Below are 57,671 nucleotides of genomic sequence, written 5' to 3' on the forward strand. Positions count from 1 at the left end.
CGCAAGTATGTCGGGCAGGCATGCGGGCAAAGGCTACTTGTGCCTTTACAACCCTATAGCTGATTGATTAGCTTGTGTAGAGATTGCTTCGTTCCTCCCCCGCTGGCGCAAGTATGTCGGGCAGGCATGCGGGCAAAGGCTACTTGTGCCTTTACAACCCTATAGCTGATTGATTAGCTTGTGTAGAGATTGCTTCGTTCCCCGCTGTCCGAAGTTTATAACTTCGGACCATTATGCCTGTAGCCTGCGGCTACACGTGCAGGTGTTGTTTGGCTTACGATAGTCTCCTGCCCTTGTTGGTGTTATCAATAATGGCTGCGAACGGCGGGAGTAAAAACAGTAAAACACTTACTTTTTTTGATTTATACGGGTAAACCCTGGTATTATTAGGCAGAAAAGCGGGATATATTATTGCCGATTCGGCTTACATGTTTAAACATCAATTATTTTTAATAACACCTTAAATATCAATTGATTAACCTGCTAATTTTGTTTCATTTTGTTTCACTGGCTTTTTATATTCAGCTATATGTGAGACGGTTCGGCAAAAATCTTGTTTCACGTGTTTCATCTGTTTCACACGCACGTGAAACAAAACAGGGTTATTGCGCGGTAAATGGGCTGTGATTATGCAAACCTTGCGTTAGATTGAAGCGGATACTCCGAAGGAGTCCTTTGGACCGGCCCCGAGCCTAAGGCCTTGCGGCGTATGAGCGTAAAGCCCGGGCCGCAGGCAACGCCCATACTATCCTCCCACATTTCCCCCACCATCACCCCTTGTAACATTTTAACCATCAGCAATAAAGTGCTTGCATCCCAATTAAATAACCAATAGCTTTACCTAAGCAATAATTAAACGATCTTAATATGGCTACTTTTAAACTGAACGTCAACAATAAAGTACTTACTGTTGATGCCGACCCTGACACCCCGATGCTGTGGGTGCTGCGCGATCATTTAAACCTGGTGGGGACAAAGTTTGGCTGCGGCATTGCACAATGCGGCGCGTGTACTATCCATTTTAATGGATTCGCTACGCGAAGCTGCCAGTTGCCGGTGTCTGAGGTTAAAGATTCAAAGATCACCACCATAGAAGGGTTAAGTAAAGAGGGTACTCACCCGGTGCAAGTTGCCTGGAGCGAGATGGATGTACCACAATGCGGCTATTGCCAAAGCGGGCAGATAATGGCCGCCGCCGCGCTCATCAAACAAAACCCGCACCCAACAGATGATGATATTGATTTGGCCATGAATAATATTTGCCGTTGCGGTACGCATTACCGTATCCGCAAGGCCATACACTTAGCGGCTAAGAAAGGAGCGACAACCAAATGAGCGAGCAAGGATTTTCAAGGCGTAACTTTTTAAAAGTAAGCGCCATAGCCGGCGGCGGCGTAATGTTTGGATTCCATTTACTGGCAGATGCTAACCCGGCGCAGCATTTGGCCGATACCTTATTTTCGCCAAATGCCTATGTATCTATTGATGCCAATGGATTGATAACGCTGATGTCGCCAAATCCGGAGATAGGCCAGGGCGTAAAAACCGCCCTGCCGATGATATTGGCCGAGGAGCTGGATGTACAATGGGATAAGGTGCATGTTGAAATGGCACCGCTTGACCCAAGCAAATTCGGCGCGCAGGTTGCAGGCGGCAGCGGCGCGGTGCGCGGCCGATTTATGCCGATACGTACCGCAGGCGCAACAGCACGGACAATGCTGATAACCGCGGCGGCCCGGCAATGGGGCGTACCCGATAGCGAATGCACTGCCGAAAACGCCTTCGTGATCCATAAACCAACCGGAAAAAAACTCTCCTACGGCGAGCTGGCAGCCAAAGCCGCAACACTGCCTGTGCCAACCAACGTGCCGTTAAAGGACCCTAAAGACTTTAAAATAATAGGTACGCGGGTACATAATATTGATAACCATAAGATCATAACCGGTCAGCCGCTGTATGGTATCGATACCCGCCGCGAGGGTATGTTGTACGCGATAGTGGCGCGCCCGCCGGCGTTCGGCAAAACCCTAAAATCATTTGATGATACCGAAACCCGCAAGGTAAACGGCGTTAAAAATGTGGTGCAGGCGCATAATGTGGTGGCCGTACTGGCAACCAATACCTGGGCCGCCAAAAAAGGCCGCGACGTGCTGAAAGTAGAATGGCAGGACGAAAGCAAACTGGAAAGCACGGCCGACCACGATGCGTCATTTGCCGAACTGCTAAGTAACAAAAGCGACCGTCCCGGCCGTAATGACGGTGATATTGAAATCGCGTTAGCTAATGCAGCTTATAAGATAGTTGAGGCCACTTACGAAGTGCCCGCACTGTCGCATGCCAATATGGAGCCGCTTAACTTTTTTGCTGATGTTAAAGGGGATAAGGTTGAGCTTTATGGGCCAACACAGGTACCGTCAAGATTGCGCGGCGATGTAGCCAAAGCATTGAATGTGCCCGAAGCTAATATAACCTTAGGCATGCCACGGCAAGGTGGTGGTTTTGGCCGTAAACTGCAATCAGACAACGGTGTGGAAGCTGCGCTTATATCCCAAGCCGCAAAGGTGCCCGTACAAATGTTATGGATGCGCGAGGACGACATGCAGGGCGATTTTTACCGCCCGGCAAGTATGTTTAAATATCGCGCGGCAGTTAATCCAATAACTAACGAGATTGCTGCCTGGCACTTTAACGGTGCTGTATTAGCAGGTGGTTCGGCAGGTAAGCCTGATGGTTTCCCGGCGGCAAGTATTGCTAATTACAGGGCCGATAACCATAGTTTGAAAACTAATATACAGACCGGTCCGTGGCGTGCGCCTACATCCAACTCGGTAGCTTTTGCTGATGAGAGTTTCCTGGATGAGCTGGCCCACGCTATGAAAAAGGACCCGATTGCATTAAGATTAGAGCTGATTGAAAAAGGCAAGAACCAACCTGTAGGTAAAGGTCTAAGTTACGATCCGGTAAAATATAAAAGCGTGCTTGACCTGGTAGCGCAGATAAGCGGCTGGGGCAAACCCCAAAAGCCGAATACGTACTTGGGTTTCGCGGCGCATTACTCGTTCAGCACCTATGCTGCCCACGTGGCCGAGGTTACCAAAATGAAGAACGGTAAACTGCGGGTAACCAAAGTTTACAGTGCCATTAACTGCGGCCGCGTTGTTAACCAAAGCGGTGCCGAAACACAGGTGGAAGGCGCAATAATCGACGGGTTAAGCCATGCGCTGTTCAGCAAGGTTACCTTTGATAAGGGCGCGGTGGAGCAAAAAAACTTCAACACCTATAAATTCCTGCGGATGAAACATGCGCCGATAGAAGTTATCGTAAAATTTGTGCCGTCAGAAGATGCCCCAACCGGCCTGGGTGAACCAGGCTTGCCGCCAATTGCACCGGCAGTGGGTAACGCGGTTTTTGCGGCTACGGGGATAAGGTATAGGAAGCTGCCGTTTGAGTTTGAGAAGGCGTAAATAGTTTGTGGCACGGTAATAGCAATCATTAATAAACGTTGTTATACCATGAACACCATACCACTGTTACCTAATTTCAATCTTGTTAAATTTAAGGCCGATGTGAAGCAGGGTTTTAAGAACCTGGCTAAAGGCGGCTTTAAAAATATTTACAGCCATATAGATCAGCTGGGCATTAAAAAAGGTGTCGATGAGCTGGGTATTAACAAGTTTGTTAACCAATGCGCGCTATTAGCGGCCGGTAGCGGCGCAATGGCCGGTGCCGGCGGACTGGCCACCATGATAGTTGGCGTGCCGCTTGATATGATCAACCTGGTGACGCAGCAGTTTAGGGTCACACTGGCTATAAACTACCACAAAACCGGCCGCTATGAGGTAAAATTCAATGATTTCTTTAAGATCGTAGCATCCTCACTAAAAGTAGATGCCGGCGTAACGGTTACTAAAAATATTATGGAAGAAGTGGCAGAAAAACTGTTGCTCAACCTCGGCTCTAAAACCGCCGAGCGGCTGGTACCCGTAGTAGGTGCAGTGATCGGCGGTTCGGCTAATTATTTGTTTATAAAAAAGGTAGCGAGGCAGCTGAGAGAGAGTTAATCCGATAACTATTATCCACTTAAACATTTATTGGCTTTGTTGCACTAATAAAACTATTTGGCCCCTATGATTAGCCAGGTGGCTTGTACGCCCCATTAAAACATTAAGACGGTTCCGGTGCGGCTCTTTTGTAAAATCTTCTTCCGAAACGCTGGCGTGGCGTGTAAACCAATCGGCGGGTTTTAAGCTGTTAATATGTGCGGCAAGTTTGTCATTTACGATGTTCCATTGCTCCCTTAACTGGCTAACCGGCGGAAGATCAGCAATTGTTTTATCCGGCGCTTCTATAAAGGGAGGCACTAATTCCGGATATGATGCGTCCTCAAAACGCAGCAAAGGCAACATGCGGTCATGCACAGCAACCAAGTGTCCAAGTAAATAAATGCCCCTGTTTTTTCCCGGCGATATCTCGTTAAGCAATTCCTCATCGGAGATCTTATCCAATGTATCATTGGTGAATTTAACTTGCTGGTTCCAGCCGTCGACGGCCATTTTTACGAATAGTTGCTCTTGATCCATTGTTGTTGATTTGATTATTTAACTACGTCCAAATTAACTGTTTGAAGCAATAGTTTTATCGGCATAAAGTAAACAAATCAGGCCTAAATCAAGCGTTTCTTAGCAATGCCTCATAGTCACCAACGGTATCAATATCTACCCCGCCTTTTTCAAAAGGCATGGTCGAGATGTCATCAGGATGGGCGTTCAATACCTTTTTGGCGCCTTCCTGTCCCTGTAGTAAAGTCAACTCATCAAATAGCTTTCGGTTAAACAGCACCGGCACGCCAATAGTGTCATTATAGGTACAGGCAATGATCTTTTTATTGGTTTCCTGCTGTTTATAGAGCAGGCTATCAATCAACCGGCTGGTGACAAAGGGCTGGTCGCACAACATGATAACTACCTGACTTACACCCTCATTTTTCTGTATCTCTTTTATTGCTAACGCGATGGATGAACCCATGCCAGCCTGCCAATCGGGGTTGTGGATGATGTCAATATTATAGTTTTTTATCCCCGGTTCGATCTTGTCAGCACTGGAACCCAGCACCACCGTAACAGGGCGGCACTTGGATTTTAGCCCGGCCTCAATAGCTATCTCCAGTAAGGTCTTGCCCTTATACAAAAGCGTCTGCTTGGGAAACCCTAACCTGCTTGATGCGCCCGCCGCGAGTATAATTAACGCTGTCATCCTTAGTTACACCAGGTGATAAATACCCGTGCATTTCCTTTCTTCACGGTTGTAAAAGAGGCGATCTTATCCTCCTTAATTAATATCAGGAAGGCTATACCCTGCTCGCCTTTGAAGCTGAAAATACTGTCCTCATCGGCTTTGCCCGTTAATATATCACGCTCATTTTCAGGCAGTTCATTATAGGTTTTCAGGTATTCGCCGAAATGACTGGTTACCTTTTTAGATTGCCCAAGCAACTTCATCCTTAACCGGTAAAGCTCCAGGTCAAGGGCTTGTTGGGTGTCCTTATTTGCAGCGCATAGATATTTTTTCATCAGGGTTTCGGCGGGTATGTTTACGTTGATGACATCCTTTAAAAAAGCCTCGATCAGCTCCTGTTTCCCGGTCGCGGCTTTGGCAGGTTGCACAAAAAATATCGCCATAAAAAAAGGTGCAAAAAACAACCATTTATACCCATATAAGCACCTTTTGTACCCATATAAGCACCGTGTGTTGCCATTTAAGCCGTTATATTCCATGAATTGCGACTACTTTATTGCGAAGTGATAAACCGTTCCTTGCAGACAGCACCGCCTTGATTTCCGCGACTATCGCCAAGGCAATTTCTTCCGCCCCTTCCGACCCGATATCCAATCCCACCGGGCCATAAATTTTCTCCAGTTGCTCCGGGGTTATTTTTGTGCCGGTGTCCTCCAGCTCGGTTAGCATCCGCTCCAGTTTCTTTTTGGGGCCGAGGATGCCGATGTAGGATAGGGCCAAAGGCAAGAGTTCTTTTAACAGGTTTAGCTCATAGATATAATTATGGGTCATCAGCACAATGGCGGTCCACTCGGTTAATTCGATATGACCCAGCACCTGTTCGGGCCGGGCAACAATTACTTTCTTTGCCGATGGGAAACGCCCGGGCAGGGCGTAGTTGTTACGGCCATCAATAACCGTAATATCCCAGCCTAACACAGCCGCTATTTGGGTTAGGGGGATGGCATCATTACCCGCCCCGATTATTACCAGCGAGATCACAGGCTTTACGTACTCCATAAACGCGGTATAAGTCGCGCCATCAGTATAACTATTATTTGCCGACCGTTGATTCTTTAATACCTCCTGCGTGTCGCTTTGCAGGGTATCCAGGTAAGGCGCGTTAGCTATTCCGTTTACCAGGCGATCGTCTTCCGTCAGGCACAAACAGGTACCCGGTTGCGGCGCTTTGCGGTCATCAACAGAAAACAGCGTTACCAGCACCGCCGGCTTGCGGTTATTTACTATTGCCTTTAATAAGTTTATGGGGTTATTTGCCTGCTGGGTAATTGGCTCTATCAGGATATGGATGATCCCGTTGCAGCCTAAACCGACACCCAGTTTTGCATCATCATCGTCGGTAGTGTCGTAAGTTACCAGCATGGGTTGCTGCTGTAGTATCACCAGGCGGGCTTTTCTCAAAGCATCACCTTCTAAACAGCCGCCGCTTATGGCGCCGGTTAGCTGGCCATCCTCAGTAATTAACATGCGCGCGCCTGCCCGGCGGTAGGCCGACCCCTCAACCAAAACCACCGTAGCCAGTGCGGTTTTTTTGCCTTGCTTTGCGGCTTCGGTAAAAGCGGTTAGTATGTCTGTTATCTCTTTCACGGTTCTATAAAGCTATGAATAGTTTTTTATTCAAACCATTGTTTAAATACCCTCAGATTTTCATCTAAAAGCATTTGAGTAACATTCATTATTGCCGGCCTTGGTTTGCCCGTTAAATCTACAGGTCCCCCTTATCAAAAACAACCCCCTTGCCTTCTGTGGCATAAAACAACCCGTTCTCAGGCTTTATCCCGTAAGCTTCCTTCAATTTTTTCTGTAGCGCCTGCGACTGCTTTTGATTATTAACATATAATTCGGTATCACTTAAACTAAAAGAGTGGATGCCTGCCCTGTCTGCAACTATTTTAGCTTTTACAAGTTCGTCCATTACGGCATGTGCCCGGGCCACTTGTATAGGTATTTGCGGGTCGGCAGGTAATTTCTTCTTACCTGCAGGCCTGATACTTGCCATCGCGGTATCTTTAGTTAAATCGCGGCGGTCTTTTTTAAAGCCTTTGCCTGCATCTGTTTTAAAACTTTTTACAGGTGATGCCGACTGTATTGCTAATTTGCTATGCTTGTTATCCTGCACGGCATCGATACGTTTAAGTAAGCTGATATAATTATTGAATTCGGCTTCAGCAACCGTTTTATCGTTCACTTCTACAAGCGTTATTTTACCATCAGCAACAATAATATGATAACGGTTATCGCGGTTATCAACTATATTCATATCACGGTTATTCTTATCACCGTTGGTGTTTTTGTACAAGATATGTTTAAGGGTTAAAGTAGTATCTGCCAGTTCAGAAGGTTTAGCTATCGATACAGTATCGGGCGCTACTTTTTTTGCTATCGCGATTACCTGTTTTACTGCCGGGTTTTCAGTGTTTTGGTGGGGTAGTACCGGTGCAATAGTCCTGGCTATAAATGTTACACTGCTTTTTACCGCAGGTTTTACCTGCGGGATGAAAGTGAAGGCGGATAGCAACAATACCCCGGTTAACAATACTGACATTTCGACAACACTTAACCGTTTATTTTCTTTGTTCACCATACGTTTAAGCCGGTCAATCAATTGCGTGCGGCGCAGGCTTAAAGCCATTGCCAGGCCGCCTGTTGTATCCGGCTGGCCCTGAAAGGCAATCAGCGCTTCAAGATAGCTGCCTTTATGTTGTACATTTGCAAGTACCATATCATCACAGCAAGCTTCTCTTTCTTCGCGGATAAGGGCCGATAACCAAAGAATAGCAGGGTTAAAAAAGAAAACGGCTTCTACCACACTTTGCCAGATATTTACAAAATAATCACGGCGGCGAATGTGCGCCAGTTCATGCCATAAAACGGTTTCCACTTGCTCTATTGATAACTGGAATATCAACCCCACCGGCAGGATGATAACCGGTTTAAAATAACCGAGCGTAACCGGCACTTTAACCAACTCTGACTGTAGCAGGCTAACCATCTTGCGTACACCCAGGGTTTGGGCATATGCGCGTACCTTGTGTTGCCAATCCGCACTTATTTGATGTACACGGTGTTTACGGATACGGTTGATGTAGAACATACCTCCTGCCAGCTTAAGGCTTTTAAAAATAAAGCAGATAAGCCATATAGCAAATAGCCATCCGGCATTTTGGTTTAGCAAGATTGCAAAGCTGTTTAGCACATATGTACCGCTACTAATATTTTGTACAGGTACCGCGCCATTGTTGGGTATGGCCGGTATGGTGCCGGGATTATACCCGTTTTGAGCAGCAGTAAAGGAGTTATTGCTGATCTCGTATATCAGCGTATACCCCATTACACAAACAAATAACGCTAATAAACTGCATAATAATTTATACCGCATAGCCGGTGCCGCTTTGCGTGTAAAGGCAATTACCAGGCCGGCCAGGGCCGCGATGATCAGGCCTATCCAAACGGAGTGAATAAGTGTCCAGCAGATGGCTTTTACTTCGCCATCACTAAACCAGCGGTGTATAAATTGTGTGTTCATTAGCTTTTTGTTTTTATTTTTCGTCGATCTTTTTGATCAGCTCTTTGTATTGTTCCATTTCTTCGGGCGATACCTTTTTATTACCCAGCAACTGCATCATCAATCCCGCTGCCGATCCGTTAAACAGGTTGTCTACCACTTTTTCCAATAAAGCACCTTTGGTCTTCCCTTCTTCTACAGCAGCACGGTAAACATGCGTCATTTTGCTATCGTCTTTTTTCAGCAAGCCTTTTTCTACCATTATCTGCATCAGTTTAAGAGTAGACATATATATCACCTCGCGCTTTTCCTTATTCAGGTAATCATTTATAAAACGCGCGGTAGACGGACCATTTTGCCAAAGCACCTGTAGTATTTCCAGTTCAGACTTGGTAGGTTCGTTCGACGCGCTTTTTTCTTTCTTTGTTTTCATACAACAATAATAAGAAATAATTCTTACCTATAGCAAGCTGTTTTTTATCGTCAGGGCTGCCTGAGCGGGCTGCGTATTCTGTAGCGCGTCTTTTAGCACATCCATTAATTTTTTATTATCCATAGTCTTGCCACCTTTAGGCGGTTTGATATCCGCGGGCGGTATGGCCATATCCAATATCCGTGTCGCAAGCCAGGTTACATTCTCGTGCGGCAGCGCCACTTGCAGTATCATACCCGGCAAGCCGCCAAAACTTTCAGGGCCGCCTGCTATGTGTATCTTCTCGGTAAAAAAAGCTACCACGTATATCGAGTCCATCATTACACCATTGGCCCGGCGGCAGGTATATCCGGCTATCTCGCGGGTCTCATCAGTAAGGCGCCATTTTATTTTGCGGACACTATCTGTCAGCAGGAAATCATCCCCCAAAACACTTTTTTGCGCAATAGAAATACCTGTGTTATGGTCGCAGTAAATAGTGTTATTTTGGCCGGCCATAGGTATATTAAAGCCATTTCCTGTTACCGTTTGCTTGTCAACCGGGGTAAAAAGTGTGTTGTTATTACTAAATGTCAATGTGCTTCTAAATGTCCTGAATTGAGGGTTTGACACCTGATATTGCTCAAAAAGCTGCTGCTCATTACCCGTAACAAACTTGCCTTTTATCTGCCCTTTCCTGATGAGCGCGTACGTGTTCACCTTTTTTTCAAAATCAATGGTACCACTTGAGGTAAAACGTGCGGTTTGGGCCTGAGTATGGCAAACTTTTATAGCGATAAATAAGGTAATATATATAATGCGTTTCATAATGTGTTTATTGTTTTTGAGTGGTAGGGCCAAATTTGCTAAAGTCCCAGCTAAGCGACAGGAAGAAATATCTGCGGATACTGCTATAACTGCTTTGTGTAATAGATGTGGCTGTAATGTTACGGTTAAGTATAGCGTTTTGATTAAGCAGGTCATTCACTGCAAGCGATAGCTTTAATGCCTCGTTCTTTAGGAAGGTTTGTGATAGGGAGGCATTCCAGATAAAGCGCGACTGTGCCTCAAAGCTTTGAGTTGCGCCGCGGTAATTGTAGTTATATGATGTAAATATAATAAACTTACCGGGAAGATACACCTGGGCCCATGCATCAGAATACAAGCCCCCTGCATTGTTGTTTTGATTTTGCAGCGAAAAATTACTCAATGTATAGGTAGGGCCTATCACAAACGATAGGTCATAGGTTTTTACCTTGCTTTTTCGTAATTGCACATAGCCCGAATAGTTATTGCTGGTTGAAGTAACCAGCACATTATTACTGTAACTGTACCCCTTATCACCCGAAGCATCCAATTCCATTTCAACATTCATTTTTAATGGTTTTATATTGAAAGACAAGTTACCGCTGAACGAATAATTATTGGGTGTTGCGCCTTGCAGGTTAGTATACAAAACAGTAGTTTTCCCGGTGGAGGAGGTATTGACAGTATTAACAATGGCATTGGGGTTAAAGCCATACATGCCGCTTAGTGTAATAAATATACCACCCAAACCGCCCGATCCGCGATAACGCACATTCATGCGGTGCGAGAAGGAAGGCTGCAATACCGGATTGCCCAAAATCACATTCAGCGGATCGTCATTAACCCGCACGGGCTGCACCTGGTCAATAGTAGGTTGTATGGTACTCCCGTAATAGTTAACCGACACGTTTTGGGCCTGTGATATGCGTAACGAATAATTTAATTGCGGCGCCCAGTTCAGGAAATCACGGCGAAATATGCTGCCGTTGTTAAGATTATGCTGCTTAAAATCAACAACATACAACCTTGTACCTACGTTTATGACCGACTTACCTGGATGATAACTTAATACAGAACCAACCTGGTTGGTAAGCTGGTTAAACTGGTAATTGTTGCTGTAGACGCTGTCCGGCTGATCATATCTACCCGATGGTGAAAGCCTAAATGTATTACGGTTTGCATGGCTGTTATTTATACCGATACCGTAGTTAAACACCAGCGCAATTGCTTTTGATAGCGGCTGTGTGTAGGTGATGTTACTGCTTACTAAAGCAACACTAAGGTTAGTAGTTTTATACTGGTCGATATGTGTTGTGCTGTCCTTGGCCCCCGATGCGTTATAAAAATCGAGCGCCGAGTTTTGGTAGCCACTTGTTTTATTATTGTTGTACAAAGTTGATACCGCCCATGAGAAAGTGCGGCCCTCCTTAAGCTTACGCGTATAAAACGTGCTCATGTTGAATATCCTTATATCATCGTGGCTGCTTTGGCTTTGTGTGTTTTGGTTAAGCAACATACCATCGCGCGATGTTGTGGTAAAGTAGTTGCTTTTAGTATCAGCATACTTAAGTGTGCCATCTGCCGTTATCTTCAGATTTGATATAGTGTCAGGACTAAAGGTATACGATCCATCTAACTTTTGCCTGAAAGCGGAATTATCAAAGCTTTTATTGGTATTGCTGTGCAATGTTGCCGAGGGTAAAGCCCGGTCGGTTGTTACTTTATTCTGGCCATTAACATCAAGGTAACCCACTTTGTAGTTGGCATTCAATATATCTTTATTAGTATTCCACTTAGCATCGTAATGTATACCGCCCGTGCGGGCCGTTGGGAAACCACGGCCATTATATGTACCGTTAAAACCGTCCTGCTCATCTGCCACGCCTGCAGGTACTATCATCACATCGCCCACCTGTACTACATTGCTCGCAGCGCCTATGCGGTTATTATCGCCCTGGCCAATGCTTACTTTGCCGGTAGTGGCGGCTGTGGCATAAGCCGCATAACGCTCGCCGGGCTTAAAGTGGTTATAAAGCGCTTGTCCCTCGTATAAATCAGGGTTACCTGCTCCGGCTTCAAGTTTGCCAAACATGCCCTTATTTTTATCTTCCCTTAGCTTTACATTTATGGTTTTGGTTTTTACGCCATCGTCTATCCCGGTAAAAGTGGCCTGATCGCTTTTTTTATCATACAGCTGGATCTTGTCAACCATATCGGCACGGATATTACGAGTGATCAGCTTCGGGTCATCACCAAAGAACTCTTCACCATCCAGCAGCACTTTTGTTACCGTTTCGCCGTTGGCGGTTATTTTGCCATTCCTGTCTATCTGCAAACCGGGTAGTTGGCGCAACAGGTCCTCCACTTTATCATTAGGTTGTATCACATAGGCTTTCGCATTAAATTCGGTAGTGTCACCTTTTATTTTAATGGCGGTCACTTTTCCTTTTATCAGCACCTCTTGCAGCAGACGTGATCTTGGCTGCATGTTTATCTTCCCAAAATCGTGCAGCGGGTTGGCCGTATCCAGCGTAAAGGTTTCGGCATAGTCAGCATAATCCGGGTAAGTAACCAGTAAAATAAATTTACCCGAAGGCAGACTTTTAACTACAAATGTCCCCCCACCGTCTGTATAAGTATATTGCTGAATAACGGAGTCGCGGGCATTAAGCACATACACTGTGCTGTTAAACATCTTGTTGAATGAGGCTGTATCGGCTGCCGACCCTTTGATGCTGTAACCCTGTTGCGCCAGGGCAGTGGTGCTACATAAAGCGACCCACAAAGTCAAAACATGCTTGAGCCTGAATGTTTTAGATAGTTCAGATTTTCTCATGGCTCAAACATAAGAACTATTTCTTATATAAGAAATGGTTCTTATGTAAGAAATTATTAACTTACTGATTGTCAGCCAAATAAAATAAGAAATAATTCTTATGTTGTTGGCTTTATTGGGCTTTTACCGCAATTCAGCCTTATTGCGTTAAATAGCACACTGTTTTAAGTTGGTATAAAAAACCCATCCTTACCCTCTTATTTCTCCCCCTCCTTACCTGTCGGAATCCTTAAAAGCCTGGTTATAAATAACTGCCATTTGTTTAACTTTTTGTCAAATTCAACAACCTGCAGCGCACTAAGCGGTATCTTAATGTTGATATGGGCACCTTCGTTATTTTCAATCGATAGGGTGCCATCAAATTTTTCAACCCTCTGCCTGATATTCCCAAGCCCCATACCGTTTGGCCGGGCATTATCCGGGTTTATCCCTACGCCGTTATCATTAACAGCAATATAGAGCGTTTGCTCGTCGGCGAACGTTTTTACTGCTATCGTGCTTGCTTTAGAGTGCTTGATGGCGTTATGCACCAATTCTTTAACCAACAGGTAAATGTTTCTGCGGCTTAGCCCGGTTATTTTTAAATCAATAATATCTTCGGGCAGCTCATATACAAGCTTTATTTCAGAATGCTCAAATAGTTTATTGATCTGCAGATAGGTATAATAAAAAAGGTTTTCCAGGTTATCATACCCCACATTGGTGCTCCAGATAACATCGCGGATCTTTACAGAAAGATCAGTTACCATATTTTCTATCTCGCTTATCTCGGGGCCGGCATTTTCTTTTTTGCCGGCGGCATGGGCAAACGAATGGATAGCAAACACGCCCGACCCGATATCGTCATGCATTTCGGCGCTTATTCTTTGTCTTTCAGCCAGGATCAGTTGCTGTTGCGTATCAAACGCCTTTTTTAAGGCTAATCTTTTACGCAGCATTGTTACGTAACCGTATAAAATGATTGCCAGGAACACAAAAACTAAAACTATTTTAAAGCCAATCCCGCCCCACCAGGGTTCGGCTATGGTAAAATCATAGCTTATCATGGTGTCGGCCACGCCCAGCCGGGGGTCCACTGCAATGGCTTTGAAACTATAGTTCCCGGGCATTAATGACGAGAAGCGAATGGTGCGCTCGCCGGGTTCGGTAGTTAACCAGGTACTGTCGGTTTTGGTTGCCAGGCAATATTTGATATAAATGTCCTTAGCTTTTAAATAAGCGGGGACCCCGATGTTAAACAGGACATTGTTTTCGGTGTAGGCTAATTTACGGCTGCTATTTGCGGTTGCTGTTTGATTGTTGACCTTAACAGATAAGAGATAGTTTTTCAGCCGCTTATCCGCGTTTTTTACCAGCGGGAAATTATCTAGCCCTGTCGGGGTAGCTAAATAGATGCGCTGGCCGGCCAGGTCAAGATCAAAAACCTGCGACGCGCTGCGGTCGGGGAAAGTATAATTGTCAACCAGGATGCTTTTTTGGGTGTTAAATAGCTGTAATGGACCTGAGCCAAGGATCCATAAATTTTTGCCGGTTGGTTTAAGCTTAAATATCGACCTGGAAAACAGGCCGTTTTGAGCAGAAATATGTTTGACCTCGTTTTTTTCGACCACCAGCATACCGTTGCTGATGGTGCCGATATAGAGCCGGTGATCCAGGCAGGCTAATGAGGCGGCATAAACCTCGTTATTGTTAAACAAAAACGGGTTCATTCCATTTTTGTCAATTTTAAACAGCTTGTTTTTAAAAGTTACGAACAAAGCTGCCTGGTCCGGGAAATACGCGATAGCGCGGCTGCGCTGCCGCAGGTAAAAATAATTACCGGCCGGGCTGTATTTTAAAACCTGGCCAAACGCGGCGCCAAGCTGCCTGTTTAACCGATCGGATTTTTCTTTTGGCAGTATAAACACGCCGCTTGTTGCAGCGATGTAAATGGCTTTATCATCATAACTGACTTGCTTTACCGAGTTAATATCAGCCAGTTCTGTAACTGTTTGGGTAGGGATATTCACCATATAAGTAGCGATAGCGCAGCCGACAATATATTCATCCGCGCTAATAGCCGTAATATTAAAGATAGACCCGACAGTGGCGGACACCTTGAGCTTAAAGCCGATATTTTTGGAAACCGGGTCATACAGCATCAGGAAGCCCTGTTGGGTGCCCAGTAATAACTGCTCTTTATAACTTCTGATACTTACTACCAGGTCGTCATCAGCTAAAGCCGGTACAATGGTTTTATTGGCGATATCTTTTTTGGGCTGGATAAGCAACCCGTAGAACAAACTGCTTAACCATCGGTTGCCTTCCAGGTCGGTTACGATATCGGATAAATTATACCCCGTTATTTTTTCACCATTTTTAAGCGAGTAGCTGCCACCGTTAGTGTTTACCCACTGGTTGCCGGCGGTGATAGACAGCGTGTTGATAAAGCCGTTAAACTTAAGTTGCCGGTACTGCTTAACCGTATCGTTTTGCAGCAGCAGCTTTTTAACTATGCCCGAAGGGTTGGACATCATGTACACCGTATCCTTGTAAGTATTGGGGGCCACGGTGTAAACATTGCCCGGAATTTGGTCGTCGCCGCTATAAGCCAGCTTTTTTAGGCCAGCACCCCCTGTATACGAATACCATTTTTTATCGCCATGAACCAATACCTGGTCTTTTAATACCGCCAGGCTGGAAGTATAGGTGCCGGTGCTGATATACCTGCCTGTTAAGTTTCGCGTATCAAGCACAAACAAACCCTTATCCGAGGTGGCCAAAAGCTGGTCATGGAACAATACCAGGCGGGGGAAATTGCTCTCATTTTTATAATTATAGCTTTTTAACAGCGTTACCGTTTCATGATCGATATAAAAGATCTGGCCGTTGAAATTATTGAACCAGATGCGGCCGTAGTTGTCTTCCAGTAAATTGGTACATCCTAAAGAAATTTGAAGCGGGCTGCTAAAATGGACGCAATTAATCCCATCGTAGCGCGCTACACCATAATCGCTGGCTATCCATACAAAACCATGCCTGTCAACATGAAGGTCATACACCTCTTTGGTTGGGAAATCAAATGCCGGTTTTATCTGGCTGTCCTGGGCTTTTAACCCGGCACAAATAAAAAGTAAAAACGCGGCTAACTTAATATTAAACAGAAACGGCTTGTGCATGAATCAGGGACTTGCAAGTAAATGTATATATTTTCGTATAAAAAGAAAGATTATCTTTATTGTCAAGACAAATATTACCCGGTACCCGCCCAACTGGCTGTTGTAATCACCAATCCCAATAATTACATTTAGCCAACCAAATCAATAAACATGAACCTATCTTCAATTACCAAAACCCGTTATATTTTAATTTTAACCGGCTGCCTGATATTAGGCTGCAGCGGGCCTAAACAACTAAGCAGCAACAACGCCGACAAGGGCTGGAAGACACTTTTTAATGGTAAGAATATTAACGATTGGACTGTTAAGATCAATCATCACGAAACAGGCGACAACTTTGGCAATACCTTTAGGGTTGAGGATGGTATCATTAAGATCAGGTATGATCAGTACGGAAAATTTAACGACCAGTTTGGCCATTTATATTATAAAACGCCTTTTTCTTATTTCCATTTACGTTTCGAGTATCGTTTTGTTGGTAAACAGCAACAAGGCGCACCCAGTTATACCTTGTTAAACAGCGGGGTGATGTTCCACTCGCAGGACCCACGCACCATGCTTAAAAACCAGGACTGGCCAATCTCTATCGAAATGCAGCTATTGGGCGGCCTTGGCGATGGCAAATCAAGGCCGACAGGCAATATGTGTTCGCCGGGTACTGATGTTGTTTATAAAGGCCGGGTATCGCCCGATCATTGCATTAACTCTACATCAAAAACTTATGATGGCGACCAATGGGTAAAAGGCGAACTGATTGTTTTGGGTAGTAAACTGATAACCCATATTATTAACGGCGATACCGTGCTGCAATACTCAAAACCCACCATTGGCGGCGGTGTAGCAACAGGCTACGATCCTAAATATAAGGTGGATGGCAAATTGTTAACCAGCGGCTACATAGCCCTGCAAAGCGAAGGCCAGCCGGTAGATTTCAGGAACATTGAGATTAAACAGCTGCCTGTTGAAGAGCGGTAAAGTTTATAGTTCAGAAACTCCTGTTCTATCGGGGTAAATCTAATGGACAATTGATATTACGACATACGCACTTCTTGACATCCAGTTAACACTATTTTTTACTTTTGTGCTTATCTTTGTACGTTAAAGATTTTTTACAACCCTATCGTCCGCAAGCACCAGCAAGTTCGCTGCAATCTCCTGGAGAATTATTCTGCTTATCGCGCATATTGATGCACCGGATCTTTAGCATTCACTTAAAAAGATTTTATAAATGAGACAGCTTAAAATAAGTGAGTCGATCACTAATCGTGAGACGGCATCGTTAAATCAATATTTGTCAGACATAGCAAAGATCCCGATGATTACGCCGCAGGAAGAAGTGACGCTTACACAAAAGATCAGGGAGGGCGACCAGGCTGCGCTGGAAAGACTAACAACAGCAAACCTGCGGTTTGTTGTATCGGTTGCAAAACAGTACCAAAGCTCGGGCCTTACGCTCGGCGACCTGATAAATGAAGGTAACCTTGGCCTTGTTAAAGCGGCAAAGCGTTTTGATGAAACGAAGGGTTTTAAATTTATTTCGTACGCGGTATGGTGGATCCGTCAGTCTATCTTGTCGGCTATTGGTGAGCAGTCGCGCATGGTGCGGTTGCCGTTGAACCAGGTTGGCGACCTGTCGAAGATCGCTAAAGCGGCTTCCAGGCTGGAGCAAGTATATGAAAGGCAGGCAACACCCGAGGAACTGGCAGAAGAGTTAGAAACGACCGTCGCAAAAGTGACTAATTCTTTAGCTAACGCGGGCAAACACCTTTCTTACGATTCGCCGTTTTCGGCCGAGGAAGATAATACGTTGCTGGATGTGTTGAAAAGCTCTGAACCCGGAACTGATAAGGAAATGATGAAAGAATCATTGAGCATTGAAGTTTCCAACAGTATGCGCGTACTTCCTCAAAAAGAAAAAGAAGTATTATCCTTATTTTTTGGCCTGGGAAATCAACACGCCCACAGCCTCGAAGAAATTGGGGAAATGTACCAGCTCACCCGCGAACGGGTAAGGCAAATCAAAGACAAAGCATTGTCAAGACTTCGTGATAGCCGGAGCAGCCGGGTGCTGATATCGTATTTAGACTAATAAAACCGCCCCGGCAATATTAATATTATAGCGATGGGTTTGAAACCCATCGCTATATTTATGAAAAGGCTCCATTACTCATCCTTCGGTTCCCAAAGCTCAATGATGTTACCTTCGGGGTCAAGTATATGAATGAATTTGCCATAGTCATATTCTGCTATCTCATCAACAATGGTAACGTTTTCCTTTTTTAGTTCCTCAACCAGTGCAACCAGGTTGTCAACCCGGTAATTGACCATAAAAGGCTTTGCCGATGGATCAAAATATTTGGTGTTAGCGGGGAACGTACACCAGGATGTAGATCCTTTTATCGACGGATCCCCGGCATCCAGCCAGTCAAACGTCGTCCCGTATTCGCTGGTAGGCAGTCCAAGATTTTTGGCATACCATTCGTTCATTGCTTTCGGGTCATTACTTTTAAAAAATACGCCTCCCAGGCCCGTTACTTTTTTCATATAGTCTATTCTGTTTTAATTATACGTTTATTGGAGCTGGCTTTACATTGCGCTTAAGTATAGCCGCAGCTATTAATGATATCAGGATGCCAACCGGCGCAATTTCCAGGTAGGTGAACATCGCCCTAAAGGCGGCGTTTGTTTTATACTTTTGCATGGTAGCTGCCATTTCAGCCGATTGCTTTTGTATTTCGGCGGCGTTTACACCGCTTGCCTTCATTTCGGCAATAGCCTGTGCCTGGTATTTATCACCAAAATCCGGGACGAAATACTTATAGTCTATCATCCAAACCACCACATACACGGTCGACGCGATAAGTGTTATCCAAAGGCCTATACCCAGCGCTTTACCGAAAGTAATTTGCCCGTTGTTATACGTATCCCGGTAATTTTTAATGGCTACAAAAATCAGCGAAAAGCCCAGTATCATCGTTGCATACCCAAAAACCATGCGGGTATTAAGGCTCAAGCTATCGCTCAACAGTCCTTCGCAAAATACCCCCCAGGTGATACTTATAACACCGGCTATTACTCCGAAAATCCAAATTGTCTTTTTCATTTTTTTATTGCTTTAAGTTTAAATCGTCCTCAAAATTGAATTAACGGCTTGTATTTTCACTCATACTTTTGGGTGATTTTAAAAAAAAAGGCTATTATCACCCAAAAGAATGACGTGCATCAGGGTATCAGCCCTAATCGCTTCGCGGTTTCAATAGCTTGTGTACGCCGCTCTACCTCCATTTTCAAAAACAGGTTAGATGTATGTGTTTTAATGGTATTTAACGATACAAATAACCGCTCGGCAATTTGCCGGTTACTTAAGCCATCGGCTATTAATTGCAAAACTTCCAGTTCGCGGGTACTTAAACGCAGGCGGTTTACTTCGGCCTGGTTTAAAACAAAATCGGGACCGGTAAAAACCTGTTTTTCAACTATCACTGTTTTTACTTTGGGTGTTACCAGTTTTATAGCAAGCCATATACCCAGGCCGGTAAAAATAAGCGCGATGGCGCCGGCATAAATTTCGAAAGCGTGATTAATAATTATAAAATGCCACTCCAGCCATTTCAATAACAGCAGTAACAAGGCAAGGGATACCCCGTATAGTATATTCTGTTTATTTTTAATGATTGCTCCAATAATCATGGAATGAGGTTTTGCATTTTACCCAAATGCAATTTATCATAATTTTAGCTTTATAACACCAGGTAAACTATAACTTATACTGGTTGGCGTTATTCAGCCAGTCAATTATAGTTTTAACACATTCGTTGGCCGAGGTTACGTCAGTATGTAAATGGATATCGGGCGAAGCGGGGGCCTCATAGGGGCTGCCTATACCTGTAAAATCTTTAATTTTTCCGGCCAGCGCCTGTTTGTATAAGCCCTTTGGGTCGCGCATTTTACAAACCTCGAGGCTCGAATCAATAAAGACCTCTATAAAACTGTTTTCACCAATAATATTACGTGAGGCATCGCGATCGTTTTTAAATGGTGATATAAACGAAGCTATCACAATAATCCCGGCATCATTAAAAAGTTTGCTTATCTGCGCCACTCTCCGGATATTTTCAGAACGGTCCTTTACCGAGAAGGTCAAATCGCTGTTAACACCCAGGCGGGTATTATCTCCGTCTAAAATATAAGTGCGGTATCCGGCTTTAAAAAGGCGGGCTTCAAGCTCGGCCGCTATAGTTGATTTGCCTGATGACGATAAGCCTGTAAACCACAAGGTAAACGCTTTATGGTTATTAAACTTTTCCCGCTGCGCACGTGTCACTTTAGTTGTTTGTGCAAACAAGTTTTGGCTAACGTCATTTGTCGGCATAGGGTTATTGTATTAAAAACAGCGTTATAAATCACGCCTAAAGTATTAAAATAAATACTAATATTGTATTCTATTCTATTTAAATGAGCAAAACCCAGGAAATAACAGAAGCATCATTGATACAGAGAAACGAGTCTAAATTTTTGGCTAGCGCCCTGGGCGAGGAAATTGTAATGATGAACACCGATAATGGTGCTTATATTGGCGTTAACAGTGTAGGAAGCGATATATGGAACCTGCTTAGTGAACCTATACAAACTGACCGGCTGGTAGATGAAGTTGGCAAGATGTACGATATTGATACCGAAGAGTTAAAAACAGAAATAAACAACTTTTTGCAGCGTATGCTTAAGCATGATATGATAATAGTTACCGGCTAATTAAAAATGAAACTTTTGCGCAAAATAAAAACAGCCTTTAATATGCCTGGCGCAAATAGGATGCTGTTTTTTGAAGCATTGGTTACATCGGCCTGGGTGCGTTTTACGCTAAGTTTTTTGCCCTTTAAAAAAGTAATGGCTTGGTTGGGTAAAACCAATATATTGCCCGATGTTGAGCTTACGCCCGAACAATTATTACAAATAAAAAAAACGTACCATACCCTAAAGCTATGCGATAAGTACGCGATTTGGAAAACCGAATGTTATACCCTTGCGCTTACCGGCAAAATATTGTTGCGCCGCCGCAATATTCCAAGCACTTTGTACATAGGGTTTAAAAAAAATGGCGAAAAGTATGAGGGACATGCCTGGTTAAAAACGCCCGATAACAGCGTTATATCCGGCAATATGGATCTTACCCAGTTTCATGTAAACGCTTTTTTTTCTTAGTTCGCTACCTGGGCTCCACAGAATAAATACGAAAGTTGCATACTTCCTTAATTTTGGGGTTATAAATGCTTAAATCCCAATTAAATAATTAATTTATCCCCTTATGGAACAAAACATTGCTAAGTCAAAAAACGCAGCTTCAATTAAAAAACAGTGGAATAACCCTGATTTTTATCTTTTAGACAGCACAAATGTTAATAGTGGCCTTTCAGCGACATTTCACGAAGGTGTGGGGGATCCTGTAAAAGTGGCGAATGGAAGCTCGGTTGTAACTTCAGCTTTTTATCACTCTTAGGCTTGTACTCCATTTATGCTTAACAATATTTAATCAGTAATCTGGTTTATAGCTATTATCGGTGAGTAATTTAATATCGCTTTATATGTGTCAATTTTCTTGTATTATTGGATAATGATTAATATCCAGCTGATGGAAAACAATTCCTGCCTTGTTTTTAATGATTTTTTAGAACCCGGAATTAACGCCGAACTTTATACGCATGCCTTGCAGCAAAAGGAAGCGTTTGAGCATACCCAAACTGTTGGTAAAGATGGCAAGGGCGCGGTAAACGAAAAATGGAGACACTCCAACTCTTTGCTTCCCAAATATTTTATCGATTATTATAAATTGCTTGCAAAAAAAATAAAGGGGCAGGCACCTGATATAGCCCAACAATTAAATATAGAGCCTTTTGAGCTTGGCCATATTGAAATGCACCTTACCAGCCATAACCACGGCGAGTTTTATAAACCACATATTGATAATGGCACCGGCCCGTTAAAAAATCGGGTGATAACCTTTGTGTATTATTTCCACGCTATACCCCGCGAGTTTACCGGCGGGCAGCTGTTATTTTTACATAACAAACCCAAGCCGCTAATTGTTGAGCCGCATAATAATTCTATTGTTTTCTTTAATTCATCCTTAACGCATGCGGTGCACCCGGTAAATTGCCCCAGCGGGCAGTTTGAGCATGGCCGCTTTACTTTAAATGGCTGGATATGGAAAAAAGTTGCCGAAGAAGAACCGGTTAATGCCGGTCAATAATGTCCTTTGGTATTGTTCAGGTCGTCCTTTTGGTCGGCATACGGGCCATGCTGGTCTACATAATGTAGAAAAGCATTAGCGCACGGGCCAGATATATTAGGCTGGCGCCAGTGCACCAGCTCAACACCCTTAAATATTACCGCGTCGCCGGCCTGCATTTCAAAGCAATGTTTGTTTTTATCTTTATCACGTATCCATATAGGCCAGGGCTTATCATCGTTACCTAAACATAGGCTTACTGTAACCTCGCAGGCAGGGCGGTCCAGATGCCGTGTAAGCTCATCGTTTATATTATACTTACGGGCGTAGCTGTAGGTTTTATATAATGAATAACCGGTATGTTGCTCTACAGCCGGTAGCAGGTTTTCTAATAATTTCTCAAACAAGGGGTTCTTGTAAAATCCTACAGCGCCCGGTACCTGTTTGTCATTTTGCCCTTTTCCAAGATCAACCAGTTTATTAATAAACATATAAAGCGGGGTGGTATCGGCCAATCCGCTCACCATCATAAAACCTTTTTCTTTAAAATTATTGGGGGCGCTTAACATGTTGAATATAAATACCTTCTAAAATAAATCAATAATATGATAATACACCGGCTTAATAAAATAGCCGCTTCAAACTTATACTTTTTATTACTTTTACGGAAATGAGTGCTATATACGGTAAGTTAAACCTTGAGTGCGGCGTGATCTCCCCGGAAAACCTTTCATCAATACAAAATAAACTTAACCATTGGAATGCTGATGCTACAGGGACATGGACCAATAATATAGTTGGCCTTGGTCATTTAATGCTTTACAATACACCCGAATCATTAAACGAAAAACTGCCTTATTACAAAACTGAAAGCGGGTTAGCTATTACTGCTGATGCACGGATTGATAATCGTGATGAATTGTATTTGCTTTTAGGTTTAACCGGCGCCGAAAAAAATCAATTGCCTGATAGCAGCTTGATACTATTGCTGTATGAAAAATATGCTGAAGGTTGCGTAAAGCACCTTATTGGCGATTTTGCCTTTGCTATTTGGAATAACAAAACCCGGCAGCTTTTTTGCGCCCGCGACCAGATGGGTATTAAGCCGTTTTTTTATTATCTGCATGATAACTGTTTTGCTTTCGCATCAGAAATAAAGGGGTTATTGGCCATTCCGGAAGTTGACAAGACCATTAATACCCAGTTTTTATACAACCAAATGTTCCGCACGTCTGAACAAAAGGTTGATACAACGTTATATAAACACATAGGCCGGCTGGCACCGGCACATACGCTTACTTTGGATCCGGAAAATAAAACACCGGTACTACAACAGTATTGGCACCTTGACGCGGATATTGAAATTAAATTTGATACCCAGCAAGAATATTACGACGCTTTGCTACAGCACTTTGAAACTGCGGTTAAATGCCGGTTACGCACTGCTTACCCCATAGCAGCCGAACTGAGCGGGGGCATGGATTCATCAGGCATAACCGGTGTGGCATCACGCTTTTTAAAAGAGGATGGCAGAAGCCTGGTTACCATATCAAACACCATCCCCAGGCATGTTACTGACGAGGAGCAGCTGCAAAAAAGCGAACGTACCTGGATAGATGCTGTAGTTGATTTTAATCATATTGAAAAGGCTGTTTGTACTGTTTCGGTACCTGCTGAACATATTTTTTCAGACATAGATTTTATGCTGAATGTAAACTCGGGCCTTGATAGCTGGGAGCAGCACTGGCAAACACCCATCCGCGAAGCGGCAAAAAAAGAAGGTATACGTACGCTGCTTTCTGGTTTTCCGGGAGATGAAATGGTTACCTACAGGGGTAAATACTATTTTTTAGATTACCTGGACAAAAAACAATATTTAAAATATCTGTTTGCCAAACGTAAATTCCCGGGCTTTCATAAACTTGATCCGTTTATTCCACATCGCATTCGCTATCAGTTGCACTTGTTTAAAAACAGTCTTGGCTTATATAATAAACACATTAAAACAGCTTTAAAAATCTTTAACATACCCAGCCAGGCTATTAAACAAAAAGGGGATGTTAACTGGCTTGATCCGCTAGTAAAAGATCAGTTTAAAAGCTACCGCCATTACCAAAAGCAACGTTTTTTGCGTTATCATTTACCGGCCCGTATGGAAAGCGAAACCCGGAATGGCTTGTATTTTGGTTTTGAGCCGCGTTTCCCGATGGCGGATATAAGATTGGTGCAATATTACCTTTCAATGCCTAATTATATTAAATATGAGGGCCAGTTATACCGCACAGCCTACCGCAAAGCATTAAGCAAATATTTACCAAAAGAGATTTTGGAGCGCGATGACAAACGCGGCGGCATGTCGCCCTACAGGGAACCAATTACTGATGAAGCTGTAATAAAAGCGAAAGAAGAACGATCAAAGGCGTTAATTAACGAAATGTTTAAAACGCTTGAAGGTAACCCGTTTATTAAACCAAAAGCTTTAAAAGAAAAAAGAATGAATTTAACTATCTTCAGGTGGTTACAAAAACAGGCCAATGGCGAAATATAACAGTTAAAAATGGACGAGTCTTTAAAAAACGACCTGGCAAAATTATTAGAAGCGCACCCCGAGCTTAAAAACAGGCAACTGGTTTTTAGTGCCGATGATGTGGTGTTTGGCAAAGATGCGGAACAGCTTTTAAATAAAAAAGATGACGCTACGCTTTGCCGGCCACAACCCCAACTCCCGGATGTTATTAAGGGGCATTCACCTAAAATTGAGGTGCGCCGATCGCCGGTGCATGGTTATGGCGTTTTTGCTAAAGAGGTTATTGACGAAGGCGAATTTATTGAGGAATGCAAGTTATTAAAAATGGGTTGGCGGGGTTTGTACCCGTCAGATCCCACAATAAAAGATTATGCATGGGGTAACCGCGGCTGTACCTGTATAGAGTGCCGCAGGCATGGCGTATTTCAATACCTGGCGCTGGGGCTGGGCTCAATATATAATCATGCTGATGCGCCAAACACCAAGCAAAACTTAAATTTTAAAACCGAAGTCTTTACGATAAAGGCCCGCCGCAGGATAGAAAAAGACGAAGAAATATTTGTAACCTATGGCGATAAATACTTTTTAGTGCGCGATTTCTGGAAAAACATCCAAAAAACAAACGAATTGGAGAAGGTGGCCAAGGCTAAAAAAAATGCCGCGCAGACAGGTGAAATTTAAAAATCAGAGTTTATTGGATTTCTAAGAAAGGGCATTATAATACATGATTGGAGTGCCGAGGTATGAATCTGCCCCGCTGTTTGATGTTAACCTGGTATGACCTCCGACATGAACTTCATGATTTGCGTTGAGACCTTTTGCGTGTATATCATTTGTGTCCAACAAAAAAACTTCAGGGGTTTTCCAAACTTTTTTTGCGGGGCTTGTGCCCTGGTTAGGTTGTGTCATGGTACTACTTATATTAGCTTTTAGGGAACAGCATATAAATTATAAACTGCAAGGTATGTAAACAAAATGGAAGAAATTATTTATTTGTTACATCGGGTATATGATAATTGTATTTTTCCATCACCTGGCAATGGTTATCAACTATTGATTTTATTTGCCCGGGGGTAAGCTCATCAACCCATCCACCTGATTTACCTTTTCGGAAAAACGATTCGCTGTTGCGGTTCTTTTCCATGAAGCCTTTTTCTTTTTCCTGTTCCTTCAGTTTTTCAAAGCGGCTCTCAAAAATGGCCTTTTCAATTTGTTCGGGTGTTTTATCCAGGCCCATAAAGGCTACGGCTTTACTAAAGGTGTTCATCTGGTCGTGCAGCATATCTTCATAGCGTAATACCATCACCGGGAAGGGTACGTCAGGGCTGGTCCAGCTTTCGGCATGCATGCTCCAGCTAAGCATTAACTGGGCAAATTGGTTGTTGGTATTTATTTCGCCTATTGGGCGTTTTTGTTTAGCTAATGTGCCACGGGGTTTATTCATGATTTTTATAGCATCATCAATACTGCCGGCATTGTGGTTGGCAAATGAGCCTGCCACATCCAATGGGTTACGTATAAAATATAAAGCGCATAAGGTTGGCCGGGCAGGTACAATAGGTACACCGGCGCTATTTAAAGTATAGGCATCATGTATTTTTACAAACAACCGCTCTTTGTTGTATTCTGATACCACTTGCGTAAATACTTCGGGCAATAACAGTTTTATTTCCTCGTCGTATAAATAGCTGGAATCCATATCGGTAGCATCATCAAAAATATATCTTGATGAAAAAATACCGTCTGTACGCATCTGGTTAATATTCAGGTCGCCATCGCCCAATAACGCGGTAAGAAAAGCCCTGAACCAGGTATTACCACTTTTTGGATACGAAGCCAGCCAAACAATTTTTGATGGGGTAGTATTTTCGCCGGTATTATCCATTAAGCCGTAGGGTTGATTGTATCAATTCAACAACTTCATTAACTGTATTTAAATGCTGCGGCCTGCTAATGCGCAGCACGGGTACCGCCGCAGTTAATTTGCTAATTATGGAGAAGTGAAAATCGCGCTTCTTCATGGCATTCATTTGCACATGCCGGTAGGTATTGCGCTGTAACGCGTTAAATGATTCTATAGGTGCCATTTCCTTTAGTTCGGCCTGTTGTTCCAGGCTGCCTGCGTCAAGCATAAATACGCGTTTAATTGGCCTGGGGGCTATTTCATATTCGTCATGATAAAAACGGGCATACTTAGCCAGGTGTGGCCTTATACGGTCTTCCTCGCCGGCCATCTCTATACCTGTTTTATTAAAGCTATCTATCCATAACTTCATCATTGGGTATGATGGTACAGCCATAATTAAATCAGGGTTATTAGCCGAAGGTTTTAACACGCATACATCGTCCGAAAAAACCTTGTACCCCTTTGCCTGCAAGGCTGTTACTATAGTTGATTTACCTACACCAGACGGACCACAAAACAATACAACACCATCCTCATGGAATATTGCCGAAGCATGCAATGGTATAAGGTTGCGCTGGTGAAGCACTGCTGCCATAGCATTGCTTAATAAAAACAAACGAACGCTTTTTTCGTCAGCCGCGGGATTGGGATCAATCCGTATTTCATTGCCATTTGCTACATAATAGGATGCAACATTAATTACTTTTTGAAGGTATTCGGTCGGGCTCATAGAAACCCTAACCTTGTGTAAAACATCCTCCCCTGCTAATCTCTCCGGAACTGCTCCAATGCTAATTTTGATATCCGGCTGCTCAAACTCAGCGGCCATAAATTCGGGAAACTCTATTTCAGATAAAATGTGCAGGCCAAAGCCCCAGTATTTAAACATTCGTTGTTTGATTTATGCCGAAAACAAAAGTTGTGGCAATGATAGACTTGTATACATAAATGATTTAGTTAAACCAGGAATGGATCAGGATGTATAACCGGCAATCGCAGGTATGCACTTTATAACAAAATTTAAAATCATAGCATGGAACTATACTATTATTGGACGGGGTGAGCAAATAATAGAAGGTTTCCCGCGATCTGCCTTTACTGGTTCGCCTGTTTATCAGCAGATTGTATTAAAATGATATATTGGGGGGTTTTGTTTTTTATCTGATTTAATTTCTCTGAATTTATTTTTTTTTGCATCTAAAAATATCTCGCCAAGATAGCACTAATTATCTGTTTTTTATGGGTGATTGGCATGCTATGAATCATTTTTAATATTTAAATGATTATTAAGTTTGCCTAAGCAAAAAGCCAATTGTTGGGTATATTGCCCCCGAAAAGAACATCGACATATTAATTATGTATTTCGATTGAGTTTATTGTGCAGTGAAAAAAAAAATCACTTCTTTTAGTACAGATCTGTTGCGTGCTACCTTTTTGCTGTGGCGGGTTGATAAAAAAACAACAGTGCTTAACATGGCGCTGCAGGGTGTGCTGGCGCTATTGCCTATTGTTTCGTTATATTTTATGAAGTTGCTACTGGAAGCTATTGGCAATCGTCACAGGGCTTTCGAAACAATTATTCCGTTAATTATTGCTTTTGGCGGTATACAGTTTTTATTGGCGCTGGCAAGCCAATATGCCAGTTATATTAATACTATTTACCAGGAAAAGCTAACTGATTTTTTATCGACGGAAGTATTGATGAAGGCGGTTGATGTAAGTTATGAATATTATGAAAACCCGGCCTATCATGATACATTGCACCTGGCACAACAGCAATCAGTATCGCGGGTAAGCCAGCTTTTTTCAAATTTTAACGCTATTATTCTAAATACCATAACGCTGGCGGGGCTTATTGGCTTTTTTATAACTATGCATTCATTATTTGCATTGTTTTTTATGCTGCTGTCTATCCCGCTGGCGGTGGTAAAATGGTATTCGGGCGTTTCATTATTAAAGATGGAACGGCAGTTTGCCCCGCTTGAGCGGGAAGCCAATTACCTGCACCAAACCCTAACCGGCGTTAGCACCGCCAAAGAAGTACGTGTTTTTGGCTTTGGCCACGCGTTTATTGAAAAATTCAGAAAAATACGCAAGCATATACATAAAGAAAAACGAACGCTTAATTACAGGTTCACACTTTATAGCCTTGCATCAGAAGCATTTGAAATTGTTGTTATGGCAATTGTTTTTGGCATTTTGGCTAAACAGACATGGGTGGGGGCAATTACAATAGCATCGTTTGTAATTTATATCCAGGGTTTTCAGCGTTTGCAAGGCGCTTCAAAAGGTTTTCTGCAAGCGTGGGTACAGCTTTTTCAGCAACGGCTTTTTTTACAGAATATATTTGCCTTTTTTGATATTAAAACAACAGGGAAGGAAACGGCCGTTAGCTATCCCGGTGCCGACGCAGGGTTGATTATAAACGAGGTATCATTTAGCTATCCACAGTCAACACGGGTGGCCTTAAATAAGGTATCATTAAAATGCGAGCCTGGGAAAATCATTGCCATAGTAGGCGAAAATGGCTGCGGTAAATCAACCCTGGTAAAATTACTTGCCCGGCTTTATGACATTCAGGAAGGAACTATACATTTAAATGATGAGCCACTTGACGCTATTAATTTACCCGACTTCAGGAAAAACTCTATTTTTTTATTCCAGGATTTTGAAAAATATTTTTTTACGATCGAAGAGAATGTAGCTATTGGTGAAGATGAGTTTGACCCGGCAGCCATACAAAATGCTGCCATGCTATCAGGTGCGCACCCTTTTATTTCGACATTAATTAATGGCTATAAAACCCGTATGGGGCGTATGTTTACGGGTAGCGAACAACTAAGCGGCGGCCAATGGCAAAAGCTTGCCCTGGCAAGGGTGTTTTATAAAAAGGCACAATTGGTGGTGTTGGATGAACCAACCAGCGCACTAGATGCCAATGCCGAATTTGAAGTGTATAAAAATGTGAAGGAGCAGTTAAAGGATAAAATGGTTATACTGATAACGCACCGGCTTTATAACTTAAAAATAGCTGATTACATTTATTTGATGCATGAAGGCAGCATAATTGAAGAAGGCAGCCTGGAAACATTAATAACCCAAAGTGGCGTTTTCAAAAAAATGTACGATGCCCAGCAATTATAATTTTTTAGGCTTTATCATGCTGTGAAATAGCCGAAACGGCCTTGCTATACTTAACAGCAGTAAATGTTTGGGTTTGGCGCCTTGCTGGTTAATATCCTCATAAGTAGGTAAAAAAGCGTAGCGTACAATCTTAGAGATGAACTTTAGCTTGTTCCTATTATTATCCTGCAGTTGTAATGAACGTTTTATAAATTTGGGTTCATTAATATATAACCGTTGAAGGTGAAGCGGAAATGCCAACGGTACAGGTAATAAAGCGGTAACATCAGTAATTTCTCCGGGCTCGTTATCTATTTTTACGCCAAGCAGGTTTTCGGTAAGCGCCAGCCCTGTTTGCAGCCGCTTTTTAAATCCATAACGCGTTGCTGTTTTATATAAGATCCGCTTATCTATTAAAACCCCTTCTTTATGTATCAGGCAGGCAACATCAACCATATATTTGAATTTTGTGCTCATATCCTTCACAAAATGGTTTGATATTACCGCTATCAGATCATAAGTAGGAGATAGTTTATTTACTTTTAACCCACCTATTGCATTGGGCTGCAAGTGCGGAAGAAAAAAATCATAAGCAGGGTAGTCGCCTGAAAATTTTTCCATTAGCCGCCAATGCATCTCCACACTAAAAGCATCACGGTTACCAGGGGTACGATAAACAATATCTTTAAAATGCTGCGTGTAATATTTCAGGTATGCTTTAGGTACCGTAGTTTTAGCCGAATAATTATTGCTGATAAAATAGTTTTCAATTTCATCAACATCATTTGGCGCAACTAAAAAGTCAAGGTCGGTGCTCTCTCTAAGGGCTATGTCGCCATAATAGCTATGTGCAAAAAAAGGGCCCTTGTACGGTATTATTACAATACCCCGTTCCTTAAGGTCGCTTATAATCTTAGCGGCTGCAATAGCCATTGTTAAGTTTTGATGCCGTATTTTATTATAACTTTTTTGCAGCCTGCCCTCAAACTGTGGGGCGGCTGTAATAGCATGCTGTTTAATAATAACATGAACAAAAGACCGCAAGCCATGCGCGCGGGTTATTTTATATAAAAGCGGCCAGTTAACAGTAGTTTCTGTTATAAAATCTACAACCTCTTTTCGTGTTATGGTATTAAAGTATAGCCTTGCTAACAAAACCAACGTTACCTGCTCGGCAGTGTAGGTTTTTTTAAGTTGTTGAATGGTCAGCATGACAGATGGGCGTTAATGGCATAAACGTTTTGCCCTTGCCTTAAAAATTCAGTATTATTGAGTGCTAAATGTATGAACAAAACAGGGAAGCCCAAAATAAATATATGAACGGCATCAACAATATAGTGGTAACCGTACTTATACCTACCCGCAACCGCCCCCGACTTTTAGAACGAACTTTATTATCAGTTGTAAAAAATACTGTTAAAAACATGGAAGTGCTGGTGGTTGATAACAACCCCGACCCTGCGTTTAGCAATGCCGTTGAAAAAACCTTACAAAATTTTGAAAGATCACATCCTGATATCACCTGGCAATACCTGCATAGCGCAAAGCCTTTTGCATCAGGCGCGCGTAATGACGGGCTTAAAATAGCTAAGGGCCAATTTGTTTGTTTGCTTGATGATGATGATGAGTTATTGGATAACAGCCTGGCAATACGTGTGCAGCACCTGTTAAATAATCCCGGCGTGGCCCTGTTGTATTGCGCTAACGAAGCCAATGTATATCCTTACCCGTTTAAAATGTACCGGTATTATAAATACGACAAGGTACGGCATGACCGTGGGTTAATGATGATGTCATGTTCATCTATAGTCATCGACAAAAAAATTTTTATTGATAATGCCCTTTTTTTCGATGAACGCCTGCGCAGAATGGAGGACTACGATCTTTGCCGGCGTTTAATTGAACTGGATTTAAAAGTAAAATCAATACCGGATGCATTGGTGCAAATAAATATGCACCCGGATACCCGGTTATCTTCAAACAACTTGGGGAATGCCGATTTTAAGCAAATTTTAATAAGCAAATGGGGGAATGAAACCGGGGAATACCTGGATAGCTACGGCGAAGGGCTGTTTATATGGCGCAAATGTTTCGGCATTGAAACCAATTGCTATGCCGACATTATTAAAATGTTGACTGAGTACATGGACCGCAAGCCTTCTTTTTTGTTTAAGCTAAAATATTTAATGGTAGCTGTAAGCCCGGTATCATTCTTAGGGCTTTACCATATTTCAATAATTATGTCTCAATTCTATAAAAATTCAATATTGCCACAGAAGTATTCAGTAAAGTAATTACTTTGCCATAAAGCAAAAAACGTAGCCCCTGTATATAGAAACTGCGTTTAGAGTGGCCTCAAAGGCTCCGATTTCCAATAGCTTTATAGAGGATTTACACCTATTAATTGACCTGCGGTACCATAAAGGCCGATTTGGAAATTGGCGATGAGAAGTATTTCAAACTATTTTAAAAACCATACATACCACCCGAAACGGAAATTTGCTCGCCGGTAATCCACGCTGCATCATCGGAAGCAAGAAATACGGCAGCTTTCGCAATATCTTCGGGCCGGCCTCTGCGACCAAGCGGTGTATTGGCCACAAACATTTTTTCATAATCACTGCCGGCAGTGACACCCGCACTGGTTGCACCTTCTGTATCCGTAGCGCCCGGCAAAATAGAATTGATACGAATGTTTTGCGCACCCAGCTCTTTCGACAAAGAGATCGTTATGGCATCTAATGCGGCCTTGGTTGCGGAATATAAAGAGGCTCCCGGAAGAGGCATCTTGCTGGCACCCGAACTGATATTGATGACATTCCCGCCCTTATCGCCAAACAGTTTCAAAGCTGCCTGGATAGTTAGTATGGGACCAAGTACATTGACATTAAAGCTATTATGAAAAATTTCTGCTGATATCAGTTCAATAGGTGCATAGCCCTGATAAACCGCGTTGTTGACCAAAATATCCAAGGTGCCGAAAGCCCGCTTTGTTTCTTCAAACAGCCTGGTTACATCGGCTTCATTCGACACATCGCCCTGTACCGCTATGGCAATTCCGCCATTGTCGGTGATGGCTTTAACTACTTTATCCGCTCCTTCTTTGCTTGAAGCATAATTTACAACAACCTTTGCACCTTCTGCCGCGAAATGTTTTGCGATAGCGGCACCTATTCCTTTTGATGCACCGGTTACTACCGCTACTTTGTTTTTTAATTTACTCATTTTTGCTATTATTTAATTTTGATTAGTCGAACTTGACCAGGTCCTTAAAGATTAGTTTACCCCAGCTATTTCCGTGCGCCTGCACAAGCAGTCCGCCTTCCGAAAGCCCACCCAATTGGATTGGTGAAAAACCGAGATTTTTTGCAAGTTCACCGATTTCAGCTGCGGCACGGTCATCGTCGCTTGCCAGATAAACGACTCTCTTTCCACCATGTACGGAAGGATCTTGCTCAAGAATGGCAGCGCCCAAATGGTTAAAGCCCTTAACCAGCTTCCCCCCGGTGAAGGCTTGCGCAACGACCCTTGCAGAAGGCTGTCCTCCCAGTTGCTCAAGCGGCACCCCATAGGCGTTGGTCACATCGACGATGGTTTTCCCCTGCCAGGTGGGCAGTGCATTCGCGACATCTGGATGCGACTCGAAACGCACGGCCAAAAAGATAACGTCCGCCTTAAGTGCTTCCACCAGTGTTGTGGGGATGATCTCGGGTCCGATTGCGGCCGCGGCTGATGAAAAACTCTCCGGGTTGCGTGTGGTTGCGACGGATACTGCGATGCCCTTGCGGGCAAACCCTTTGGCTAAGGCCTGGCCGATTTTGCCAAAGCCGATTATTGCGTAGCTACCTACTTTGTTTTCTGATATGCTCATTTTATAATTATTTTATTTGGTTAATGTCAATTACTTAGACAAATAGGTCATACCACCATCAACGATGAGTTCAGCACCCAACATGAACGACGAATCATCAGAGGCCAGGAAAACCGCTGTTTTACCCATGTCAGCGGGCTGCCCGATCCTGCCTATCGGCATTTGATCTGCAAAGTGTTTTTTTACCGCGTCCATTTGTTCTGCGGGAACAAACTTGTCAAATGCAGGTGTATCTGTTGTACCCGGTGTGATCACATTTGCCCTGATCTTTCTATCTAAAAGGTCGCTTGAAAATCCTTTGGCTAAATAGATCACCGCCGCTTTTGCAGCGCCATAAAGCGTAAAATTCGCATACGCCCGGTGTGCAGCATTTGACCCGATCAAAATAATAGAACCACCATCATTGAAATAGGGCAAAGCTTTCTGCACAGTGAAGTAAACGCTTTTCATGTTCAGGTCGATGGCCTTGTCAAACGCGGCTTCGTCAAAAGTTGCCACAGTTCCTACTGCTCCGGCACCCGCATTGGCAACAAGCACATCTATTTTACCAAATTTTTCAGCTGTTGCTGCGAACACCCTTTCCAGGTCGGCAAGGTTGGTTACATCGGCATTTATCGCTATAAAATTATCGCCGAGTTGGGCCACAGCGCTTTCTAAGGTTTTCTGGTTTCTGCCGACGATAACTCCTTTAGCACCTTCGTTTTTGAATTCCTGGGCTATGCCGAACCCAATGCCGCTATTACCCCCTGTTATAACTGCTACTTTATCTTTTAACCTACTCATTTCAATTATTTTTAATTTGTATCACAAAGTTACTATCAATAGTTTATATTTGTAACTAAAATAGTTTATTCTGGTTACCGCCAGGTAACTACAAATTTGAAAATATGAGAGACGAGAGATTTTGCGCTTCCAATTGCCCGTTTACGCGAGCTATTGGCACTATTGGTAATAAATGGAAACCGATCATCATTAATGTTATCGGCACGCGTACCATTCGTTTTGGTCAACTCGATTCCATAGTACCACTCATTTCAAGAAAAGTATTAGCCGAACAACTCAAAGAGTTAGAAGAAGATGGACTATTGGAAAGATTGGCCTATAAGGAACTACCGCCCAGGGTAGAATATAAGTTGTCTGAAAAAGGCTTGGCTTTTTTGCCAATTTTAGAAAGTATAAAAGAATGGAATTGCAAATATGAGGTAGCTCCAATGCCCGGCGAGGCTGATAAAAAAAGTAGAGTAAATTATGCCCGGATGGTGTAAAATCGAAATTTAAGAATGAACGGAAAATGAACATTCCGATCATCTTATAAATATGACATTACAACAAAAGGGGATAGCTAAGCCTATTCCGCTGCACGTTACTAACTTCCCGGATCATTACTATGCCCGGTTTGAGATTGGATAACAGCTTAAAACAAAACTCACCTATAAAATAAGCGAGTTTTGTTGAGTAATCTTCGGTAGTACCGAAACTTTTTGTGGTCCCGACGAGAATCGAACTCATATCTAGAGTTTAGGAAACTCCTATTCTATCCGTTGAACTACGGGACCAGATTACGTGCAAATCTGCAGATGTGCAAATGTGCAAATTATCAGCGACTATCTAAAGGGCAAAATTAAATCCATTTGCACATCAATTACCTCACTCCCGATCCGTTAGGCATCCAGCTTACTGGCGATACAAAATTAAGTTTACCTTCGGCATTCTCGGCCATTAATATCATGCCTTGTGATAGTATGCCTTTTATTTCGCGCGGCTCTAAATTTACCAGGATGCTAACCTGCTGGCCAATTATCCCTTCGGGTTCAAAATGCTCGGCAATGCCCGATACTACTGTACGCTGGTCAATACCGGTATCAATAGTCAGTTTCATCAGCTTTTTGGTTTTGGCAACCTTTTCGGCAGTTAATATAGTACCCACCCGTATATCCATCGCAGCAAACTGGTCGAAGATGATATTTTCCTTTGCAGGGGCAACCGGCATTTCTTCAACCACAGCAGGCCCTTCAATAGCCGCTTTTTTATCAATCAGCTTTTGTACCTGGCGGGCTATCAGGTCATCCTCTATTTTTTCAAACAGTAACGATGGTGTATTTAACTGGTGCCCGTTAGCCAGCACAAACTCTTCATCAAAAAATATTTGGTCGTTAGGCAAATTTAACATGCCGAAGATTTTTTTGGCAGTACCGGGTAAAAATGGTTGCAGGCATGTTGCCAGGTGGCCTATTAATATCAGGCAGTTGTGCAAGGCGTCTTTAGCACTGTCGGGGTCTGTTTTAATAGTTTTCCAGGGCTCTTTCTCGGTTAAGTAACGGTTACCCAGCCGCGCAATTTCCATCATGGTTTGCTGTGCCTGCCTGAATTTATACCCTTCAAAATTTGCCTGTAATTCATCATAAAAACCACCTATCTCCTTGCTCAGGTTCTCGTCCGTAAAGTTTATAGTAGCGGTTGTGGCTTGCACCTTGCCATCGTAAAACTTATGCATTAATATCATTACGCGGTTTACGAAGTTGCCCAATATGGCTACCAACTCGTTATTTACACGCGCCTGGTAATCTTTCCAGGTAAACTCGCTGTCGCTGGTTTCGGGCGCGATGGCTGTAAGATAATAGCGCAGCTCGTCAATCTTACCCGGCAGGTCCTCCAGGTATTCGTGCATTTCGACACTCCAGCCGCGGCTGGTGCTCATTTTGTCGCCTTCAAGATTCATAAACTCGTTGGCGGGCACGTTGTCCGGCAATATAAAATCGCCATGTACCTTCAACATCACCGGGAACACGATACAATGAAAAACGATGTTATCCTTGCCAATAAAATGTACCAGCTTGGTGTCTTCATCCTTCCAGTAAAGCTCCCAGTCTTTATTATTATCAATAGCCCATTGTTTTGTTGCCGATATATATCCAATTGGCGCATCAAACCAAACGTATAAAACTTTGCCGTCTGCACCTTGTACGGGTACTTTAATGCCCCAGTCCAGGTCGCGGGTGACGGCACGCGGATGCAGCCCGCCGTCTAACCAGCTTTTGCATTGGCCGTAAACGGTTGCGCGCCAATCTTTAGCATGGCCCTTTAAGATCCATTCTTTCAGCCAATCTTCATATTTATCTAAAGGCAGATACCAATGTTTGGTTGGTTTTAAAACCGGCTTATTCCCGCTTAAGGTCGAGCGCGGGTTTATTAATTCTTCGGGACTTAATGACGAGCCACATTTTTCGCATTGGTCGCCATAAGCATTTTCATTGCCGCAATTAGGGCAGGTGCCTATAATATAACGGTCGGCCAGGAAAGCTTTGGCGTGTTCGTCATAGTATTGCTTTTCTTCCTTTTCAACAAAAATATGCTTATCGTTCAGGTTGGTAAAGAAGTCGCGTGCTGTTTCGTGGTGCAATGGGTCGCTTGTACGATGATAGATATCAAACGAGATGCCCATCTGCTCAAACGATTGTTTATTTAACTCGTGGTATTTATCAATTATTTCGCGCGGTGTGGTATGCTCTTTCATTGCCTGGTTGGCAATGGCCGTACCATGCTCATCGCTGCCGCAAACAAAAACCACATCGCGTTTTTGCAAGCGGGTATAACGCACGTACAAATCGGCGGGGATATAAGCGCCGGCCAAATGGCCAAGGTGTTTGGGGCCGTTAGCATAAGGCAGCGCAGCTGTAACGGTATATCGTTTATATGTTTTTGGTTCCAATTATTTAAACAGTAATTTTATAGTTTGGCAAAGATAAATTATTTTGTCGAGGAAGTGGGCCTAAGTAACTATAGCCCGATAAACAGCCTATCAATAAAACATGAGTATTACACCTCCTTATTTACAAAAAGGCGACAAAGTTGCCATTACCTGCCCTGCAAAAAAACTACCCGGGCCAATGACGGATGCAGTGGCGCTATTACAATCATGGGGGTTAGAAATTATTTTAGGCGAAACCATCGGGGCAAGCTACCACCAGTTTGCCGGCGATGATGATTTGCGGGCAAAGGACATGCAGCGTTTTATTGATGACGACAGCATAAAGGCCATATTTGCCGCCCGCGGCGGCTATGGTACGGTAAGGATGATAGACAAGGTAGACTTTAGCCGGCTGGCAACAAATCCTAAATGGCTGATAGGGTTTAGCGACATCACTTTACTGCATACCCATATATATCGTAATTATAAGCTCCAAACCATCCACGGGCAAATGCCAGTAAACATAACCGACGCGTCTGCATCCTCGCTTACAAGCCTTAAAAAGGCCCTGTTTGGTCACGAAGTAACCTACCACTTTGATTCGCATAGCCCTAACAGGCCTGGCAATGCCGGCGGCGTGGTTATCGGCGGTAATTTAAGCCTGCTTATCTCGGCACTGGGTTCTGTATCCGACCCTGATTATGATGGTAAAATATTATTTATAGAAGACGTTGGCGAGTACCTGTATGCTGTTGACAGAATGATGCACACGCTAAAACGCGCCGGTAAGCTTAAAAATTTGGCAGGGCTGATAGTTGGCGGCTTTACTGATATTAAAGATAATGACATCCCCTTTGGGCAAACTGTGCCGCAAATTATTATGGAGGTAGTGAAAGATTATAATTATCCGGTATGTTTTGATTTCCCGGCCGGGCATATCCCTAATAACCACGCAATTATTTTGGGTGCCTATATGCAGCTGCGCGTTATGCAGCAAAGCGCTAACGCAACCTACAATAAAAATACCGACGTATAAGTTATTGTAATTAACCCTTATACTTATTAGCTTTAACATAATTAACTTGACTGACTTTATGAAAAAAGCAATTTACAGCACCCTGGCGCTAACTGCATTATTAACTTGTCAATATTCAGGTATCTATGCACAAATAGGGATGAATATAGATCTTAGAAACGAGCAGGTAGCTATAGCTGGTGTTAACGGCAACGCCGGTGATGTTACCCATTATTTGTATGATACCTGGACCAAAGGTTCTGTTAAACAAGCGGATGGCAAAACCTTTACTGATCTTGACCTGATGTTTAACCAGGACAGATCGATGGTTATTTTTATGTCGCCCGAAAAGCATATTGCACAAGCTTTTGCCGTACCTGTAACAGAATTTACTATAGCCGCCCCTGCCGGTACGGAAAATGGCGCCATTAAAAAGTTTCAACGAGGGTTTAACCCGATAGACGGGGCTACAGCTGCAACTTATTTTGAAATATTGGCCGACGGTAACACAAAGTTGTTAAAACGCACCGAATTTAAGCGCGTTAATGAGGTGGCTATTGGCGATATTTATCCTACCAGGCAAATAAAACCGTTTGATACTTATTATGCGTCATCAAACAATGTTTTAATAAAGGTAAGGCGCGAAAAAAAAGCGATCCTTTCGCTTTTAAAAGATAAGGCAACAGATATTGATGCTTACATTTCGGCAAATAAGCTTAGTGTAAAAGACGAGCAAGACCTGGCAAAAGTGTTTAATTATTATAATACTTTATAAAACTTATAGCATTACTAAAACTAAAAGCCGGCTATAATAGCCGGCTTTTAGTTTTTAGAATCCATATCCAATAAGTAGTAACCTGTCCTGTTTTTTGCAGATACCGCAACACCATCTATTCTACGCGTGCTTTATCGTCATTTCGGCATCTGCCCGGCAAGAATAGCATTACAAAAAAGCCCCCGTTGAATTCTCAACGGGGGCTTACTATTGTTAGTACTAATTACGGGTTAACAACAATTGTTAATATTCTGTAGTACTGGTTACCACTAATGGTATAACCTGATTTGTTTACACTGGTAATTTTTACCGGTATAGCCCAGCGGCCCACGCCTAAAGTATTAGGTGTGTAGGTAATTGCTACGCCAGCAGCATCTCTTGATCCCGAAGGGATAGTAGTAACACCAGCATTTGCAATGGTATAATTAGCAGCGGGAGCTTGTACATACTGTGATGCTGTTGCAAGAGTAGCATTGTAGGTAGCAAGCACTGCAGCGTCAGGTGCAACTGTTACAGCAATATCCTCAGAAGCTACATCCTTTGCCGAAAGGTGAATTGGCAAAGTATTAGTCACCGCAGTACCACCTGCTGCCGCTAATGAAATGGTTTTTGCAATGGTAAACGTTGTTCCGGTTACCGGCATGTTTATCACCTTTAAACTTTCTGCTACATCCTGGTTAATGCCATACTTATTTTCTTCATAGCCTTTGTCCTTAAGACAAGAAGACAATGTTAGCGTAAGCAGTGCAAACGATAATATATTTGTGAATTTTTTCATTTTCTTTTTCTTTATAAGTTAAATTATTTATCCCAGAAAATAGTAGAAGTTTGCGGGTTAATAGTGCCCTGTGCACCTACTGCTGCTGTGTTAACATCGTATTCTGCTTTAGGATATTGTAAGCGCAATGGAATAACATTAGTCAATCTGTTAGCATTTAGAGATAAAGGCAAATCAGTTGGAACGCCTAATCTTCTGTAATCTACGTAAGCCTCAAAATTGTCAAGACCAATTAATGACAGGTATTTTGCCATTACCAGGAACTTAATTTTATCTGTGGCGGCAACATAGTTAGCAGTTGGATTTGGGCCGGCTAAATAAGCATCAGCGGTAGCAGTTGCACTTAAACCATTGGCAGTAGCAGTTAGATAAACAAATGATTGCTCAACAGCTGTTTTATACAACGTAGCCGGATCTGCAGTGATCCAACCTCTTTGTGCAGCTTCTGCTTGTAAGAATAAGCTTTCGGTTGCAGTTAACACGGCTTGTGATTGGGTTGGCGCTTTAGCCAGGCCCGGGCCTGCAACGTCTGATTGATTTACTGCTCTGTAAGGGTCAGAGTTTGGAACAACCTCGCCCCAGTTTGTACCTATGTAGTTGTAAATCGGAGCACCGGTTAATGCACCTTGGTACGGGGTACTACCTGTCATTGGTGTAGCAGCTTTGCTAAATACAAACTGGTAACGGATATCGTCATCTACAGCTTGAGTTGCAGCTAAAGCTTGACCTGCAGTAGTAGTTAAATTATTAGCGGCCAATTTATTATCAGGACCCGCATATTTGGTTAAAATATAAATATTGGCTCTGTTATAGGTATCAAGTACACCCAAAGCACTTACTTTATAGCTGTTCCAGAAAGGGTTTTGTTTAGTATCAACTACAACATAACCCGGGTTTACCAAAGCGTTTTGGCCCGCTCCTAAAAAGCCAGATCCGTCGGCAGTAATTTGCCCGGTAACTGTAGTAACTGTAGTCGGATTAACTACTTGTGATTCATGAATAAGCAACTTTAAACGTTGTGTGTTTAACAATTTACGCCATAAAGTAATTTCACTTACGCCCTTATTATAACCAAGTGTGCCAAACATAATGTCAGCACCCTGGGTTTCCGCATCAACTCCACCTGCAGCAGTAGCAGCGGCATCCGCATCTTTGAAGGCCTTAGCACCTGCCTCTAACTGTACAAAAAGGTCAGCGTAAATATCTTCTCCTTTATCATACGCGGGGCTAACGCTGTTGGTAAAATCAAACGCTTTGCTGTAGGGTACATTATTATATTGGTCAACCAAATACATAAAGCCCATTGCTTTTATTGTTTTAGCAACACCCACATAAAATGGCAACTTTAATGCTACGGCTTGTTTTTCCATCAGGTTAACGTCTGTTAACAAATCGTACCAGTTGGTCCATTGTGCAGCCTGGTAAGTTGTGGTAATATTGTAAGATTCAGGCTCGATAGACTGGCCAAAGGAACCTGAACGGCTCCAATAGCCCATCCATAGTGCGCTATAATCAAAGCCATTGCCTACACGTAAGCCTAAGGTGTGCAAAATGCGTGGCAATAAAACTTTTGGTGTAATTGAAGCCTCAGTTGGAGAGTTGGGGCTGTTATTGATATCGAAGAACTGTTTTTTACAACTCGTTCCAAATAGCAATGCTACTGTAAAAATTGGAATTAATATCTTTTTCATCTCTTTGTCTTTTTAAGATTTATTACTAAAACGTAACTGTTATAGCACCACCAATAGTCCTAACCGGAGGGTTGATAGTTGAGTTACTTATACCAGATGTGTTACCTGTTTGTACACCTGTAGTACTTCCGCTACCATAGTTTGTAGCAGCAGGGCTATACATAAAATCAGGATCGGTCCACTGGTTTGATTTTGGTAACCATAACGCTAAGTTTCTGGCAGTTGCCTGTATATTTAACGCCTTAATAACTTTTTGTCCGCCAAATATTGAAACAGGAACGTCATAACCTATAGATAGCTCACGGAATCTCCATGATGCCGCACTGGTTAAATAATTACTGTACACGCTTCTGCCAACACCTGTAAAGAATGTTTCTGGATTGTTAAGTGTTACGTTAGTATTTGGTACATAAACAGGCGCTGCAGCAGTTCCTGTATTGATTGATGAATTAGGGAACACCCATCTTTGACGGTTGTTAACAGCTGATAAAGCGGATACACCTGTCCATGACATTGCGTTACCTAAATCGTTATAAGCCATATGGCCGCCTTTGTACTCAAATAAAGCTGATACGTTTAAACCTTTCCATTTTACTGATGGATTTAAACCAACTACCCATTTTGGAGATGTTTGACCAAAGATCTTTGGAGTTGGATCTACTGTTGGGGCACCGGTTAAGGAGTTAACTATAACGCGTCCTGTTGCCGGGTCACGCACATAATCAGCCGCCCTGATAACAAATGCTGAGTAATCTTTGATTGCATAGTTAGCACCTGATGCATAGCCACCAATTGACAATTGATCCAAGCCTGGATAAATTGAAGAGATATTGGTTTCGATATAGGTTGCGTTAGCTTTAAAGTTAATGTGTACCTGACCAAGATCAACCAATGGTGTTAAGCCTAAATCAAATTCGGCACCTTTACTGGTAAATGCAGCAGCGTTAACGTATGCAGTAGTATAACCGGTAGCAGAAGATACACCGATATTGATGATCTGGTCAGTCATTTTATTTTTAAACGCGGTTGCTTCCAAAGTGATCCGGTTGTTTAACCACGCAGATTCAAAACCAGCCTCAATGCTGTTAATAAATTCTGGTTTTAAGAATTTGTTATAGATAGTATTGTCGGCACTGTAACCGGCAGTAGATCCATAAGGGAAACCACCACCTTGTGAGAAGGTTGCAGCTAACTGATAAGGAGCAATATCAGCATTACCTGTTTTGTTCCAACCAGCTCTTAATTTTAAATAAGATAATGTGTTGTTGTTTTTTATAGCATCAATAGCATCAGTTAACACAATCGAACCTGTAACACCCGGATAGAAGTAAGTGTTGTTAGCAGTGTTTAACACTGATGTTTGCTCATTACGTCCTGTTACTTCAACGTTAGCCCAGCCTTTGTAGTTAATACCGGCACTGCCATATAAAGCAAATAAACGGCTACGACGGCCAGGTGAAGTGCCTGTTAACTCGCCTGTACGCTGAGAAATGTTATACAGATCAGGAACTGTTAATGCTACCGCACCAACACGTGTATCACGCTCGTCTATTTGACGTACAGATGTACCTAAGATACCGTTGATCCTGAAATCTTCAGTTAATTGTTTTTTAAAGTTAGCAAACAACTCTGATGATAAACGTTGCTGGAAATAAGAACGCTCTTCTACGTTAGCCGAGATAGGGGCAAAGTTTCTAACGCTAACACCAAACGGGTTTGGTATTTCGCCCTGCGAAGTTCTTCTTTCTAAAACATTTTGAGTTGTTACACCAACACGGTAAGTAAGGTTCATCCAATCGGCAACTTTAAAATCTAAACCTAAATTGGCTAACAGATCTTGTTTTTTGCCGCTTTTACGCCAGTTATCAATAGCGAAGTATGGATTCAAACCATAGTCGGTATAGTAATAGTTATATGACGCGTACGGATCGTTTTTGAAATCTTTCCATTTTGATAGTGGAACGTAACCCGCTGTATTGAACAATAAGTTCATTAAGCCCTGGTTCAAACCAATGCCTTGAGACGTGTTAAAGTCTGACATACCTTCAGCATCAAAAACGTTATAATTTTGTTGCGTGTAGTTAGTATTAACTGTCAGTTTTAATCTGCCGTACTCTTTAGTAGTATTCATACGGATACCTGTTCTGCGGTTTTTGTCAAAAGGTACTATACCTTTAATAATCGCATCCTGAACGCTTAAGTAAAAGTTCTTTTCGCTATATGAAACGTCGTTTTGAACTGTAGAACCGGTGTTGAAGAAATTTTGTCTTTCTTTATTACCGGTATACTCAACAAACTGCGTTTTTAACGGGCCAAAAATAGGGTCAATGTAAGCTGTACCACCCGCGCCTAAGTGATCAAAGTCAGGACCGATTTGTTTTTGTGAACCATCGTAAGCAGGGCCCCAAGACCAGTTTTCGATCTCGGTGTAACCACCTAAGTTTTGGTTGTTACCGCCACCGCCTAAACCAAATCCGTTTTGAAATTTAGGGAAAAAGCTGGTTGAAGTAAATTGAGTTGAATTGCTAACCGTAATAACCGGCTTACCATTTTTAGTGCCTTTTTTAGTAGTTACCACTATAGCACCGTTCCTGGCATCAGAACCGTATATAGCAGCACCCGCAGGGCCTTTTAAAATAGTAGTACTTTCAATATCATTAGGGTTAAGCGAAGAAAGTAAGTTGATATCAGATTGAACACCATCAACTAACAACAAAGGGTTGTTGTTACCTGTTAATGAACGGATACCACGAAGGTTGATCTTCACGTTTTCAAACACACCACTGTTTATGGTTTGAATGTTTAAGCCTGATACTTTACCTTGTAAACCATTTGCAACATTGATTGCATTGCCCTGGTTCAATTCGGTGTTGCTTACTGTCGCGGCAGCGTAACTTTGGTCTTTCTTTTGCAATTGTTGACCTAACGCACCGGTAATTACAACCTCGCCAAGAGTTTGATTTGCCGATACTTCCAATACAACACGCATTGGGGCGCCTTTTACGCCAACCTCTTGAGTTGCATAACCAATAAAGCTGAACACTAACGTAGCGTTAGCAGGCGCGCTTAATGAAAATTTACCATTTACATCAGTTGGAGTACCAATGTTTGTTCCTTTGATTTTTACTGTTACTCCCGGAATGGGTAGGCCATCATCTTTGGCGGTCACCGTACCAGTAACTGTACGGTTTTGTGCAAATACCTGTGTCATGCATAACACCAGAAAACACAAACTTACTAGTAGAAGTTTTTTCATGTTTGTTAATAATAAGATCAGTTAATAGTTAATTAATTATAAAAGTAGTGTTCGGTTATTAAAAACACAAATTAAATCGTTAAATAAATGAAAGTTTTTTTCTGAAATATACATTTTTTTAAAAAAAGTAAATATTTTTAGTACTATGTATTGCATAATACATTTTAAAACATATATCTTTGTGGCATGATAGCTGAAAACACACAAACCCAAATGCGTAAGGGTATACTTGAGTACTGTATACTCTCTATCATCGCCCGCGATGAAACCTACGCGTCTGATATAATTGCCGAGCTTAAAAAGGCACAACTACTTGTGGTTGAGGGTACTTTATATCCATTATTAACCCGTTTAAAAAACAACGGATTGTTAACCTATAATTGGGTTGAGTCAACCTCTGGCCCGCCACGCAAGTATTACGCGCTGTCTGCCGAAGGCCGCAAGGTGCTTGAACAGTTAGACATAACCTGGCAGGAGCTTGTATTTGCAGTACAAACCGCCATCGGACAAAAAAAATAACTCAACCCGCTTAAAAAATTATATCATGAATAAAACGATCATCATAAATATAAACGGCACCGTCTTTCATATAGAGGAGGATGCCTACGAAATACTTAAGAACTATATGACGGATGTAAAACGTCATTTCTTAAACTCGGCTGATAGCCACGAGATAACAACAGATATAGAAAACCGCATCGCCGAGATGTTCTCTGAAACATTGGCCCGCGATAACAAACAGGTTATTGTTGAGCAGGATGTTAAACAAGTTGTTGAGCAAATGGGCACCGTGCAGGATTTTGAAAATGCTGAAGCAGATGCCGACGCAGCCGCACATGCTAATTACACCTATAATACAGGTGCGCGCACTTTGTTTCGCGACCCGGACGACCACCTGTTAGGTGGTGTTTGCGCCGGCCTGGCTAATTACTTTGATATACAAGCTATATGGGTAAGGCTGTTATTTGCCATAGCTGTAGCATTTTTTGGGACAGGCCTTTTATTATATGCCATATTATGGATAGTTATACCACGCGCCATCACCCGTGCCGACCGTATGGCCATGAAGGGCGAGAAGTTAAACCTGCAGGGTTTTAAAAATAACTTCGAGGAAGAATTAAGCTCGGTACGTAACCACCTCACTAATTTACAAGCCGAGGCAAAACCGATGGTATATAAGCTGAGGGATTTTGTAAGCGAGTTCTTTCATTACCTTGGGCAGTTTATAAAAGGCACCGGTAAGGTGTTTATTAAGATATTTGGCATATTAATATTATTAACCTGCCTAGGTTTTGGTATATTCCTGATCATAGCGCTTTGCATGGCAACTATCTGGGCCGATTCGCATAACCACATGTTCCCGTTCAGCATCATGTCAAACCAATATGCTAACCGGATATTTATCTCGGGCTTTTTTGCAGCGTTTATACCATTGGTAGCTATTTTCTTACTAACCGTAAAAGCTATATTTAATACCCGTAGTGTTGATAAGTCGGTAGCATCGGTAATATTTGTGCTATGGCTGTTTGCCCTTGGCGTATTGGCCTTCTATGGCACAAAAGTAGCAGCAGGTTTCAGGTCGTCAGCAAGTTTTAACCAAACACTTACCTTAACCCCGCCATCAAAAAACACCTATTATTTAAAGTTGAATGATGTAAAATATTTTACGCATGATGACAGCCTGCGTTTAAATATGAAATCAGACTTTCAAAACCTGACCGTTACTGATGACGGTGATAACTTTGACGACTTTCAAAGAAATAGCATATCTATTAACATAGAACGAAGTGATGTTAGCCAGCCTGTATTGATAGAAACCTTCCGCGCTAAAGGAAGCCGTTTTGACGATGCATTAATAAATGCGCGCAACACAAAATATATATTCACACAGCAAGATTCGGTATTAAAGTTTAACCGCTATTTACAACTATCGCCGGAAGCCGGCTGGCATGACCAAAGCATTGAGCTTACTTTAAAAGTGCCTATGAATGCAACCCTGGTAATTGACCATGAGATAAACCGCTATATTAATGGCAATGTTGAGATTAATGAATGTAATGAGACCAATAAAAGGTCAACCGACCTACAATCGGCCGCATTTATGATGACAGCTGATGGCTTGGGCTGCCGCATTGATACACTGGTTACAACACCTGCGGTAAAACCAGATTCAACAAAAATAATAAAAGCAAAATAGTGAAGGCGTTTGCTATACATATAAGGTATATAAGTCTGCTGCTTTGCGGCGGGCTTATATGCGCCTTATATATTAATAATATAGTAAGTGCCCCGGTAAACCATCTGGCCAAAAAAACAGCCACAGTTAACCAGCCTGCGCCATTTTCTTTTTTTAATGACGTTATAGCACCATTTATACCAACATTAAAAAGTTAAAATAATTTGTAACCTTTTAGCAGGTATCTGCATCTTACTATAAAGCAAAGCGCCAACACGAGACGTATACAACCAGGATCGGCCCGGTTAGCTTAAACAACAAACATTAATACACTAACTATTAAAAAAAAGAAACATAATCTTTTAATGGGATAACTATTGCCCAAATCTTACACCTACCAACCATGAAAACAACAATTACCTATATATTATATTATACCCTGCTGCTGTTGCTGCCCGGCGTGGGTGCCACGTTTGCCCAAAGCGCAAAGCCACCCGGAACTGTATCCGGCAAGCTGGTAAACGCCCAAAGCGCAGCCATGGATTACGCCACCATAAGTTTATTACGCGCTAAAGACTCGACCGTAGTTAAAGGCACCTTAACCAATGACGCAGGCGCTTATACCTTTGATAACATTAAACCCGGCGACTATATAATTAAAGCAACCACAGTAGGCTATACCAATGCTGTCAGCGCCGCATTTAATGTGGATGCAGGGGCAGTAAACGTTCCGCTTTTAAAAATGCGCGCCAATGTTAAAGCCTTAAATACCGTTACCATAAATTCTACAAGGCCATTGATTGAACGAAAGATAGACCGCACTGTAATGAACGTTGAAAACAGCGTTATGGCAGCTGGCAATACGGCAATGGAGATATTAGAGCGTGCGCCGGGTGTTACGGTTGATAATGATGATAACATTAGCCTAAAAGGTAAACAGGGTGTAACCGTTATGATCAATGATAAACTTACCTATCTTTCGCCGGCTAACCTGGCTACGCTTTTACGATCTACAGACGGTAATACCATACAATCCATCGAGATCATCACCAACCCATCATCTAAGTATGATGCCGCGGGTAACTCGGGTATCATCAATATCAAACTAAAAAAGAACAAACAGGTGGGCACCAATGGAAGTGTTAATGCCGGTGTAAGTAAGGCAACCAGTTTTAGGGATAACCTTAGCCTTAATTTAAACCATAAAGAAGGCGATCTAAACCTTTTTGGAACTTTTAGCCGCGGTGATATGCCCCGCTACCGTACAATGGGTATTAACCGTATAATTACCAGCGGAAACACCGATACGTATTTTAGCCAGCTATCATCTATGCCCCAGGCTACACACTATAATAATTTTAATGTTGGGGCGGATTTGGATGTAAGCAAACAAAACACCGTTGGCGTAGTGGTTAGCGGCAACTATAACGTTGAGTATAATGATAACTATAACACCACCACAATAGGTTCGGCACCGGGTGTAGCAGACTCATCATTACGAACTGTATCTATGGTTAGGCAGCCTTATAAAAACTTCGCTGTCAACTTTAATGATCGTCTAAAAATTGACACGTTGGGCCAAGCCTTAAGTGTTGACCTTGACTACTCAAAATTTAACAATAATAGCCAGGCTAATTATAACACCGATTATTTTTTACCCGACGGATCAACACAACACGCGCCATTGAACCTGCGCAACCAAACTCCTGCAGTAATTGAAATTTACAGTGCCAAAGCCGATTATACCAAACCTGTAAATAAAACGATGAAGTTTGAGACAGGCGGAAAATTCAGCAGTGTAAAAACCGATAATGATTTGCAGGCAGAAAAATCAAACGGCGGCCCATATATAAATGACACTACCCGTTCTAATCGTTTCATTTATACTGAGAAAATTGCCGCGGCTTATGTTAATCTAAATAAGGAATATAAAGGCGGTTCTATACAAATAGGCCTGCGTGCCGAGTATACTCAATCTAATGGTAATCTCATGGGCAGCGCCCCTGTCGATAGAAGTTATTTAAATCTCTTCCCGACTTTATTTATTAATCAATCGCTGAGCAAGAAAAATGATTTGAGCTTCTCATACAGTCGCCGTATTGACCGCCCGGGATACAGCAATTTAAACCCTTTTATATATTATTTAGACCCATACACCTACTCGGCAGGTAATGCTTTCTTAAAACCGCAGTACACCCATAATTTCGAACTGGTATACACCTACAATAAAACCATCGACGTAACTTTTGGCTACAGCCGCACCACCGATGCTGATGTCGAGCTGATATTGACCCAGGGCAACAAGTCGTTCGAGACACACGCCAACCTGCAAACGCAAATCGGCTATAATATTAATATATATTCGCCTTATACCATATTTAACTGGTGGACCGGCAGCTTTAACCTTAACGGATTTTACCTCGGCTTTAAATCAAATGGTGTTAATGGCGGCAATATTGACAATGGAAGAAAAGCCTTTGTTTTTAAAACTACCCAAAACCTGTTGTTTGCTGGTTTTAAGGGCGAGATCAGCGGCGATTACCGTTCGGGCCTCACCTATGGTATATTTAACATCTTCCCGCGTTATAGTGTTAATGCGGCTGTTGGCCGGTCATTCGCGGCTAAAAAGTTCAATGTTAAGTTAGGATTGGATGACATTTTTAACACCCTGCGTAATGACATCAGCAGCCACGAGTTAACTAATAATTTTACCGTGTTGCAAAAACGCGATTCGCGTTTAGTTAAGCTTAACCTTACTTATAACTTCGGTAACTCCAAAATTAAAAAACGCGAGCACCGCACCGGCGCCGAAGACGAGAATAGCAGGGCGGGTGGAAATTAGCCCCCCTAAAGGCAGAGTTTTTGAAACGCGAAACAGAAAGGCCCTGATTTAAAATCAGGGCCTTTCCATTATAATTTGCGCTATTGTTCCCCCTTTAGGGGGTTAGGGGGCAAGGGCTTACTGCACCATAAATACCGCGTTGCTAAACAACAACTTCCCATTCTCCCAGAAACTGCGGAACAAGGGATCATCCACTATATAAACAACCGAGCCGCGGCCCATATTTTGAACACCGAGTAACAAGCCGTCCTTAATTTTCTCCTTGCTTTTTTCTCCAACAAAACCGGCAACGTAACTGTCTTTTTTTATAGTGCCTACGTTCCAGTCGCCGTCGTCCATCAGCTTATAAATATCATCACTTAGCTTAAGTGAGTAATAATAGCCCGGATAGCCAAAACCTAAAGGATGGGTATTATCCAGGTTGATCTTATAAATAGCACCGGCCACGCTGGTTTTGATAGACTCGCGGTCGCGGTCGCCATATATTCTTGCTGAGGGTTTGATCTTAGCGCTGTCAATCTCTTTACGTTTTATATCAAACCCTTTTTTACCCGCCAGTTGCTCCACCGCATTCTGCAACACAATTAGCTTACCGCCATCCTTTATCCAGGTGGTTAGTTTATCCGATGGGAAATCATCAAAGCTACCATCCGGGAATATCACCACATCAAAATCGCCCAGCTTGGTGCGGTTTAAATTGCTATAGTTAACCAATGATACTGGGTAACCCAGCTGCTGCTCAAAAAAGTGCCAGATCTCGCCCATAGCCTCAGCGTTTACATCCTGGCCCGCAACTACCATAACTTTAGGCTGATGAAGATACCGGATAGAGCTTGAGCCCAGATCCACACCCTTATCTACAAAGCCACTGGTTAACGGGGTTAGTTCGCGTCCGGCGGCGCTTGCGGCGGTATGCACATCATCATCAAACGAATCGGCATTGTTGCCCGCCCGCGCTATGATGAGCGAACCTGCGCCAAACTTTTTACCCGCAGCTTCAATTGGCGTTTCAACATAACGCACTTTAATATTTTTCTTAAACAGCTCTACCAAAAACTTAACATCGTTTACCGACTGCCATTGCGCTACATAAGCATAGGCGCGTTGTTTGGATGCAGCCGGTGGCGGCGAAAGTGTTACATCCGATATTTTTAGTGCCGATGTTTTTAGCCCTTCTTTTAAGCCATAAGCCTGCAGGCCATAAGCATAAGGTAACGACCAAGCCGTAATATCATAAGTAACCGAATCAGCCACAAAAGTCTTGGGCTCTAACAGCACATGCATCAGTACCGATTTTGGCTGATAGGCGCTGATCACCATATCACCGGCATTAATATTAAACTGCTCGGTTTTCCCGGTAAAATAGTTATAACCGGATGCGGCCTGCTTAACGCCATAGCTATATTGAATGCCATTGCGGCGCAGCATTTCGGCCAGGGTGTTTAGTTTATCCTGGTTGGTGTTTTTAATAACGTAAGCCTTATAATCGCCATCGGGGTTGGTGCGGCTGTTATCAAAGTATTTTTTAAACTCTTCAACCGCCTTTGTAGCATTGGCTGATGCAGTTTCTATCGTGCTTAGGCCGTTGGAGTGGTGGTGCGCTATTCTGTCCTTTAAAGTTAAAACATCGCCCATGCGGGTGGTTATTGCCAAACCGGCCCCTATGCCACCCTGCTCATAGGTCATGCCAATAGAGCCATTGTAAATGGGGTAGGTATCGCCATACGATGGATATAGCAGATCAAATTCTTCTTTGGTAAAATACAGCCAGCCATTTTGGTCGAAGTACTTAGCGTTGTTTTTACCTATAGTTGTTTGAAACTGCTTTTGCCAGGCCGTTATATCTTTATGCATTGGCTCGGCAGCCGGTGCAAAATAGTATGGGGCGTTATAACCCTGTTCATGGAAATCAACATGCACCTGCGGCAACCACGAGTTATATAATCCTACCCTTGCCTGCGTTTCCTTTTGTGTTTGCCAAGCCCAGTCGCGGTTCAGGTCGAAGTAGTAATGATTTACCCGGCCACCCGGCCAGGGCTCGGCATGTTCGCGGGCTGCTGGATTAACATCGGGTGCCGCACCTTTTACCGAATTATAGAAGTTCACATATCGCTCATGCCCATCAGGATTTAAGCACGGGTCAATAACCACTATCGTGTTTTTTAACCAGGCTTTGGCGTTGGCATTGTCCGGGTCGACCAGATCAAATAAGGTTTGCATGGCGGCCTCGCTGGAGCAGGGTTCGTTACCGTGTACGTTATAACTTAGCCAAACTATTACGGGCGCATTGGTTTGGTCGGCGTTGCCGCCCATGCCGGCCAGACTTAAATTGTTTTTGCGGATGTCATCTAACTTTCCAATATTCTCCGGCGATGCGATGAACATCGCCATTAACGGCCGGCCCTCATTGGTCGATCCGTATTGTAGCAGCTTAACATTTTTTGCTTCGGCGGCTACATATTTAAAATACTCGGCTATGCGGTACTGGTAAGTAAATTGTGCCCCCAGCTGGTAACCTAAAAATTGAGACGGCGATTGTATTTTTTGCGCGAACCCAGCAACAACAAAACACAACCCAATAAACAGCAATGGTAATTTTTTATACATACAAAATGAAGGTAATGATTTTTGAGATTTATACTCAGGCATCCCTGTTTTCAATTATTTCCGAAGAGGCTATATACCAGGCAGTAGTTTTGGCCAACGTAGTATCAATAATTAACTATTAATCATCTTAATCCAGATAAGTAAATCCTTATCGCCTATATCGCTTTGTTCAGATTTATCATAAATGGAAAATAAGAAAACTACTTCATTTTTAATTTGTAAGTGTGTAATAACTCTTGCGCCTCCTGATTTACCCTTGCCCTTTGAAGCAATAGATAAGCGTATTTTGTAACAATTATTTCCAATCGCGACACCTTGCCTGGGATCATCCTTTAATAATGCAACTAATTCAGAAAATTCTTTTTTAAGTGACGGAAACTTTTTTGTAAGTCGTTTAATTTGCTTTTCAAATAAAACGGTAAACTCTACCTTATAGTTCATCTATTAGTTGATCTGCAGATCTGAGTTTTATTTTGCCCTCTTTAGCTAAATTAACTTCGTCTATAGATTGTTTCAATTCTTTTAAGAATCGGGCCTTAGATGCACTGATAGCCTCCGTTTTTACAAAAGATAAGCTTTGAAGTAGCTCCATCACAAAATCTGCTTTGTTGTCTTTTATATCTAATAATACTTTCATTGGTTTAACTTTTGCTTCACTCAAATTTACTGGTAAAAAAGAAAGAAAACAAATCCTTTAATCCCTCTCCCAAAAATCCGCACATTTGCATATCTTCACATCTGCACATACAACAATGACCCCAACCCAGGCCTTACAAAAATATTTCGGATACAGCGAGTTCAGGCATGAGCAGGAGGCCATTATTGAGCATGTTTTAAGTGGCGGCGATGTAATGGCACTGATGCCAACGGGTGGCGGCAAATCCTTATGCTATCAATTGCCTGCGGTTTTATTGAACGGCTTAACCATTGTAATATCGCCGTTAATAGCCCTGATGAAGGACCAGGTAGATAGCCTGAATGTGGCCGGTATACCTGCCGCTTTTTTAAACTCCACCCAAACCCCTAACGAACAGGCCGCCATAACAACAAGGCTTAACAGCAACCATATTAAATTACTGTACCTGGCCCCCGAGCGTTTATTTGGATCGGGCAATAGCCTGGTTAGCTTTTTAAAATCGCTGCCGGTACCGGTGGCGCAAATAGCTATCGACGAGGCGCATTGTATCTCGCACTGGGGCCATGATTTCCGCCCCGAATATTTAATGCTGGCAGGATTGAAGGATTATTTTCCAAATATCCCCGTTATAGCGCTTACTGCAACTGCCGATAAGCTGACACAGAAGGATATCCTCGAAAAATTAAACCTTAAAAAGCCACAGGTCTTTATATCCTCATTTAACCGGGCAAACATTACGTACCGGGTTAATCCTAAACGGAACAGCTTTGACCAGCTGCTTGATTTTTTGGGGGATAAGAAAGAGGAGTCGGGTATTATATATTGTTTATCGCGAAAATCTGTAGAAGCCCTGGCTGCTGACCTGAAGGCTATCGGCTATTCGGCCGAGGCGTACCATGCCGGGCTGGATAATGCGGTAAAGGCCAAAAACCAGGAGGCTTTTTTGCGGGATGATGTAAAGATCATTGTAGCTACCATTGCCTTTGGTATGGGCATCAATAAATCAAATGTGCGCTACGTGGTGCACATGGATCTGCCAAAAAACATTGAAGGTTATTACCAGGAAACTGGTCGTGCCGGCCGTGATGGTTTAGCTTCATCAGCATTGTTGTTTTACTCGCCGGGCGATGCGATAAAATTAAAAAGCTTTGTGAGTATTGACGGCGACCCCGAGCAAACCCGGGTAATGTTGAGCAAGCTGGACGATATGGCCAAATATTGTCAGCTGCCCACTTGTCGACGTAAATTTTTACTGAACTATTTTGATGAGTCGGCGCCTGACCATTGCGGATCATGCGATGTTTGTTTGAGTGAGATCACCAGGTTTGATGGCACTTTAATAGCGCAGAAAGCTTTATCAGCCGTATATCGTTTAAAGGAAAGATTTGGCTCAACCTATGTGATAGATTTTTTACGCGGATCTAAAAACGAAAAGATCCGTGAGGAACATAAAGAACTAAAAACCTATGGCGTAGGTAAGGACATCAGCAAAGCCGACTGGCAGCGCTACCTGCGCGAGCTAGTGGCCTTGGGCTACCTGCAATTTACGCAAACCGAGTACCCCGTTTTGCAGTTAACCACTAAAAGCCACGCTGTTTTAAAAGGCCTGGAAAAAGTAGAACTCATCGCAACGCAAATAATTGAAGAGCGCCAAACCGAAGACCTGCCATTTGAGAACGACCTGCTAAGCATCCTCAAAAACACCCGCCGCGATATGGCCGAGCTTGAAAATGTGCCGGCTTACATTATCGTATCGGACGCTACATTGATGGAAATGGCCACCTACCTGCCGCAAGGTTTGGATGAGCTGCGCTTTATATCAGGCTTCGGCGAGATCAAGCTGGCGCGATACGGGCGCGAATTTGTTAACCGGATAAAAACTTATACCGATGAACGTGGTTTAAACTCAAAGATCGACCAGAAAAGCCGCAAGCGCGAACGCAAGCCGAAAACGGAACGTGCAAGCACGCCGCGCAGCAGCGATACCCGCAGAGCAAGTTTGGATATGTATAAAAAAGACAAGACCATTGCCGAAATAGCTGCAGAGCGCGGTTTATCGGTTTCGACGGTCGAGAGCCATTTGAGCCATTTTGTGCAGTCGGGCGAGTTGGATGTGCTGGAAATGGTTCCGTCGGATAAGATTCCGGCGATACAGGAAGCCATTGAAGGTTATGGTGCCGACAGACTGGCCCCGCTTAAAGAAGTATTAGGGCCCAATTTTACTTACGGCGAAATAAAAGCGGTATTGGGCTGGATGAACAGAAATGAATAACTTTACTGTACTGTGCCAGGCACAGGTGTAACACCTGGCACGGCTGGCACACCTGGCACACTTGAATACGTTGAAACAAACATGACTACCACCGAACAACTCTATCAACACTACCTGCAACACCCGGTTATCAGTACCGATACCCGCAAGATACCCGCGCATAGTATATTTTTTGCTTTAAAGGGCGCTCAATTTGATGCCAACACTTTTGCGCAACAAGCGATAGAAGCCGGAGCGGCATATGCAGTAATCGATAATCCGGCCTATAAATTGAATGATCAATGCCTCTTAGTGGCCGATGTACTGACCACCCTGCAGGACCTTGCCCGTCATCACCGCAGGCAATTAACCATCCCTGTTATAGGGCTTACAGGCACCAACGGCAAAACTACAACCAAGGAGTTGATTAATGCCGTACTATCGCAGCATTTTACCACATTAGCCACACAGGGCAATCTGAATAACCATATTGGCGTGCCGCTTACTATTTTAAGCATCAACGCATCGCACCAAATGGCGGTAATAGAGATGGGTGCCAATCATATAAAAGAAATTGAACTGCTTTGCAGCATAGCGCAACCAACGCACGGGTTAATTACCAATGTTGGCAAGGCGCACCTGGAAGGCTTCGGCAGTATTGATGGCGTGAAAATAGCCAAAGGCGAGTTGTACGACTGGCTGGCTAAAGCCCCCCAGCCCCCTAAAGGGGGAGTTTTTGAAACGCATGGTGGTGGAGTGGCGTTTATTAATAGCGGAAATCCTATTTTGATGGAGATGGCTGCTAAGCGCAGGTTTGCCATTCCGCCTGTTTTTTATGGGGACGCTATTGATGATCTGGTAAGCGGTGAGATAACGGAGAATGCGCCATTGCTTTCTTTGGAGTGGACCAATAACAGCTCGGGCGAGAGTTACAATGTTAACACCCAACTTACCGGTGCCTATAACCTTGATAATATTTTGGCGGCTATCAGTATGGGCGTTTATTTTAAGCTACCTGTTAGGGAAATCAACGCCGGTATCGAAGGGTATCAACCTAAAAACAACCGCTCGCAAATTGTAAAGACTGCAACCAATACCCTCATCTGCGATTACTACAACGCCAACCCCAGCAGCATGATGGTGGCTATTGATAACATCGGCAAAATAACTGCCAACCGTAAGGTTTTAATTTTAGGCGATATGTTTGAAATGGGTGCCGAAGCGGAAACCGAACATACCGCGGTTATGCAAAAAGCATTGGATACACCGGTTGCTGAGCGGATATTTATAGGGAAGGAGTTTTTGAGCCAAAAGGTGAAAGGTGAAAGGCAAAAGGCCATCTTTTACGAAACTGCCGAAGATGCTATTGCCGGTTTAAAAGCCAGCCCGATAAAGGATTCTACGATATTGATCAAAGGCTCGCGTGGTATGGCGTTGGAGCGATTGGTGGAATTGTTTTAAATACACTTTTGTCATTCTGAGCGATAGCGAAGTATCTGTGAATTATGCAAACGCCGCTCGGCAGATTCTTCGCTATCGCTCAGAATGACAACTTATATAATTAGTATGGCTAACGATCCATTTATCTACTGGGAATTCATCCGAAAGGTATTACTCGCCATGCCCGGCGTAACCGAGGGCAAAGCATACGGCACGCCGGCGTTTCATGTTAAAAAGAAATTCATGCTGCGGTTAAAAGAGGATGGCCAAACGCTTGCCGTTTATCACGAAGAGCGTGAAAAATGGATAGGCAAGGACCCCAAAGTGTTTTTCCTGACAGATCATTATTTGAATTATCCGTATGTGTTGGTGAACCTTGAAAAGGTTGACCCGGTTGATCTGGAAAAGGTGTTGATTGAATCGTGGTATTATCGTGCACCCGAGAAGTTGATTAAGGAGTATAGTGTTAAATAGTTGTCATGCTGAGGAACGAAGCATCTTATCACACATGCAAAGCGTAGAAGATTCTTCGCTTTGCTCAGAATGACAAAAGCGCTAACCCCGCAACCTCTTCACCAACCAAACTCCCCACAGCAACGCCCATCCCGTTACATCTTACTGCGCAAAAAACATTAGTCTGTACTTGTTTAACTATCGGGTTTATATCCTCACCAAAACCCATGATACCGCTCCACCAGTAATCAATTTCGGCATTTTGATCAGGTAGTATCATTTCGTTAAGATAGGTAACCAGCTGTTGTTTTACGCTCTCGGTATTGCCAAAGTCATAGCTCTCTTCAGCCTTAAAATCTATATTACGCCCACCCCCAAAAAGTACCCGATTATCAA

Annotated in this window: 50 protein-coding genes and 1 tRNA gene (1 of these 51 running past the window's edge); 22 read left to right on the forward strand and 29 right to left on the reverse strand. The window is 42.9% G+C overall.

Annotated elements, in window-relative coordinates; genetic code table 11:
• Positions 1-867 precede the first annotated feature (867 nt).
• The 3 genes from ABIB50_RS04010 to ABIB50_RS04020 are packed head-to-tail and all read left to right on the forward strand — an operon-like array spanning position 868 to position 4,061.
• A complete protein-coding gene (locus ABIB50_RS04010; protein WP_429377471.1) occupies positions 868-1,335 on the forward strand; it encodes a (2Fe-2S)-binding protein in 468 nt (155 codons plus the stop codon).
• On the forward strand, positions 1,332-3,464 hold the full coding sequence (locus ABIB50_RS04015) for a molybdopterin cofactor-binding domain-containing protein (RefSeq protein ID WP_429377472.1): 2,133 nt from the start codon (positions 1,332-1,334) through the stop codon (positions 3,462-3,464). The genes ABIB50_RS04010 and ABIB50_RS04015 overlap by 4 nt, the downstream gene beginning before the upstream one ends.
• 48 nt (positions 3,465-3,512) lie before the next feature.
• Entirely contained in the window at positions 3,513-4,061 is a 549-nt protein-coding gene (locus ABIB50_RS04020) for a hypothetical protein (RefSeq protein ID WP_429377474.1), read from the forward strand.
• 27 nt (positions 4,062-4,088) lie between these two features.
• Here the strand turns inward: ABIB50_RS04020 and ABIB50_RS04025 are convergent, their stop codons facing one another.
• From ABIB50_RS04025 to ABIB50_RS04065, 9 genes are all read right to left on the reverse strand, one after another.
• A complete protein-coding gene (locus ABIB50_RS04025; RefSeq protein WP_429377476.1) occupies positions 4,089-4,580 on the reverse strand; it encodes a DinB family protein in 492 nt (163 codons plus the stop codon).
• 88 nt (positions 4,581-4,668) lie between these two features.
• Positions 4,669-5,253 carry a nucleotidyltransferase family protein gene (locus ABIB50_RS04030; protein WP_429377477.1) on the reverse strand — a complete coding sequence of 195 codons (585 nt, stop codon included), beginning with the start codon at positions 5,251-5,253 and terminating at the stop codon, positions 4,669-4,671.
• 2 nt (positions 5,254-5,255) lie between these two features.
• The gene (locus ABIB50_RS04035; protein WP_429377479.1) at positions 5,256-5,678 is read right to left on the reverse strand and encodes a hypothetical protein; all 423 of its coding nucleotides are present in this window, start codon (positions 5,676-5,678) and stop codon (positions 5,256-5,258) included.
• A gap of 85 nt (positions 5,679-5,763) precedes the next feature.
• The gene (locus ABIB50_RS04040) at positions 5,764-6,882 is read right to left on the reverse strand and encodes an XdhC family protein (RefSeq protein WP_429377481.1); all 1,119 of its coding nucleotides are present in this window, start codon (positions 6,880-6,882) and stop codon (positions 5,764-5,766) included.
• Between the two features lie 118 nt (positions 6,883-7,000).
• Positions 7,001-8,821, reverse strand: a complete 1,821-nt coding sequence (locus ABIB50_RS04045; protein WP_429377482.1) for a M56 family metallopeptidase — start codon at positions 8,819-8,821, stop codon at positions 7,001-7,003.
• Between the two features lie 13 nt (positions 8,822-8,834).
• Entirely contained in the window at positions 8,835-9,233 is a 399-nt protein-coding gene (locus tag ABIB50_RS04050) for a BlaI/MecI/CopY family transcriptional regulator (protein ID WP_429377484.1), read from the reverse strand.
• Between the two features lie 27 nt (positions 9,234-9,260).
• Positions 9,261-10,040 (reverse strand): GLPGLI family protein, encoded by a 780-nt coding sequence (locus ABIB50_RS04055; RefSeq protein WP_429377485.1) that lies wholly within the window; start codon positions 10,038-10,040, stop codon positions 9,261-9,263.
• Positions 10,041-10,047: 7 nt separating this feature from the next.
• Positions 10,048-12,855: an outer membrane beta-barrel protein gene (locus tag ABIB50_RS04060; protein ID WP_429377487.1), complete on the reverse strand. Its 2,808-nt coding sequence runs from the start codon at positions 12,853-12,855 to the stop codon at positions 10,048-10,050.
• Positions 12,856-13,052: 197 nt separating this feature from the next.
• Positions 13,053-16,013 carry a sensor histidine kinase gene (locus ABIB50_RS04065; protein ID WP_429377488.1) on the reverse strand — a complete coding sequence of 987 codons (2,961 nt, stop codon included), beginning with the start codon at positions 16,011-16,013 and terminating at the stop codon, positions 13,053-13,055.
• Between the two features lie 150 nt (positions 16,014-16,163).
• Here ABIB50_RS04065 and ABIB50_RS04070 point away from each other — a divergent pair, with 150 nt between their 5' ends.
• Positions 16,164-16,988, forward strand: a complete 825-nt coding sequence (locus ABIB50_RS04070) for a 3-keto-disaccharide hydrolase (RefSeq protein ID WP_429377489.1) — start codon at positions 16,164-16,166, stop codon at positions 16,986-16,988.
• A gap of 253 nt (positions 16,989-17,241) precedes the next feature.
• Positions 17,242-18,102, forward strand: a complete 861-nt coding sequence (locus ABIB50_RS04075; protein WP_429377490.1) for a sigma-70 family RNA polymerase sigma factor — start codon at positions 17,242-17,244, stop codon at positions 18,100-18,102.
• A gap of 74 nt (positions 18,103-18,176) precedes the next feature.
• Here ABIB50_RS04075 and ABIB50_RS04080 read toward each other — a convergent pair whose 3' ends face one another.
• From ABIB50_RS04080 to cysC, 4 genes are all read right to left on the reverse strand, one after another.
• Positions 18,177-18,557 carry a VOC family protein gene (locus ABIB50_RS04080; protein ID WP_429377492.1) on the reverse strand — a complete coding sequence of 127 codons (381 nt, stop codon included), beginning with the start codon at positions 18,555-18,557 and terminating at the stop codon, positions 18,177-18,179.
• Between the two features lie 19 nt (positions 18,558-18,576).
• Positions 18,577-19,116 carry a DUF4199 domain-containing protein gene (locus ABIB50_RS04085; RefSeq protein ID WP_429377493.1) on the reverse strand — a complete coding sequence of 180 codons (540 nt, stop codon included), beginning with the start codon at positions 19,114-19,116 and terminating at the stop codon, positions 18,577-18,579.
• Between the two features lie 119 nt (positions 19,117-19,235).
• Positions 19,236-19,703 (reverse strand): response regulator transcription factor, encoded by a 468-nt coding sequence (locus ABIB50_RS04090; RefSeq protein WP_429377495.1) that lies wholly within the window; start codon positions 19,701-19,703, stop codon positions 19,236-19,238.
• A 67-nt stretch (positions 19,704-19,770) separates the two neighbouring features.
• Positions 19,771-20,385: an adenylyl-sulfate kinase gene (gene cysC / locus ABIB50_RS04095; protein ID WP_429377497.1), complete on the reverse strand. Its 615-nt coding sequence runs from the start codon at positions 20,383-20,385 to the stop codon at positions 19,771-19,773.
• 83 nt (positions 20,386-20,468) lie between these two features.
• Between cysC and ABIB50_RS04100 the strand changes: the two genes are divergently transcribed.
• The 4 genes from ABIB50_RS04100 (at position 20,469) to ABIB50_RS04115 (ending at position 22,260) form a co-directional block, all read left to right on the forward strand.
• Positions 20,469-20,765, forward strand: coding sequence for a PqqD family protein (locus ABIB50_RS04100; protein ID WP_429377499.1), 297 nt, complete (start codon positions 20,469-20,471; stop codon positions 20,763-20,765).
• A 6-nt stretch (positions 20,766-20,771) separates the two neighbouring features.
• Complete coding sequence (locus ABIB50_RS04105) at positions 20,772-21,215, forward strand: lasso peptide biosynthesis B2 protein (RefSeq protein ID WP_429377500.1); 444 nt, start codon at positions 20,772-20,774, stop codon at positions 21,213-21,215.
• 103 nt (positions 21,216-21,318) lie between these two features.
• Positions 21,319-21,510, forward strand: a complete 192-nt coding sequence (locus tag ABIB50_RS04110; RefSeq protein WP_429377501.1) for a hypothetical protein — start codon at positions 21,319-21,321, stop codon at positions 21,508-21,510.
• Positions 21,511-21,642: 132 nt separating this feature from the next.
• Entirely contained in the window at positions 21,643-22,260 is a 618-nt protein-coding gene (locus ABIB50_RS04115; protein ID WP_429377503.1) for a 2OG-Fe(II) oxygenase, read from the forward strand.
• On the opposite strand, the gene ABIB50_RS04120 is transcribed toward ABIB50_RS04115, so the two are convergent.
• Positions 22,254-22,808 carry a hypothetical protein gene (locus tag ABIB50_RS04120; RefSeq protein ID WP_429377504.1) on the reverse strand — a complete coding sequence of 185 codons (555 nt, stop codon included), beginning with the start codon at positions 22,806-22,808 and terminating at the stop codon, positions 22,254-22,256. The genes ABIB50_RS04115 and ABIB50_RS04120 overlap by 7 nt on opposite strands.
• Before the next feature lie 101 nt (positions 22,809-22,909).
• Here ABIB50_RS04120 and ABIB50_RS04125 point away from each other — a divergent pair, with 101 nt between their 5' ends.
• Both ABIB50_RS04125 and ABIB50_RS04130 read left to right on the forward strand, forming a co-directional pair.
• The gene (locus ABIB50_RS04125) at positions 22,910-24,787 is read left to right on the forward strand and encodes an asparagine synthase-related protein (protein ID WP_429377506.1); all 1,878 of its coding nucleotides are present in this window, start codon (positions 22,910-22,912) and stop codon (positions 24,785-24,787) included.
• A gap of 9 nt (positions 24,788-24,796) precedes the next feature.
• Positions 24,797-25,447 carry an SET domain-containing protein-lysine N-methyltransferase gene (locus ABIB50_RS04130; protein ID WP_429377507.1) on the forward strand — a complete coding sequence of 217 codons (651 nt, stop codon included), beginning with the start codon at positions 24,797-24,799 and terminating at the stop codon, positions 25,445-25,447.
• A gap of 304 nt (positions 25,448-25,751) precedes the next feature.
• Here ABIB50_RS04130 and ABIB50_RS04135 read toward each other — a convergent pair whose 3' ends face one another.
• Both ABIB50_RS04135 and ABIB50_RS04140 read right to left on the reverse strand, forming a co-directional pair.
• Entirely contained in the window at positions 25,752-26,651 is a 900-nt protein-coding gene (locus ABIB50_RS04135; protein ID WP_429377508.1) for a sulfotransferase domain-containing protein, read from the reverse strand.
• Positions 26,644-27,561 (reverse strand): serine kinase, encoded by a 918-nt coding sequence (locus ABIB50_RS04140; protein ID WP_429377510.1) that lies wholly within the window; start codon positions 27,559-27,561, stop codon positions 26,644-26,646. The genes ABIB50_RS04135 and ABIB50_RS04140 overlap by 8 nt, the downstream gene beginning before the upstream one ends.
• Positions 27,562-28,055: 494 nt before the next feature.
• On the opposite strand from ABIB50_RS04140, the gene ABIB50_RS04145 reads away from it, so the two are divergent.
• Positions 28,056-29,816 carry an ABC transporter ATP-binding protein gene (locus tag ABIB50_RS04145; protein ID WP_429377511.1) on the forward strand — a complete coding sequence of 587 codons (1,761 nt, stop codon included), beginning with the start codon at positions 28,056-28,058 and terminating at the stop codon, positions 29,814-29,816.
• Here ABIB50_RS04145 and ABIB50_RS04150 read toward each other — a convergent pair.
• Positions 29,811-31,007 (reverse strand): nucleotidyltransferase domain-containing protein, encoded by a 1,197-nt coding sequence (locus ABIB50_RS04150; RefSeq protein ID WP_429377513.1) that lies wholly within the window; start codon positions 31,005-31,007, stop codon positions 29,811-29,813. The two genes, ABIB50_RS04145 and ABIB50_RS04150, sit on opposite strands and share 6 nt — an antisense overlap.
• A gap of 68 nt (positions 31,008-31,075) precedes the next feature.
• On the opposite strand from ABIB50_RS04150, the gene ABIB50_RS04155 reads away from it, so the two are divergent.
• Positions 31,076-32,089 (forward strand): glycosyltransferase family 2 protein, encoded by a 1,014-nt coding sequence (locus ABIB50_RS04155; RefSeq protein WP_429377515.1) that lies wholly within the window; start codon positions 31,076-31,078, stop codon positions 32,087-32,089.
• Between the two features lie 172 nt (positions 32,090-32,261).
• On the opposite strand, the gene ABIB50_RS04160 is transcribed toward ABIB50_RS04155, so the two are convergent.
• The 3 genes from ABIB50_RS04160 to ABIB50_RS04170 are packed head-to-tail and all read right to left on the reverse strand — an operon-like array spanning position 32,262 to position 34,449.
• Entirely contained in the window at positions 32,262-33,020 is a 759-nt protein-coding gene (locus ABIB50_RS04160; RefSeq protein ID WP_429377517.1) for an SDR family NAD(P)-dependent oxidoreductase, read from the reverse strand.
• 22 nt (positions 33,021-33,042) lie between these two features.
• A complete protein-coding gene (locus tag ABIB50_RS04165) occupies positions 33,043-33,666 on the reverse strand; it encodes an NADPH-dependent F420 reductase (protein ID WP_429377519.1) in 624 nt (207 codons plus the stop codon).
• Positions 33,667-33,696: 30 nt separating this feature from the next.
• A complete protein-coding gene (locus ABIB50_RS04170; RefSeq protein ID WP_429377521.1) occupies positions 33,697-34,449 on the reverse strand; it encodes a glucose 1-dehydrogenase in 753 nt (250 codons plus the stop codon).
• A 104-nt stretch (positions 34,450-34,553) separates the two neighbouring features.
• On the opposite strand from ABIB50_RS04170, the gene ABIB50_RS04175 reads away from it, so the two are divergent.
• Positions 34,554-34,931, forward strand: coding sequence for a winged helix-turn-helix transcriptional regulator (locus ABIB50_RS04175; RefSeq protein WP_348084304.1), 378 nt, complete (start codon positions 34,554-34,556; stop codon positions 34,929-34,931).
• Between the two features lie 219 nt (positions 34,932-35,150).
• Here the strand turns inward: ABIB50_RS04175 and ABIB50_RS04180 are convergent.
• Together ABIB50_RS04180 and metG are read right to left on the reverse strand one after the other, a co-directional pair.
• Positions 35,151-35,222, reverse strand: a tRNA-Arg gene (locus ABIB50_RS04180).
• Between the two features lie 86 nt (positions 35,223-35,308).
• Positions 35,309-37,375: a methionine--tRNA ligase gene (gene metG / locus ABIB50_RS04185; protein WP_429377523.1), complete on the reverse strand. Its 2,067-nt coding sequence runs from the start codon at positions 37,373-37,375 to the stop codon at positions 35,309-35,311.
• A 100-nt stretch (positions 37,376-37,475) separates the two neighbouring features.
• On the opposite strand from metG, the gene ABIB50_RS04190 reads away from it, so the two are divergent.
• Together ABIB50_RS04190 and ABIB50_RS04195 are read left to right on the forward strand one after the other, a co-directional pair.
• On the forward strand, positions 37,476-38,390 hold the full coding sequence (locus tag ABIB50_RS04190; protein ID WP_429377524.1) for a S66 peptidase family protein: 915 nt from the start codon (positions 37,476-37,478) through the stop codon (positions 38,388-38,390).
• A 58-nt stretch (positions 38,391-38,448) separates the two neighbouring features.
• The gene (locus ABIB50_RS04195; protein WP_429377526.1) at positions 38,449-39,144 is read left to right on the forward strand and encodes a hypothetical protein; all 696 of its coding nucleotides are present in this window, start codon (positions 38,449-38,451) and stop codon (positions 39,142-39,144) included.
• 223 nt (positions 39,145-39,367) lie between these two features.
• Here the strand turns inward: ABIB50_RS04195 and ABIB50_RS04200 are convergent, their stop codons facing one another.
• From ABIB50_RS04200 to ABIB50_RS04210, 3 genes are read right to left on the reverse strand one after another with little or no spacing between them, the layout of a single operon-like run.
• Positions 39,368-39,922, reverse strand: coding sequence for a DUF1735 domain-containing protein (locus ABIB50_RS04200; RefSeq protein ID WP_429377527.1), 555 nt, complete (start codon positions 39,920-39,922; stop codon positions 39,368-39,370).
• A 23-nt stretch (positions 39,923-39,945) separates the two neighbouring features.
• Positions 39,946-41,613, reverse strand: coding sequence for a SusD/RagB family nutrient-binding outer membrane lipoprotein (locus ABIB50_RS04205; protein WP_429377529.1), 1,668 nt, complete (start codon positions 41,611-41,613; stop codon positions 39,946-39,948).
• 25 nt (positions 41,614-41,638) lie between these two features.
• Complete coding sequence (locus ABIB50_RS04210) at positions 41,639-44,869, reverse strand: SusC/RagA family TonB-linked outer membrane protein (RefSeq protein ID WP_429377531.1); 3,231 nt, start codon at positions 44,867-44,869, stop codon at positions 41,639-41,641.
• Positions 44,870-45,055: 186 nt separating this feature from the next.
• Between ABIB50_RS04210 and ABIB50_RS04215 the strand changes: the two genes are divergently transcribed.
• From ABIB50_RS04215 to ABIB50_RS04225, 3 genes are all read left to right on the forward strand, one after another.
• Positions 45,056-45,388: a PadR family transcriptional regulator gene (locus ABIB50_RS04215; protein WP_429377533.1), complete on the forward strand. Its 333-nt coding sequence runs from the start codon at positions 45,056-45,058 to the stop codon at positions 45,386-45,388.
• A 25-nt stretch (positions 45,389-45,413) separates the two neighbouring features.
• Positions 45,414-47,066 carry a PspC domain-containing protein gene (locus ABIB50_RS04220; RefSeq protein ID WP_429377534.1) on the forward strand — a complete coding sequence of 551 codons (1,653 nt, stop codon included), beginning with the start codon at positions 45,414-45,416 and terminating at the stop codon, positions 47,064-47,066.
• A 382-nt stretch (positions 47,067-47,448) separates the two neighbouring features.
• Positions 47,449-49,887, forward strand: coding sequence for a TonB-dependent receptor domain-containing protein (locus tag ABIB50_RS04225; protein ID WP_429377535.1), 2,439 nt, complete (start codon positions 47,449-47,451; stop codon positions 49,885-49,887).
• Positions 49,888-50,004: 117 nt separating this feature from the next.
• On the opposite strand, the gene ABIB50_RS04230 is transcribed toward ABIB50_RS04225, so the two are convergent.
• From ABIB50_RS04230 to ABIB50_RS04240, 3 genes are all read right to left on the reverse strand, one after another.
• Positions 50,005-52,494 carry a M14 metallopeptidase family protein gene (locus ABIB50_RS04230; protein ID WP_429377537.1) on the reverse strand — a complete coding sequence of 830 codons (2,490 nt, stop codon included), beginning with the start codon at positions 52,492-52,494 and terminating at the stop codon, positions 50,005-50,007.
• Between the two features lie 111 nt (positions 52,495-52,605).
• Positions 52,606-52,935: a type II toxin-antitoxin system RelE/ParE family toxin gene (locus tag ABIB50_RS04235; protein ID WP_429377538.1), complete on the reverse strand. Its 330-nt coding sequence runs from the start codon at positions 52,933-52,935 to the stop codon at positions 52,606-52,608.
• On the reverse strand, positions 52,925-53,155 hold the full coding sequence (locus ABIB50_RS04240; RefSeq protein ID WP_429377539.1) for a hypothetical protein: 231 nt from the start codon (positions 53,153-53,155) through the stop codon (positions 52,925-52,927). Before ABIB50_RS04240 ends, ABIB50_RS04235 begins: the two co-directional genes overlap by 11 nt.
• Positions 53,156-53,246: 91 nt before the next feature.
• On the opposite strand from ABIB50_RS04240, the gene recQ reads away from it, so the two are divergent.
• The 3 genes from recQ (at position 53,247) to ABIB50_RS04255 (ending at position 57,296) form a co-directional block, all read left to right on the forward strand.
• Entirely contained in the window at positions 53,247-55,403 is a 2,157-nt protein-coding gene (gene recQ, locus ABIB50_RS04245; RefSeq protein ID WP_429377540.1) for a DNA helicase RecQ, read from the forward strand.
• A gap of 12 nt (positions 55,404-55,415) precedes the next feature.
• Positions 55,416-56,843, forward strand: coding sequence for a UDP-N-acetylmuramoyl-tripeptide--D-alanyl-D-alanine ligase (locus ABIB50_RS04250; RefSeq protein ID WP_429377541.1), 1,428 nt, complete (start codon positions 55,416-55,418; stop codon positions 56,841-56,843).
• Positions 56,844-56,948: 105 nt separating this feature from the next.
• Positions 56,949-57,296 (forward strand): MmcQ/YjbR family DNA-binding protein, encoded by a 348-nt coding sequence (locus tag ABIB50_RS04255; RefSeq protein WP_429377543.1) that lies wholly within the window; start codon positions 56,949-56,951, stop codon positions 57,294-57,296.
• A 64-nt stretch (positions 57,297-57,360) separates the two neighbouring features.
• Here the strand turns inward: ABIB50_RS04255 and ABIB50_RS04260 are convergent, their stop codons facing one another.
• Positions 57,361-57,671, reverse strand: the final stretch of a protein-coding gene (locus tag ABIB50_RS04260) for an NAD(P)/FAD-dependent oxidoreductase (protein WP_429377545.1). Its footprint extends 832 nt past the window's final position; the window shows 311 of its 1,143 coding nt (coding positions 833-1,143); the start codon falls outside the window, past its right edge; the stop codon is at positions 57,361-57,363.

It is taken from the genome of Mucilaginibacter sp. UYCu711, assembly GCF_050433825.1.
In the GTDB taxonomy this organism is placed as follows: Bacteria; Bacteroidota; Bacteroidia; order Sphingobacteriales; family Sphingobacteriaceae; genus Mucilaginibacter.

Bases quoted from the DNA above. Each gene is read 5' to 3' on its own strand.
- ABIB50_RS04010 (WP_429377471.1), top strand. From the start codon at position 868: ATGGCTACTTTTAAACTGAACGTCAACAATAAAGTACTTACTGTTGAT.
- ABIB50_RS04015 (WP_429377472.1), top strand. From the start codon at position 1,332: ATGAGCGAGCAAGGATTTTCAAGGCGTAACTTTTTAAAAGTAAGCGCC.
- ABIB50_RS04020 (WP_429377474.1), top strand. From the start codon at position 3,513: ATGAACACCATACCACTGTTACCTAATTTCAATCTTGTTAAATTTAAG.
- ABIB50_RS04025 (WP_429377476.1), bottom strand. From the start codon at position 4,580: ATGGATCAAGAGCAACTATTCGTAAAAATGGCCGTCGACGGCTGGAAC.
- ABIB50_RS04030 (WP_429377477.1), bottom strand. From the start codon at position 5,253: ATGACAGCGTTAATTATACTCGCGGCGGGCGCATCAAGCAGGTTAGGG.
- ABIB50_RS04035 (WP_429377479.1), bottom strand. From the start codon at position 5,678: ATGGCGATATTTTTTGTGCAACCTGCCAAAGCCGCGACCGGGAAACAG.
- ABIB50_RS04045 (WP_429377482.1), bottom strand. From the start codon at position 8,821: ATGAACACACAATTTATACACCGCTGGTTTAGTGATGGCGAAGTAAAA.
- ABIB50_RS04050 (WP_429377484.1), bottom strand. From the start codon at position 9,233: ATGAAAACAAAGAAAGAAAAAAGCGCGTCGAACGAACCTACCAAGTCT.
- ABIB50_RS04055 (WP_429377485.1), bottom strand. From the start codon at position 10,040: ATGAAACGCATTATATATATTACCTTATTTATCGCTATAAAAGTTTGC.
- ABIB50_RS04060 (WP_429377487.1), bottom strand. From the start codon at position 12,855: ATGAGAAAATCTGAACTATCTAAAACATTCAGGCTCAAGCATGTTTTG.
- ABIB50_RS04065 (WP_429377488.1), bottom strand. From the start codon at position 16,013: ATGCACAAGCCGTTTCTGTTTAATATTAAGTTAGCCGCGTTTTTACTT.
- ABIB50_RS04070 (WP_429377489.1), top strand. From the start codon at position 16,164: ATGAACCTATCTTCAATTACCAAAACCCGTTATATTTTAATTTTAACC.
- ABIB50_RS04075 (WP_429377490.1), top strand. From the start codon at position 17,242: ATGAGACAGCTTAAAATAAGTGAGTCGATCACTAATCGTGAGACGGCA.
- ABIB50_RS04080 (WP_429377492.1), bottom strand. From the start codon at position 18,557: ATGAAAAAAGTAACGGGCCTGGGAGGCGTATTTTTTAAAAGTAATGAC.
- ABIB50_RS04085 (WP_429377493.1), bottom strand. From the start codon at position 19,116: ATGAAAAAGACAATTTGGATTTTCGGAGTAATAGCCGGTGTTATAAGT.
- ABIB50_RS04090 (WP_429377495.1), bottom strand. From the start codon at position 19,703: ATGATTATTGGAGCAATCATTAAAAATAAACAGAATATACTATACGGG.
- cysC (WP_429377497.1), bottom strand. From the start codon at position 20,385: ATGCCGACAAATGACGTTAGCCAAAACTTGTTTGCACAAACAACTAAA.
- ABIB50_RS04100 (WP_429377499.1), top strand. From the start codon at position 20,469: ATGAGCAAAACCCAGGAAATAACAGAAGCATCATTGATACAGAGAAAC.
- ABIB50_RS04105 (WP_429377500.1), top strand. From the start codon at position 20,772: ATGAAACTTTTGCGCAAAATAAAAACAGCCTTTAATATGCCTGGCGCA.
- ABIB50_RS04110 (WP_429377501.1), top strand. From the start codon at position 21,319: ATGGAACAAAACATTGCTAAGTCAAAAAACGCAGCTTCAATTAAAAAA.
- ABIB50_RS04115 (WP_429377503.1), top strand. From the start codon at position 21,643: ATGGAAAACAATTCCTGCCTTGTTTTTAATGATTTTTTAGAACCCGGA.
- ABIB50_RS04120 (WP_429377504.1), bottom strand. From the start codon at position 22,808: ATGTTAAGCGCCCCCAATAATTTTAAAGAAAAAGGTTTTATGATGGTG.
- ABIB50_RS04125 (WP_429377506.1), top strand. From the start codon at position 22,910: ATGAGTGCTATATACGGTAAGTTAAACCTTGAGTGCGGCGTGATCTCC.
- ABIB50_RS04130 (WP_429377507.1), top strand. From the start codon at position 24,797: ATGGACGAGTCTTTAAAAAACGACCTGGCAAAATTATTAGAAGCGCAC.
- ABIB50_RS04135 (WP_429377508.1), bottom strand. From the start codon at position 26,651: ATGGATAATACCGGCGAAAATACTACCCCATCAAAAATTGTTTGGCTG.
- ABIB50_RS04140 (WP_429377510.1), bottom strand. From the start codon at position 27,561: ATGTTTAAATACTGGGGCTTTGGCCTGCACATTTTATCTGAAATAGAG.
- ABIB50_RS04150 (WP_429377513.1), bottom strand. From the start codon at position 31,007: ATGCTGACCATTCAACAACTTAAAAAAACCTACACTGCCGAGCAGGTA.
- ABIB50_RS04155 (WP_429377515.1), top strand. From the start codon at position 31,076: ATGTATGAACAAAACAGGGAAGCCCAAAATAAATATATGAACGGCATC.
- ABIB50_RS04160 (WP_429377517.1), bottom strand. From the start codon at position 33,020: ATGAGTAAATTAAAAAACAAAGTAGCGGTAGTAACCGGTGCATCAAAA.
- ABIB50_RS04165 (WP_429377519.1), bottom strand. From the start codon at position 33,666: ATGAGCATATCAGAAAACAAAGTAGGTAGCTACGCAATAATCGGCTTT.
- ABIB50_RS04170 (WP_429377521.1), bottom strand. From the start codon at position 34,449: ATGAGTAGGTTAAAAGATAAAGTAGCAGTTATAACAGGGGGTAATAGC.
- ABIB50_RS04175 (WP_348084304.1), top strand. From the start codon at position 34,554: ATGAGAGACGAGAGATTTTGCGCTTCCAATTGCCCGTTTACGCGAGCT.
- ABIB50_RS04190 (WP_429377524.1), top strand. From the start codon at position 37,476: ATGAGTATTACACCTCCTTATTTACAAAAAGGCGACAAAGTTGCCATT.
- ABIB50_RS04195 (WP_429377526.1), top strand. From the start codon at position 38,449: ATGAAAAAAGCAATTTACAGCACCCTGGCGCTAACTGCATTATTAACT.
- ABIB50_RS04200 (WP_429377527.1), bottom strand. From the start codon at position 39,922: ATGAAAAAATTCACAAATATATTATCGTTTGCACTGCTTACGCTAACA.
- ABIB50_RS04205 (WP_429377529.1), bottom strand. From the start codon at position 41,613: ATGAAAAAGATATTAATTCCAATTTTTACAGTAGCATTGCTATTTGGA.
- ABIB50_RS04210 (WP_429377531.1), bottom strand. From the start codon at position 44,869: ATGAAAAAACTTCTACTAGTAAGTTTGTGTTTTCTGGTGTTATGCATG.
- ABIB50_RS04215 (WP_429377533.1), top strand. From the start codon at position 45,056: ATGATAGCTGAAAACACACAAACCCAAATGCGTAAGGGTATACTTGAG.
- ABIB50_RS04220 (WP_429377534.1), top strand. From the start codon at position 45,414: ATGAATAAAACGATCATCATAAATATAAACGGCACCGTCTTTCATATA.
- ABIB50_RS04225 (WP_429377535.1), top strand. From the start codon at position 47,449: ATGAAAACAACAATTACCTATATATTATATTATACCCTGCTGCTGTTG.
- ABIB50_RS04230 (WP_429377537.1), bottom strand. From the start codon at position 52,494: ATGTATAAAAAATTACCATTGCTGTTTATTGGGTTGTGTTTTGTTGTT.
- ABIB50_RS04235 (WP_429377538.1), bottom strand. From the start codon at position 52,935: ATGAACTATAAGGTAGAGTTTACCGTTTTATTTGAAAAGCAAATTAAA.
- recQ (WP_429377540.1), top strand. From the start codon at position 53,247: ATGACCCCAACCCAGGCCTTACAAAAATATTTCGGATACAGCGAGTTC.
- ABIB50_RS04255 (WP_429377543.1), top strand. From the start codon at position 56,949: ATGGCTAACGATCCATTTATCTACTGGGAATTCATCCGAAAGGTATTA.